51 protein-coding genes, 1 pseudogene and 1 other annotated feature (1 of these 53 running past the window's edge) are annotated in these 57,671 nt (G+C 63.8%); of the genes and pseudogenes, 30 read left to right on the top strand and 22 right to left on the bottom strand.

The genetic code is table 11. The features are described from left to right. From I6E39_RS05110 to I6E39_RS05035, 16 genes are all read left to right on the top strand, one after another. Nucleotides 1-167 carry the 3' end of a metallophosphoesterase family protein gene (locus I6E39_RS05110; RefSeq protein WP_235380535.1) on the top strand. It extends 922 nt beyond the left edge of the window, so the window shows 167 of its 1,089 coding nt (coding positions 923-1,089); the start codon falls outside the window, past its left edge; the stop codon is at nt 165-167. Beyond that, on the top strand, nt 164-2,422 hold the full coding sequence (locus I6E39_RS05105; protein ID WP_235380534.1) for an AAA family ATPase: 2,259 nt from the start codon (nt 164-166) through the stop codon (nt 2,420-2,422). The genes I6E39_RS05110 and I6E39_RS05105 overlap by 4 nt, the downstream gene beginning before the upstream one ends. A gap of 91 nt (nt 2,423-2,513) precedes the next feature. Next, nucleotides 2,514-3,161 (top strand): signal peptidase I, encoded by a 648-nt coding sequence (gene lepB / locus I6E39_RS05100; protein ID WP_235380533.1) that lies wholly within the window; start codon nt 2,514-2,516, stop codon nt 3,159-3,161. Between the two features lie 305 nt (nt 3,162-3,466). Beyond that, nucleotides 3,467-4,882, top strand: a complete 1,416-nt coding sequence (locus tag I6E39_RS05095; protein WP_235380532.1) for a M14 family zinc carboxypeptidase — start codon at nt 3,467-3,469, stop codon at nt 4,880-4,882. 197 nt (nt 4,883-5,079) lie between these two features. Beyond that, nucleotides 5,080-5,472: a zinc ribbon domain-containing protein gene (locus I6E39_RS05090; RefSeq protein ID WP_235380531.1), complete on the top strand. Its 393-nt coding sequence runs from the start codon at nt 5,080-5,082 to the stop codon at nt 5,470-5,472. Between the two features lie 10 nt (nt 5,473-5,482). Further along, nucleotides 5,483-6,307 (top strand): purine-nucleoside phosphorylase, encoded by an 825-nt coding sequence (locus I6E39_RS05085; RefSeq protein WP_235380530.1) that lies wholly within the window; start codon nt 5,483-5,485, stop codon nt 6,305-6,307. A 131-nt stretch (nt 6,308-6,438) separates the two neighbouring features. Then, on the top strand, nt 6,439-7,761 hold the full coding sequence (locus I6E39_RS05080; protein ID WP_235380529.1) for an amidohydrolase family protein: 1,323 nt from the start codon (nt 6,439-6,441) through the stop codon (nt 7,759-7,761). A gap of 53 nt (nt 7,762-7,814) precedes the next feature. After that, a complete protein-coding gene (locus I6E39_RS05075; protein ID WP_235380528.1) occupies nt 7,815-9,662 on the top strand; it encodes a putative polysaccharide biosynthesis protein in 1,848 nt (615 codons plus the stop codon). 98 nt (nt 9,663-9,760) lie between these two features. Beyond that, entirely contained in the window at nt 9,761-10,555 is a 795-nt protein-coding gene (gene mazG / locus I6E39_RS05070) for a nucleoside triphosphate pyrophosphohydrolase (RefSeq protein WP_235380527.1), read from the top strand. Nucleotides 10,556-10,607: 52 nt separating this feature from the next. Then, on the top strand, nt 10,608-10,913 hold the full coding sequence (locus I6E39_RS05065; RefSeq protein ID WP_268842194.1) for an HU family DNA-binding protein: 306 nt from the start codon (nt 10,608-10,610) through the stop codon (nt 10,911-10,913). Nucleotides 10,914-10,989: 76 nt separating this feature from the next. Next, nucleotides 10,990-11,232 carry an RNA-binding S4 domain-containing protein gene (locus I6E39_RS05060; protein WP_235380525.1) on the top strand — a complete coding sequence of 81 codons (243 nt, stop codon included), beginning with the start codon at nt 10,990-10,992 and terminating at the stop codon, nt 11,230-11,232. A 1-nt stretch (nt 11,233) separates the two neighbouring features. Further along, complete coding sequence (locus I6E39_RS05055) at nt 11,234-12,277, top strand: FAD:protein FMN transferase (protein ID WP_235380524.1); 1,044 nt, start codon at nt 11,234-11,236, stop codon at nt 12,275-12,277. After that, nucleotides 12,274-12,651, top strand: a complete 378-nt coding sequence (locus I6E39_RS05050) for a NusG domain II-containing protein (protein WP_235380523.1) — start codon at nt 12,274-12,276, stop codon at nt 12,649-12,651. The genes I6E39_RS05055 and I6E39_RS05050 overlap by 4 nt, the downstream gene beginning before the upstream one ends. Next, entirely contained in the window at nt 12,632-13,147 is a 516-nt protein-coding gene (locus tag I6E39_RS05045; RefSeq protein ID WP_235380522.1) for a Gx transporter family protein, read from the top strand. Before I6E39_RS05050 ends, I6E39_RS05045 begins: the two co-directional genes overlap by 20 nt. A gap of 103 nt (nt 13,148-13,250) precedes the next feature. Further along, nucleotides 13,251-14,039: a sulfite exporter TauE/SafE family protein gene (locus I6E39_RS05040; protein ID WP_235380521.1), complete on the top strand. Its 789-nt coding sequence runs from the start codon at nt 13,251-13,253 to the stop codon at nt 14,037-14,039. Nucleotides 14,040-14,061: 22 nt separating this feature from the next. After that, nucleotides 14,062-15,420, top strand: coding sequence for a C-GCAxxG-C-C family (seleno)protein (locus tag I6E39_RS05035; RefSeq protein ID WP_235380520.1), 1,359 nt, complete (start codon nt 14,062-14,064; stop codon nt 15,418-15,420). A 62-nt stretch (nt 15,421-15,482) separates the two neighbouring features. Here I6E39_RS05035 and I6E39_RS11060 read toward each other — a convergent pair whose 3' ends face one another. From I6E39_RS11060 to recJ, 8 genes are all read right to left on the bottom strand, one after another. Next, complete coding sequence (locus I6E39_RS11060) at nt 15,483-16,040, bottom strand: helix-turn-helix domain-containing protein (RefSeq protein ID WP_268842191.1); 558 nt, start codon at nt 16,038-16,040, stop codon at nt 15,483-15,485. Nucleotides 16,041-16,239: 199 nt separating this feature from the next. Beyond that, on the bottom strand, nt 16,240-18,090 hold the full coding sequence (locus I6E39_RS05025; protein WP_235380519.1) for a glycoside hydrolase family 13 protein: 1,851 nt from the start codon (nt 18,088-18,090) through the stop codon (nt 16,240-16,242). A 125-nt stretch (nt 18,091-18,215) separates the two neighbouring features. Then, on the bottom strand, nt 18,216-19,154 hold the full coding sequence (locus I6E39_RS05020) for a uridine kinase family protein (RefSeq protein WP_235380518.1): 939 nt from the start codon (nt 19,152-19,154) through the stop codon (nt 18,216-18,218). A 64-nt stretch (nt 19,155-19,218) separates the two neighbouring features. After that, nucleotides 19,219-20,727, bottom strand: a complete 1,509-nt coding sequence (gene hemZ, locus I6E39_RS05015) for a coproporphyrinogen dehydrogenase HemZ (protein ID WP_235380517.1) — start codon at nt 20,725-20,727, stop codon at nt 19,219-19,221. 148 nt (nt 20,728-20,875) lie between these two features. Then, nucleotides 20,876-21,490 carry an MBL fold metallo-hydrolase gene (locus tag I6E39_RS05010; protein ID WP_235380516.1) on the bottom strand — a complete coding sequence of 205 codons (615 nt, stop codon included), beginning with the start codon at nt 21,488-21,490 and terminating at the stop codon, nt 20,876-20,878. A 78-nt stretch (nt 21,491-21,568) separates the two neighbouring features. Further along, a complete protein-coding gene (dtd, locus tag I6E39_RS05005; protein WP_235380515.1) occupies nt 21,569-22,015 on the bottom strand; it encodes a D-aminoacyl-tRNA deacylase in 447 nt (148 codons plus the stop codon). 302 nt (nt 22,016-22,317) lie between these two features. Then, a complete protein-coding gene (locus I6E39_RS05000) occupies nt 22,318-24,558 on the bottom strand; it encodes a RelA/SpoT family protein (RefSeq protein WP_235380514.1) in 2,241 nt (746 codons plus the stop codon). Nucleotides 24,559-24,657: 99 nt separating this feature from the next. Further along, nucleotides 24,658-26,724, bottom strand: a complete 2,067-nt coding sequence (gene recJ, locus I6E39_RS04995) for a single-stranded-DNA-specific exonuclease RecJ (protein ID WP_235380513.1) — start codon at nt 26,722-26,724, stop codon at nt 24,658-24,660. A 362-nt stretch (nt 26,725-27,086) separates the two neighbouring features. Between recJ and mnmG the strand changes: the two genes are divergently transcribed. The 3 genes from mnmG (at nt 27,087) to secG (ending at nt 30,513) form a co-directional block, all read left to right on the top strand. Beyond that, nucleotides 27,087-28,964 (top strand): tRNA uridine-5-carboxymethylaminomethyl(34) synthesis enzyme MnmG, encoded by a 1,878-nt coding sequence (gene mnmG / locus I6E39_RS04990; RefSeq protein WP_235380512.1) that lies wholly within the window; start codon nt 27,087-27,089, stop codon nt 28,962-28,964. A gap of 219 nt (nt 28,965-29,183) precedes the next feature. Beyond that, nucleotides 29,184-30,083: an MBL fold metallo-hydrolase gene (locus I6E39_RS04985; protein ID WP_235380511.1), complete on the top strand. Its 900-nt coding sequence runs from the start codon at nt 29,184-29,186 to the stop codon at nt 30,081-30,083. 199 nt (nt 30,084-30,282) lie between these two features. Further along, nucleotides 30,283-30,513: a preprotein translocase subunit SecG gene (gene secG, locus I6E39_RS04980; RefSeq protein WP_235380510.1), complete on the top strand. Its 231-nt coding sequence runs from the start codon at nt 30,283-30,285 to the stop codon at nt 30,511-30,513. A gap of 204 nt (nt 30,514-30,717) precedes the next feature. On the opposite strand, the gene I6E39_RS04975 is transcribed toward secG, so the two are convergent. Beyond that, nucleotides 30,718-32,163 (bottom strand): nicotinate phosphoribosyltransferase, encoded by a 1,446-nt coding sequence (locus I6E39_RS04975; RefSeq protein ID WP_235380509.1) that lies wholly within the window; start codon nt 32,161-32,163, stop codon nt 30,718-30,720. Between the two features lie 191 nt (nt 32,164-32,354). On the opposite strand from I6E39_RS04975, the gene rbr reads away from it, so the two are divergent. Next, nucleotides 32,355-32,957, top strand: coding sequence for a rubrerythrin (rbr, locus tag I6E39_RS04970; protein WP_235380508.1), 603 nt, complete (start codon nt 32,355-32,357; stop codon nt 32,955-32,957). Between the two features lie 30 nt (nt 32,958-32,987). Here rbr and I6E39_RS04965 read toward each other — a convergent pair whose 3' ends face one another. Next, nucleotides 32,988-33,140, bottom strand: coding sequence for a ribbon-helix-helix domain-containing protein (locus I6E39_RS04965; protein ID WP_235380507.1), 153 nt, complete (start codon nt 33,138-33,140; stop codon nt 32,988-32,990). Between the two features lie 91 nt (nt 33,141-33,231). On the opposite strand from I6E39_RS04965, the gene I6E39_RS04960 reads away from it, so the two are divergent. Together I6E39_RS04960 and I6E39_RS04955 are read left to right on the top strand one after the other, a co-directional pair. Beyond that, nucleotides 33,232-33,450, top strand: a complete 219-nt coding sequence (locus tag I6E39_RS04960) for a helix-turn-helix domain-containing protein (RefSeq protein WP_235380506.1) — start codon at nt 33,232-33,234, stop codon at nt 33,448-33,450. A 75-nt stretch (nt 33,451-33,525) separates the two neighbouring features. Next, nucleotides 33,526-33,744, top strand: coding sequence for a helix-turn-helix domain-containing protein (locus tag I6E39_RS04955; protein WP_235380505.1), 219 nt, complete (start codon nt 33,526-33,528; stop codon nt 33,742-33,744). Nucleotides 33,745-33,802: 58 nt separating this feature from the next. Here I6E39_RS04955 and I6E39_RS04950 read toward each other — a convergent pair whose 3' ends face one another. The 11 genes and pseudogenes from I6E39_RS04950 to miaB form a co-directional block, all read right to left on the bottom strand. Continuing rightward, nucleotides 33,803-34,555, bottom strand: coding sequence for a DivIVA domain-containing protein (locus tag I6E39_RS04950; RefSeq protein ID WP_235380504.1), 753 nt, complete (start codon nt 34,553-34,555; stop codon nt 33,803-33,805). A gap of 172 nt (nt 34,556-34,727) precedes the next feature. Next, a pseudogene (locus tag I6E39_RS04945) lies at nt 34,728-34,817 on the bottom strand (cell division protein SepF); the annotation flags it as partial. 157 nt (nt 34,818-34,974) lie between these two features. After that, nucleotides 34,975-35,469 (bottom strand): cell division protein SepF, encoded by a 495-nt coding sequence (locus tag I6E39_RS04940; RefSeq protein ID WP_235380503.1) that lies wholly within the window; start codon nt 35,467-35,469, stop codon nt 34,975-34,977. Nucleotides 35,470-35,521: 52 nt separating this feature from the next. After that, nucleotides 35,522-36,223: a YggS family pyridoxal phosphate-dependent enzyme gene (locus I6E39_RS04935; protein WP_235380542.1), complete on the bottom strand. Its 702-nt coding sequence runs from the start codon at nt 36,221-36,223 to the stop codon at nt 35,522-35,524. Nucleotides 36,224-36,303: 80 nt separating this feature from the next. After that, nucleotides 36,304-37,569, bottom strand: coding sequence for a biotin/lipoyl attachment domain-containing protein (locus tag I6E39_RS04930; RefSeq protein ID WP_235380502.1), 1,266 nt, complete (start codon nt 37,567-37,569; stop codon nt 36,304-36,306). Nucleotides 37,570-37,698: 129 nt separating this feature from the next. Then, entirely contained in the window at nt 37,699-37,932 is a 234-nt protein-coding gene (gene hfq, locus I6E39_RS04925; protein WP_235380501.1) for an RNA chaperone Hfq, read from the bottom strand. A gap of 69 nt (nt 37,933-38,001) precedes the next feature. Continuing rightward, the gene (miaA, locus tag I6E39_RS04920; protein WP_235380500.1) at nt 38,002-38,946 is read right to left on the bottom strand and encodes a tRNA (adenosine(37)-N6)-dimethylallyltransferase MiaA; all 945 of its coding nucleotides are present in this window, start codon (nt 38,944-38,946) and stop codon (nt 38,002-38,004) included. A gap of 255 nt (nt 38,947-39,201) precedes the next feature. Beyond that, nucleotides 39,202-41,232, bottom strand: a complete 2,031-nt coding sequence (mutL, locus tag I6E39_RS04915) for a DNA mismatch repair endonuclease MutL (RefSeq protein WP_235380499.1) — start codon at nt 41,230-41,232, stop codon at nt 39,202-39,204. Nucleotides 41,233-41,311: 79 nt separating this feature from the next. After that, complete coding sequence (gene mutS, locus I6E39_RS04910) at nt 41,312-43,921, bottom strand: DNA mismatch repair protein MutS (RefSeq protein WP_235380498.1); 2,610 nt, start codon at nt 43,919-43,921, stop codon at nt 41,312-41,314. A 160-nt stretch (nt 43,922-44,081) separates the two neighbouring features. Beyond that, nucleotides 44,082-44,588, bottom strand: a complete 507-nt coding sequence (locus I6E39_RS04905) for a transposase (protein ID WP_235380541.1) — start codon at nt 44,586-44,588, stop codon at nt 44,082-44,084. Beyond that, nucleotides 44,588-46,000, bottom strand: a complete 1,413-nt coding sequence (gene miaB / locus I6E39_RS04900) for a tRNA (N6-isopentenyl adenosine(37)-C2)-methylthiotransferase MiaB (protein WP_235380497.1) — start codon at nt 45,998-46,000, stop codon at nt 44,588-44,590. Before miaB ends, I6E39_RS04905 begins: the two co-directional genes overlap by 1 nt. A 234-nt stretch (nt 46,001-46,234) precedes the next feature. Here miaB and I6E39_RS04895 point away from each other — a divergent pair, with 234 nt between their 5' ends. The 5 genes from I6E39_RS04895 (at nt 46,235) to argB (ending at nt 52,998) form a co-directional block, all read left to right on the top strand. Next, the gene (locus tag I6E39_RS04895) at nt 46,235-47,302 is read left to right on the top strand and encodes an alanine racemase (RefSeq protein ID WP_235380496.1); all 1,068 of its coding nucleotides are present in this window, start codon (nt 46,235-46,237) and stop codon (nt 47,300-47,302) included. 719 nt (nt 47,303-48,021) lie between these two features. Further along, entirely contained in the window at nt 48,022-49,239 is a 1,218-nt protein-coding gene (locus tag I6E39_RS04890) for a carboxylate--amine ligase (RefSeq protein WP_235380495.1), read from the top strand. 12 nt (nt 49,240-49,251) lie between these two features. Further along, a complete protein-coding gene (locus tag I6E39_RS04885; protein WP_235380494.1) occupies nt 49,252-49,755 on the top strand; it encodes a pyridoxamine 5'-phosphate oxidase family protein in 504 nt (167 codons plus the stop codon). A gap of 81 nt (nt 49,756-49,836) precedes the next feature. After that, entirely contained in the window at nt 49,837-50,550 is a 714-nt protein-coding gene (gene cuyB / locus I6E39_RS04880; RefSeq protein ID WP_235380493.1) for a cysteate racemase, read from the top strand. Nucleotides 50,551-50,622: 72 nt separating this feature from the next. Continuing rightward, nucleotides 50,623-52,998, top strand: coding sequence for an acetylglutamate kinase (argB, locus tag I6E39_RS04875; protein ID WP_235380492.1), 2,376 nt, complete (start codon nt 50,623-50,625; stop codon nt 52,996-52,998). Between the two features lie 59 nt (nt 52,999-53,057). Here the strand turns inward: argB and I6E39_RS04870 are convergent, their stop codons facing one another. After that, nucleotides 53,058-53,228, bottom strand: a complete 171-nt coding sequence (locus I6E39_RS04870) for a ribbon-helix-helix domain-containing protein (RefSeq protein ID WP_235380491.1) — start codon at nt 53,226-53,228, stop codon at nt 53,058-53,060. 114 nt (nt 53,229-53,342) lie between these two features. Between I6E39_RS04870 and I6E39_RS04865 the strand changes: the two genes are divergently transcribed. The 3 genes from I6E39_RS04865 (at nt 53,343) to I6E39_RS04855 (ending at nt 57,509) form a co-directional block, all read left to right on the top strand. Next, a complete protein-coding gene (locus tag I6E39_RS04865) occupies nt 53,343-53,528 on the top strand; it encodes a hypothetical protein (RefSeq protein ID WP_235380490.1) in 186 nt (61 codons plus the stop codon). A gap of 6 nt (nt 53,529-53,534) precedes the next feature. Next, nucleotides 53,535-53,744, top strand: a binding site (T-box leader). A gap of 205 nt (nt 53,745-53,949) precedes the next feature. Next, nucleotides 53,950-55,371, top strand: a complete 1,422-nt coding sequence (locus I6E39_RS04860; protein ID WP_235380489.1) for a glycine--tRNA ligase — start codon at nt 53,950-53,952, stop codon at nt 55,369-55,371. 260 nt (nt 55,372-55,631) lie between these two features. Then, on the top strand, nt 55,632-57,509 hold the full coding sequence (locus I6E39_RS04855) for an LTA synthase family protein (protein ID WP_235380488.1): 1,878 nt from the start codon (nt 55,632-55,634) through the stop codon (nt 57,507-57,509). Nucleotides 57,510-57,671: the final 162 nt, after the last annotated feature.

The raw sequence follows: 57,671 nt of genomic DNA, 5'->3' as shown, positions 1-57,671 counted from the left end.
GCCTGCCCCGGGACCTGTGGGCCCGGCGGGAGGAGGACACCCTCACGGGGCTGTTTCTTCAGGCCATGTGGGACAAGTGCCGGGCGGAACCGGACGACCCGGTCTGCCAGCTGGCGGTCCGGTTCGGTCTGGCCGCTCTGGAAAATGGGGAGGACACGGCCCTATGAAAATCAAATCCATGACCGCCACCTTTGGCAAGCTGGACCGCGCCCGGCTGGAGCTGGGGGCGGGCCTCAATCTGATCCAGGCCCCCAACGAGGGGGGCAAGTCCACCTGGGCCGCCTTCTGGAAGGCGATGCTCTACGGCATCGACACCCGGGACCGGGACCGGAAGGGCTATCTGGCCGACAAGAACCGCTATCAGCCCTGGTCGGGCGCCCCCATGGAGGGAGAGGTCACCCTGGAGTTCCAGGACCGGGACATTACCATCCGCCGGGGTCCCAGGGGAAACACCCCCTTCGGCGCCTTCTCCGCCGTCTACACCGGCACGGAGGAGCCCGTCCCCGGCCTTACCGCCGACAACTGCGGCCAGTTGCTCACCGGGGTGGGCCGGGAGGTCTTTGAGCGCTCCGCCTTCATCGGCTCGGGCGGCTCCCTCACCGTCACCGCCGCCCCGGAGCTGGAAAAGCGCATCGCCGCTCTGGTCTCCTCGGGGGAGGAGGACGTGTCCTTCTCCCAGACCGAGGCCCGGCTGAAGGAGTGGCTCAACCGCCGGAAGGTGAACCGGAGCGTGGGCCTTATCCCCAAGCTGGAGGAGGAGCTGGCCCAGGTCCGGGAGGCTCTGGAGCGGCAGGATGCGGTCAGTGACCGCATCGCCCGGCTGGAGGAGGAACGGACCGCTCTGGAACGGGAGCGGGACGAGTTGGCCAGCGAGCAGTTTATCCACCGCCGTCTGGCCCAGCGGGAACTGAACCGCCGCTACGCCCAGGCGGGAGAGGAGCTGAACGCCGCCCGGGCCCAGCTCACCGCCCTGGAGGGGGAGTCGGCCAAGTACGGCGCCATCCCCGACCGGGAGCTGCTGAAAAAGGCCCAGGGGGAGCTACAATATCTGAAGGTCCTGGACGAGGAGATCAAGCAGGGGGAAGCCGCCCTGAAGGAGGCCGACGAGGCCTATGTCCAGGCCCAGATCGCCGCCCAGGACCAGCATTTCACCGGACTGTCCGGGGAGGAAGCAGCGGAGCAGGTCGCCCGCCAGCTGCGGGCCGCCGAACAGAGCCGTACCCAGGCTGCGACTTGGAAGCGCCGGGGTTGGCTGTCCCTGGCCTTTGCCGCCGCGATTCTTCTGTTTACTCAGTATATTTTTGCCGCATGGGGCGGCTGGCGGCCCGCGGCCTGGTGGTTTTCTCCCGGCCTGCCGCTGCTGGCTGTGGCCCTGTTTCTCCTGGCCGTCTATTCCCTGGTTCGGAGCAAAAAGGCCATACAGGCGGGACAGGCCGTCTTTGCCCGCTACCAGGTCCAGAGCCAAGAGGAGTTAGACGCCCTGGTCCGGGACTACCGCGCCCGCTGTGACGCGGCGGCAGAGGCGGCCCAGCAGTCCAAGGCCGTCCGGGGCACCCTCAACGACCGGAAGGCCCGCCGGGACAACAGCCGCGCCGACCTTCTCCGCTTTGTCCACACCTTCGCTCCCCAGGCTACCGACCTGTTCGGCTGCTCCGCCGCCCTGTCCAGAGCGCTGAATCTGGATCACGATCTGGCCCTGGCCCGGGACCGGGTGGAGGAGCGCCGCCGCCGCCGGGAGGATCTGGCCGCCCAGGGCGGACGGGACTACGACACCCTGGAAATGCTCTATCCCCCGAAGCGCTCTCCCCAGGAGACGGAAAAAGCCCTGGCCGCCGTCTCCGCCCGGCTGGACCAGACGGTCCAGGCGCTGAATCAGGCGCTGGGCCGCCGGAAGGCCATGGGAGACCCCGCCGCCCTGTCCGCCCGCCAGGAGGCTCTGGAGACGGAGCTGGCCCGCCGCCGTCAGGAGTACGACGCCCTGGTCCTGGCCATGGACACCCTGAAGCAGGCCAACGCCCGGCTCCAGGAGCGGTTCTCCCCGGAGCTGAACAAGCTGGCCGGGGCATACATGGCCCGGCTCACCGGGGACCGGTACGCCGCCGTCACTCTGACCCGGGAGCTGGAGGGGGCCGCCGCCCGCCCCGGCGACGTGTTGCCCCGCAGCGTGCTGTACCTGTCCCGGGGCACCGCCGACCAGCTGTATCTGGCGGTGCGGCTGGCGGTTTGCCGCCTGTGCCTGCCCGACAAGCCTCCCATCCTCCTGGACGACGCCCTGGCCGCCTTCGACGACCAGCGGCTGACTCTGGCGCTGGAGCTGCTGGCGGAGCTGGCCCGGGAGCAGCAGATCCTTCTCTTCACCTGCCAGCGGCGGGAGGGGCAGGCCCTGGAGCAGGCCCAAAACGTCACCCGTTTGACCCTGTAACGGTTGCATTTCCCGAAAAAAAGGCATATACTATCTGTCATTGAAGCCGGCCCGAACCGGCCATCCCCATTGGGGGAAGGAGGACATACCCTTGGCGGAAGAATTTGACAAGCTGTCCCCGGACCAGGAGGCCACCGCGGACGCTCCGGTGCAGGAGAAGCCCTCCCGGCAGGACGCCGGCCAGACCGAAGAAGCCCCCCGCCGGCCCGGCGCCGACCTGTTCGAGTGGCTCCAGATGATCATGGGCTGCATGCTGGCGGCGGTGGTGCTGTTCAACTGCTTCGCCCGGCTCACCCGGGTGGACGGCAGCTCCATGGACAACACCCTGAAGGACGGGGAGCTGATGTGGGTCTGGTCCCTGGGCTACCACCCGGAGCAGGGAGACATCGTGGTGCTGAACAAAAAGACGGCCCATTTCCTGGGCAACCGGGCCATCGTCAAACGGGTTATCGCCGTGGGCGGCCAGACGGTGGATATCGACTACGTGGCAGGCGCCGTCTATGTGGACGGCGTGCCCCTGGACGAACCTTATATCAAAGAGACCATGTATTACAGCGGCAACCCCTTCATGCAACAGACCCACTGGGAGGTTCCCGAGGGCTCCGTCTTCGTCATGGGGGACAACCGGAACAACTCCACCGACAGCCGGGACAACCGCTTGGGCCCGGTTGATGAGGACTACATCCTGGGCAAGGTGGTCTTTGCCCTGTGGCCCCCGGCCAAATTCGGTCCGCTCTGACGGCTGCTTTTTGCCCCGACCCTTCGCCGGTCCACGCCGGCGAAGGGTTTTTGTTTTTTGCAGCCTCCCCTATTCATTTTTATTCCTTCCGCAGTCCATTTTTTCTTTTGTTCTTCGTTCAAAGTGACATTTTTATCCTTGACTTTCTTTTTCTCATTGTTTATTATATCAGTAGGCACTCCGTCAGAGCTGCAAGTTTTATTCTTTTTTCCGGCAAAAGCAGCTCTGGCCAAAATGCAAAGAGAAGGAGGATAGGGCCCCCGCGGAACGATTTAGGAACGACGGATAAGAAAGGAATGTGAATGATGAAAAAGACCTTGCTGAAACGGCTGCTTAGTCTGTCCCTGGTCCTGGTCATGCTGATCCCTGTCGCCGGCGCCGCCACAAAGGCCAGAAACGCCGCTATCCCCGGCACTCCTCAAAATGTCCCCGAGTCCCTGCAAATCGACTGGAACTACCGTTACACCTTTGCCGAGCTGGAAGAGCAGCTGGCCGCTATGGCTGAGGCCTATCCCAAGCTGACCGACCTGTATTCCATCGGCACCTCCTGGCAGGAGCGCGACCTGTGGTGCCTGGAGATCACTGGCAACACCGGCAAGAAGGAGAACAAGACCGGCATCGGCGTCATCGCCAACATCCACGGCGGCGAGCGCGAGAGCGCTGCCTCCGCCATGTACACCGCCTGGTGGTTCCTCCTCAACTCCAACACCCCCTATGTCAAGAATATTCTGAAGAACTATGTGATTTACATCGTGCCCGTCATGAACCCCGACGGCTATGAGCAGTCCTTCGTGAATAAAAACCGTCCCAACCTGCGGCCCACTGACCGCAACGGCAACGGCGTTCCCTTCAGCGACCCCTACACCGATATCGACGGCGATACCTTTATCTCCACCCTGTACCGCGCCAACGCCGATGGCAGCATCAATACCAAGGCTAAGTTCGGTATGGAAAGCCCTGACTGGGACAAGAATGGTATCCTGGGCGACGATCCTCGCTCCAGCACCATCGACATGAACCGCACCTTCGACTATCAGTGGAACCGCTTCGACATCGAGACCAAGGGCTATGAGAATGGTCAGATCGGCCAGCACGCTTGGTCCTCCGGCGGCGAAGCCCCCGCTACCGAGCCCGAGGTCAAGGCCATCCAGAGCTTCCTGTACAACACCCCCATGCACGCCATGGCCACCCTGCACACCGGCATCCAGTGCGTCCTGTATCCCTGGTGCTACCGCGCTTATGACGAGAACAACCCCAAGGACGCCGACATCCCCTTCATGAAGGAGACCGCCGAGAAGATGTGCGCCGCTTGGGCCGAGGGTGCGGACAGCGATTGCTACACCATGGACTCCTACCACGACTACATCACCTCCGCCGAGATGATCGACTACGCTTACGGCCGTCTGGGTATCCACGCCTACACCATCGAGGTGTATGACGAGGATAAGTGGGAGGACACCCCCGAGACCAAGGACGTGTTCCACACCTATGCGGAACTGAAGGCCATGGGTCTGGACGTGGAGCACATCACCGACGCCAACGGCGTTGGCCTGAAGGAAGGCGAAGGCCTGTGGTTCCGCACCAGCAGCGTGGACCAGATGGTCCATCGTGCTCCCGAGCATCAGGATCAGATGTGCGAAGGCACTCTGCAGTCCATCCTGGTCATGATCGAGAGCGAGCCCCACGGCGACGGCGCCCAGGTGCCCCGCTACGTCCGCTGATTTCTCGCTCAGTTCTTCTTGAATCGCACACATATCTCACGCCCTGCCGTCCCACCCGGACGGCAGGGCTTTTTTTCAGCGGTTCCGGTCTTCCCCGGGGGCGATTCGCCCCCTTTTTATTGCAATCCCATGGGCTTTGGTGTAAAATATAAAGACTAAAAATTGTGAACCACTGGTATGGAAAGGAGCGCATCCCTATGGACGACAAGGTAAAGGACCTGCTGGAAAAGATCCGCGGCGCCGCCGACGTGGCCGCCGACGCCTGCGCCGACACCGCCCGGGTGGCGGGACGGAAGGCCGGACAGATGGTGGACGTAGCCAAGCTGAACGTCCAGCTCTTTGACCTGAACGGGGAATTCAACGATATCCTGCGCCAGCTGGGCCAGGTGATGTACAACACCCATCTGGGCCAGGAAGCCGAGGGCGACCCGGTGAGCGGGCTGCTGGCCCGGGCCGATGAGACCGCCGCCAAGGTGGCCGAGGTCAAGGACCGCATCGCCGACCTGCGCCAGTCCCAGACCTGCCCCGCCTGCGGCGCTCCCTGCGGCAGAGAGGACAAATTCTGCCGCCGCTGCGGCGGCGCTCTGTAAGGAGGCCCCTATGACCTATACCATGGAACAGTACCGGGCCAGCGCCGAGGCGGTGCGGGCCCGTCTGGGTACGTTTGTGCCCAAGGTGGCCATGATCCTGGGCTCCGGCCTGGGCTTTTTGGGCGACGAGGTGGAAAACCCCATCGCCGTGGATTACCGGGACATCCCCCACTTCAAGGCCTCCACCGCCCCCGGCCACAAGGGCCGGCTGGTCTTCGGCACCCTGGAGGGGCAGAATGTGGCCGTTATGCAGGGACGTATGCACCACTACGAGGGTTACTCCTACGAGGAAGTGTCCTACGCCGTCCGGGTGCTGCGGCTGCTGGGCTGCGACACCCTCATCGTCACCAACGCCGCCGGCTGCGTCCGCACCGACTGGGAGGCCGGCGATCTGATGCTCATCACCGACCAGATCAAGATGTTCTCCGAGTCCCCCCTCCGGGGCGAGAACCTGCCCGAGTTCGGCACCCGCTTCCCCGACGCCTCCCACCTGTACACCCCCCGGCTCCGGGATCTGGCCCGCCGGACCGCCCGGGAGCTGTCTATCCCCCTGCGGGAGGGGGTCTATTTCTACTGCTACGGCCCCCAGTACGAGACCCCCGCCGAGATCCGTGCCGCCCGCATTTTGGGGGGCGACGCGGTGGGCATGTCCACCGCTCCCGAGGTCATCGTCGCCGCCCACTGCGGCATGGAGGTGCTGGGCCTGACCCTGCTCAGCAACATGGCCGCCGGCATCCTGGACCAGCCCCTCAGCGAACAGGAGGTGCTGGACGCCGCCGAGGCCGCCCGGGAGAAGTTCTCCGCCCTGGTCCGGGCCTGCCTGAAACGGATGTAATTGACCCTTTCTCTCCCATCATGGTAGGGCGGCCCCTTGGGGCCGCCGCCAGGATTCCATAGGAGAACCGTTGAACGGCGGGGGGCAAGCCCCCGCCCTGCCACAATTCCAAACTCACAAGGGGGTCTCCCATGTCTACGCTCTTTACCAACGTCACCGCCGTCACCATGGACCCGGCCCAGCCTCTGCTGAAAAACGCCTTTGTGTCCACTGGGGACTCTCATATCTCCTATGTGGGCCAGACGCGCCCCGAGGGCGCCTTTGACCGCGTCATTGACTGTACCGGCAAGGTGATGATGCCCGGCTTTGTCAACACCCACACCCACATCCCCATGACCCTGCTGCGGGGCTACGGCGGCGGGCACAGTCTGCAAAGCTGGCTCAACGACTATATTTTCCCCGCCGAGGCCAAACTGGACGACCGCTGCATCGCCGCCGGCACCGGCCTGGGGCTGGCGGAGATGATCGCCTCCGGCGTCACCTGCATCGCCGACATGTATATGCACACCGGCGTCATCGCCCGGCAGATCGTGGACGCCGGGATCAGCGCAAACCTGTCCTGCGGCGGAGTCTACTTCGGCGCCCCCGAGGACTTTGACCCCCAGCGCTGCGGCGACTGCCGGAACCAGCAGGCCCTCACCCAGGAGTGGCACGGCTATCATGGCGGACAGATCAAGGTGGACGCCTCCATCCACGGAGAGTACACCTCCAGCGCCCCCCTGTGGCAGTGGATGGCCGACTACGCCCAGGCCCACGGCCAGCGGATGCACGTCCATGTGTCCGAGACCCAGTCCGAACACGCCGACAGCCTCGCCCGCCACGGAAAGACCCCCATCCAGATCCTGGACCAGTACGGCGTGTGGGAAAACGGCGGCATCGCCGCCCACTGCGTCTACACCACTCCCGAGGACTGGGCCGTCATGGCCGCCAAGGGGGTCTCCGCCGCCCACAACCCCTACTCCAATCTGAAGCTGGGCTCCGGCATCGCCCCTGTCCCCGCCATGCTGGCCGCCGGAGTCAACGTGTCTCTGGGCACCGACGGGGTCAGCTCCCACAACAGCACCGATATGTTTGCCGATCTGAAGCTGGCCGCCACCCTCCACAACGGCGTTTCCCGGGACCCCATGGCGGTCACCGCCCGCCAGGCGCTGGAAATGGCCACCGTCAACGGGGCCAAGGCTCTGGGCCGGGAGGACACCGGCGTCATCGCTCCGGGCAAGGTGGCCGACCTGATCCTGGTAGACTTTACCGCCCCCAATCTGACCCCCTGCCACGACGTGGAGGAGAATCTGGTCTTCTCCGCCCACGGCAGCAACGTGACCATGAATATGGCCCGGGGCCGCGTCATATATGAAAACGGGACATTCCTCACCCTGGACCTGGAGAAGATCCGCTCCGAGGTGGAGGGCTACGCCCTGCCGCACATGTTTGGAGCCGCGGGAGGCGGACGCTGACCCACTTCCCTCATCCAACTTTTTAAACTTAAAATCGAAAGCCGGAGGTAATTATGGCCCAACGTGACGCTGCTCCCCGCCGGGTCGACGGTCAAAAACAGAATACCTTCTTCGGCGGTGCGGCCATTCTGGCCGCGGGCATCCTGGTGGTCAAGCTTATCGGGATGTTCTACAAGATCCCCCTGGTCAACATCATCGGAGAGCAGGGGACCGCCGACTTCAACAACGCCTACAACATCTACGCGGTACTGCTGACCATCTCCACCGCCGGCCTGCCGGTGGCGGTGTCCAAGCTGGTGTCCGAGGCCAACGCCCTGAACCGCCGCGCCCAGGTGCGGCGGATCTTCCGCATGGCCCTGCTGCTGTTCCTGGCCCTGGGCGCCCTGTCCTTCCTGGTGATGTTCTTCCGGGCGGACTGGCTGGCCGGCCTGATGCACGACTCCAAGGCCGCCCCCGGCATCCGGGCGCTGGCCCCCGCCGTGGTCTGCGTGGGCTGTCTGGCGGCCTTCCGGGGCTATACCCAGGGCCACAGCAACATGACCCCCACCTCCGTCTCCCAGATCATCGAGGCCCTGTGCAAGCTGGTCATCGGTCTGGGACTGGCCTGGTGGCTGGTGAAGGCGGGCCATCCCGCCGAGGTAGCCGCCGCCGGCGCTATTACCGGCGTCACCGTGGGCACTATCGTGGCTCTGGTCTACATGGTGCTCAGCTTTCTGCTCTCCCGCTCCCGGGAGCCCCGGCTGGCCGGCGACGTGCCCGACAGCGCCGGCTCCATTCTGGGGAACATCTTACGCATCGCCATCCCCATTACCCTCAGTTCCTCCATGGTGGGCATCGTCACCGTCATCGACTCCTCCCTGGTCCAGGGCCAGCTCCAGCGGGTGCTGCTGGAGGACCCCAGCTGCTGGACCCTCTACGCTGACTTTGTGGACTTCGCGCCCCTGGAGGGGGCCATCGCCGCCTGGGAGGGCACCCTGTCCGCCGGCACGGCGGCCACCATGGCCGCCCTGTCCCAGCAGGTGGAGCCGCTGCTGAATGACTCCCAGGCCGTCCTGTCCGCCGGGGACCAGGCCGCCCTGGCCCTGCACACCGCCCTGGAATCCATCAGCCGCACCCTCTACGGCAACTACGGCGGCGCTTTGAACATCTATAACCTGCCCACCTCCCTCATGGCGGCCATCACCGCCTCCGTCATCCCCGCCGTCTCCGGAGCCTTGGCCCGCCGGGACCGCCGGGGCGCCTCCCGGATCACCGGCTCCGCCCTTCGGATCACCGCTCTGCTGGCCTTCCCCATGGGGGTGGGCCTGTTCGTCCTGGGCACCCCCATCATGCGCCTGCTGTTCCCCAGCCTCACCACCCAGCTGGCCGGCCCCCTGCTGTCCACCCTGGGTCTGGCTACCGTGTTCGTGTGCATGATGCTGGTGTGCAACTCCATCCTCCAGGCCCACGGCTTCGTCAATCTGCCCGTGACGGTCATGGTGCTGGGGGGCGCGGTAAAGATCGTCACCAACTACAACGTGGTGGCCATTCCCAAGGTGGGCATCTTCGGGGTGCCCATGGGCAACGTCCTGTGCTTTGGGCTGTGCCTGGCGCTGGATCTGGTCATCATTTCCCGGGTCATTCCCCAGCGGCCCCGGTACCTGCCCATCTTCTTGAAGCCCCTGGCCGCCTCCGCCCTCATGGGCGGTGCGGCCTGGGCGGTGTACGGCCTGCTGTCCCGGCTGTTTCTGGACGACTCCGGCGTCATCAGCCGCACGGGCAACGCCGCCGCCACGATGGCCGCCATCCTGGTGGCCATGGTCATCTATTTTGTCCTCATCGTCGCCCTGCGGGCCATCTCCCGGGACGATCTGGCGCTGATGCCCAAGGGGGATAAGCTGGCCCGCCTGCTGCGGCTGTGAGCTTCTCCTATTATCTGGAAAAGTCTGGCGCTGCCGCGCTCCAGGCGCTCTGAAACGCCCGAATATCCCAAAAAATATCTTGATAAGGAAGCGAAATTGTGGTAAATTTTCAACGTATGGACCGCTACGGCATAGATGACCTCATCCGCATCATGGAGCTGCTCCGGTCCCCCGAGGGCTGTCCCTGGGACCGGGAACAGACCCACAAGTCCATCCGCCGCAACATGCTGGAGGAGGCCTATGAGGCCGCCGAGGCCATCGACCAGGAGGACCCCGCCCACCTGAAGGAGGAGCTGGGGGACGTGCTGCTCCAGGTGGTGTTCCACGCCCGCATGGCTCAGGAGGCGGGCCAGTTCACCTTTGACGACGTGGTGGACGGCATCTGCAAAAAGCTGGTCTTCCGCCACCCCCACGTCTTCGGCGCTGTGGACGCTCCCGATACCGACAAGGCGCTTTCCGCCTGGGAAGCCCAAAAGCGGGAGGAAAAGGGACAAAAGACCGCCGCCGACACGCTGGACGCCGTGGCCCGTTCCCTGCCCGCTCTGACCCGGGCGGAGAAGATCCAGGAGAAGGCCCGGAAGGCGGGCTTTGACTGGGACGCCGTGGGTCCGGTGCTGGACAAGATCTCGGAGGAGGCCGCGGAGCTGCGGCAGGCCGTCCGGGACAACACCAACATAGAGGAGGAGCTGGGCGACCTGCTCTTCGTCACCGTCAAGGCTGGACGTTTTCTGGGGCTGGACAGCGAACTGGCCCTCCACGCCGCCTGCGAGAAATTTATCCGCCGTTTCCGGAGGGTGGAGGAGCTGGCGGACAAGCCTATGACCCAGCTGGACGTCCCCGCGCTGGAGACTCTTTGGCGTCAGGCCAAGGCTATGGAACACCAGGCAACTTAAAGTCCCGCATCCGGGATTTAAGTATATTTTTTTGACATGTGCCGCGAAGGCGCTGTCCCATTCACACAGGAGGAAATCGACTATGAATAAAACCGAACTCATTGCCGCCGTCGCCGAGAAGGCGGACCTGTCCAAGAAGGACGCCGAGGCCGCTGTCACCGCCGCTATCGACGCCATCACCGCCGCTCTGAGCCAGCAGGAGAAGGTGCAGCTGGTCGGCTTCGGTTCTTTTGAGGTCAAGGCCCGTGCCGAGCGGGTGGGACGCAACCCCAAGACCGCGGAGGCCATCAAGATCCCTGCCTCCAAGACCCCCGTGTTCAAGGCCGGCAAGGCTCTGAAGGACGCTGTGGCCCAGTAATTTATTGATAAACGCGGGGACGCTGTCATTCAGCGTCCCCTTTTTCATCCTGTATCACAATAAGGAGTTTTTTACCATGCGACTGGACAAGTGGTTGAAGGTATCCCGCCTCATCAAGCGGAGAACGGTGGCCAACGAGGCCTGCGACAACGCCCGGGTCACCGCCAACGGCCGGCCGGTGAAGGCCAGCTACGACGTGAAGGTGGGGGACCTGCTGGAGCTGAAATTCGGGGAGCGGATTCTGAAGGTGGAGGTGCTGGTGGTGGCCGACAACGTGGGCAAAAACGACGCCGCCGCCATGTACAAAGAGGTGCTGTAAGATGCCCGCGCTCACAAGGGCCCGCCGTCCCCTGGCCCTGGCCCTGGCGGGGGCAATGCTGTGCGCCCTGCTGACAGGCTGCCAACAAAAAGACGAGAAGAATGAAACGACCATCTTTGCTATGGATACGGTGATGAACCTGACGGTCTGGGGCGGACAGGAGGCCTTGGACGGGGTGGTGGCCGCCATTTACGATTTGGAGCGGCAGTTTTCCGCAACGGATGAGAATAGCCCCATCTACACCCTGAACCACAGCGCTGGAACGGCTGTGGAATTGCCGGAAGCCGCCGCCGGCCTGCTGGACCAGGCGCTGCAGTTGTGCCGGGTCACCGGCGGCGCGCTGGACATTACCGCTTACCCCGCCGTAAAAGCCTGGGGCTTCACCACCGGGGACTACCGGGTACCCAGCCAAACGGAACTGGACGCGCTGGCCTGCCATATCGACTATTCCACAGTCCGTTTGGAGCCCGGCTCCTCGGTCCTCATTCCCGAGGGAGTGGAAGTGGACCTGGGCGCTGTGGCCAAGGGCTACACCGGGGATGTGCTGGCCGAGGAATTGAAGGCGCAGGACGTCGCTTCCGCCCTGCTGGACCTGGGGCAGAGTTCCATTCTGGCCATCGGGGCCAAGCCCGACGGCTCCCCCTGGCGCATCGGCATCCAGGACCCGGCGGGAGAGGGGTACCTGGGGGTGCTGAAGCTGGAGGACATGGCCATGGGCACCTCCGGGGGCTACCAGCGGTACTTTGAGGAGGATGGGGTACGCTACTGGCACATCATCGACCCGGACACCGCCGCCCCCGCCCGGTCCGGCCTGGCCTCAGTCACGGTGGTAAGCCCCTCGGGGCTTACCTGCGACGGGTTGTCCACCGCCCTGTTTGTCATGGGGCTGGAGGAGGGGACCGCCTTCTGGCGCGCCCACCGGTCGCTGGAATTCGACGTTATCTTTATCACCGACGACGGTTCTGTTTTCATCACCTCCGGCCTGGAGGAGTCCTTCTCCCTGGCCCAGGGCTATGAAGACCGGGAGGTGACGGTGCTGTCATGAACAAAAGCGCAAAGCTGATCCTGGCCGCCCTAGTCCTTCTGGCCGCCGGCTCCGCCGCCCTGCTTCTGCTCCGCCCGGCGGGGGAGGAACACCCGGTGGCCCGGATCACCCTGGACGGGGAACTGGTGCGGGAGATCGACCTGACCGGGGTGGAGGAGCCCTTCTCCTTCACCGTGGAGGGACCGGCCGGCCTGACCAACACCATTCTGGTGGAGCCGGGCCGCATCCGGGTGTCCGAGGCCGACTGCCCGGACCAGATCTGCGTTCATCAGGGCTTTATCTCCGATGGCACGACGCCCATCGTATGTCTGCCCAACAAGCTCATCATTCAGATCATAGGAGGAGGGGAGGCCCTTGACGCCGCAGCCGGTTAAAGGGACCAGGCGCATCACCCTGCTGGCCCTGCTCACCGCCATCGCCCTGACCATCTTTATGATCGAGGCCCAGCTCCCCGTCCTGGTCCCCATTCAGGGGGTCAAGCTGGGTCTGGCCAACATCATCACCGTCTATGCCGTCTTTGTCCTGGGCCCCGGGGACGCCCTGCTGATCCTCTGCGCCCGGGTATTTCTGGGGGCGGTGTTCTCCGGCCAGATGATGACCCTACTCTACTCCATGGGCGGCGGCCTGCTGGCCTGGCTGTCCATGGTCCTGCTGCGAAAGGCGCTCACCCGGGACCAGATCTGGCTGTGCAGTCCCGCCGCCGCCGTCTTCCACAACCTGGGCCAGCTGCTGGTGGCCGCCGGAGTGCTGAAGACCTGGGCCGTCATGGCGTACCTGCCCTACCTGCTCCTGTCCGGCATCATCACCGGCCTGTTCACCGGCCTGTGTGCCCAGCTGCTCATCCGCCGTCTGGACCGGCTCCGGCGGTGAGCGCCGTTCCATCACTTCCCAGTGGAATTTCCCCGGCTCCAATTGCATTTCTCTTAGGCGCGTGATACAATGTGCTTGTTTTAAAAAGTAAAGAAGGGACATTATGACGCAGCTGATCAGTTACCTTGTCACATTATTTTCCTGCATCATCGGCACGATCTGCGGCATGGGCGGCGGCATTATCATCAAACCGGTGCTGGACGCCACCGGAGTGATGGCGGTGTCCACCATCACCTTTCTGTCCGGCTGTACCGTCATCGCCATGTCCTGCTGGAACGTAGGCAAAACCGCGCTGAAACGGGAGTCTGTGCTGGACATGCGCAGCACCCCCTATCTGGCCGTAGGCGCCGCCGCGGGCGGGCTGGTGGGCAAGCAGCTGTACACGATGGTAGCCGCGCTTTTCGCCGATCAGAACACGGCGGGCGGGGTCCAGGCCTGTCTGCTTCTGGCCGCCACCTTCGCCACGCTGATCTATACCATCAACAAGGACCGCCTCACCTCCAGACATGTGAACGCTCCTGCGGTGGCTGTGGTCATCGGCCTGCTTCTGGGGATGCTGGGTTCCTTCCTGGGCATCGGCGGCGGACCCTTCAACGTGGCCGTACTGTGCTACTTCTTCTCCATGCCCACCAAGAAAGCCGCCCAGAACAGCCTGTTCATCGTGCTTCTCAGCCAGCTGACCAGCACGCTGAAGACCATCCTGTCCTCCGGCGTTCCCCAGCTGGACCTGTCCATTCTCCTGGGCATGATGGTCCTGGCCGTCATCGGCAGCGAGGTGGGCCGCCGCATCAACAAGAAGATCGACAACCGGCAGGCCACCCTTTGCCTGGAGGGGGCCATGGTGCTCATCATGTGCATCAGCGTCTATAACATCGTCAAGTTTTTACATTAAGTTTATGTAGGAGGGGACTCAAATGACACTGAAAGAGAGAGCGGGGTATTACTACGGCACGCTGGACAAGAGCTGTGCCGAGGGCATTCTTCTGGCCGCCAACGAGATCTATGATCTGGGTCTGACCGAGGGGGAGATCAGCTTGTTCGCCGGCTTCCGCACCGGCATGGGCTGCGGCAGCACCTGCGGCGGTCTGGCCGGAGCCATCGGCGTGCTGAGCAAGATGTACGGCCAGCGCGAGGATTTCAAGGAGCTGTGCGGCAAGTTCGTAGCCGCCTTTGAGAAGGAGCTGGACTGCGGCGCCATCGACTGTGCCACCCTGGCCGCCAAGTATAAAACGCCGGAGAAGCGCTGCGTGGCCGCCGTGGAGCTGACTGCCCAGGCTCTGGAGAAGTTCATCGACCAGCTGGAGGGCAAGACCGCGCCCGCCCAGGCAGAGGGCTGCACCCTCCGCCCCGAGGACATCAAGCGGGTGAAGGGCCTGGGCTTCCTCCATCACAAGGGCACCAACAAGTTTAACGGCCGCATCATCACCCGGAACGGCCGCATCACCGCCGAAGAGAGCCAGGCCATCACCGAGGCCGCCAAGCTCTACGGCGACGGCCACATGATGTTCACCACCCGCCTGACCGTCGAGGTGTCCGGCATCGACTACAACGACATTGACGCTTTCCGGGCCTATGTGGGCAAGGTGGGCCTGGAGACCGGCGGCACCGGCAGCAAGGTCCGCCCCGTGGTCTCCTGCAAGGGCACCACCTGCCAGTACGGCCTCTACGACACCTATGACCTGAGCAACGAGATCCACGACCGCTTCTACAAGGGCTACCGGGACGTGTCTCTGCCTCACAAGTTCAAGATCGCCGTGGGCGGCTGCCCCAACAACTGCGTCAAGCCCGACCTGAACGACCTGGGCATCGTGGGCGCCCGGGTGCCCGGTTACGATCCCGAGCTGTGCAAGGGCTGCAAGAAGTGTCAGATTGAGGTCTCCTGCCCCATCCACGCCGCCAAGCTGGCAGACGGCAAGCTGGTCATTGACCCCAACCTGTGCAACAACTGCGGCCGCTGCGTGGGCAAGTGCCCCTTCCACTGCAACGACCAGGGTACTTACGGCTGGAAGATCTTTGTGGGCGGCCGCTGGGGCAAGAAGGTGGCCCACGGCCAGATGCTGAACAAGATCTTCACCGACAAGGACGAGGTCATGGCCGTGGTGGAGAAGGCCATCCTCCTGTTCCGGGACCAGGGCAAATCCGGCGAGCGCTTTGCCGACACCATCGACCGCATCGGCTTCGACAAGGCCCAGGAGCTGCTCCTGGGAGACGAGCTGCTGCAGCGGAAGGCCGAGATTTTGGGTCTGAACGTGGTGGGCGGCGCCAGCTGCTGAGGTACATGAAAACGGGACTGTCATCTCTGACAGTCCCGTTTTTATGTTTTTTTGCGCCAGGCTCAAAAATAGGGCACCGCTTGGGTGTTAATTTCCTCCACCTGGGCCTCCAGGCCACCCCTTCCCCGGGCCACAGTGAAGCGAAAGACCTCCCCCTGGTAGGTCTGGCCAATGCTGTCCTCCAGGAGCCAGTCCAGGACGTACTCGTCCCCCTCCTGCTCCAGGCGGTCATAGGTCTGGAACAGCCACACCCCCAGGGCCAGAGCCAGCACCCCGGCCAGGGCCGCCCCCAGCCAGAGGGCTTTCTTCCACCGCTCCCGCCGGGCCCGCTCCCCCTCCAGGCAGCGGTCCGCCACCGCCCGGGCCACCTCCAGCTCCCGGCCGGTCAGCTCCCGGTCCTCCGCCTGTTCTTCATCGCCGGGACGCTCCACCCCCAGCAGCTGGCCCACGGGTATGCCAAACAGCTTGGACAGGGCAATGAGCTTGTCCACCTCCGGGACCGCGCCGTCCATCTCCCACCGGGAGATGGCCGGGCGGGACACTCCCAGTTTTTCCCCCAGGGCCTCCTGGGACAGGCCCTGTTTCTTCCGCAGCTCCTGGATACGCTGGCCCAGGGTCATACGCTCCGCCTCCTTGTGACCGTGTGAATTTCTACCGCGCTGAATGTGTATGGGTCCGTCCGGGCGCTTCGTAAAGCGCCCCTACAGGCCTCCGCTTTGCCTTTCCAGCATAGCAAAAAGGGACGGGTCTGGCAATCACCCGTCCCTTCCGTTTTGTCAATCTGCGGTTGCGCCCCTTGGGCCGCAGCGGTTTCCGGCCTTACTTCACCTGGAAGGCCGCCCCCGACTGGGGCGGGATGACCAGGGAGGTCCAGCCCTCCTCCGTGTCCACATGGGCCCGGCCCAGCAGGGGGTCCAGGGCGCCCACGTCCCCCAGTTCCAGCCGCTGGGGCTCCTCGCTGTTGTTAAAGGCGCACAGCACCTGCTCCTGCTTGTCCCTCCGGACAAAGGCCAGCACGGGGCCCTTCCCGGCCACATACCGGATATCTCCCCGGCGCAGGGCGGAATGGTCCCGCCGCAGGGCGCCCAGAGCCCGGAACCAGTCTATCAACTCCCGGTCCTCATGGCCCCAGGGGTAGGTCCGGCGGTTGAAGGGGTCCTCAAACCCCTCCATCCCCGCCTCGTCCCCGTAGTACACCGTGGGGGAGCCGGGGAAGCAGAACAGCAGGAGAGAGGCCGCCCGGAGCAGGTCCTTGCCCCGGCGGCGCTGCTTGGGGGAGAGGTGGAAACCGGCCCGCCACTCCCTGGACTGGTCCCGGTACTCGCCTCCGGCCCCCAGCAGGGTCAGGATGCGGGGGGTATCGTGGGTGCCCAGGGAATTCATGGCCGAGTAGAAGGCGAAGGGGGGATAGTTCTCCCGGATGGTCTCCATGGCGGAGACAAAGTCCTCCCCCTGTCCCCCCTGGAAGAAGGTCAGGATGGCGTTTCGCAGGGGGTAGTTCATCAGCCCGTCGCAGTGGCCCCCCAGAATGTGCTTGCGGCGCACGCCGTAGGCCACCTTGGTGGACCCGTCCTCCCACACCTCGCCGATGACCACCGCGTCGGGCTTCTCCTCCCGGGCGGCCTGGTGGATGCCGTGGACAAAGTCGTCGGGCAGTTCGTCGGCCACATCCAGCCGCCAGCCGTCCGCCCCCGCCCGGAGCCACCGGCGGACCACGCTGTCCTGTCCGGCAAAGATGAAGTCCCGGTAACCGGGGTCATTCTCATTCACGGCGGGGAGGGAATAGATGCCCCACCAGCTCTCATACTTTTTGGGCCACTCGATGAAGCTGAACCAGGTGCGGTAGGGGGAGTCCCAGCTCTGGCTGGCTCCCGCCTCAGGGTAAAACCCGTCCCCGTTAAAGTAACGGCTGACATAACCCGTGTGGTTGAACACTCCGTCCAGCATCACCCGCATCCCCCGCTTGTGGGCCTCGCCGCACAGGTGGGTGAAGTCCTCGTTGGTCCCCAGCATGGGGTCGATGCGGTCATAGTCGGCGGTGCCATAGCGGTGGTTCTCCGCCGCCTCAAAGATGGGGTTGAAGTAGATGGTATCCACCCCAAGCTCCTTCAGATAATCCAGCTTCTCGATGACGCCCCGGAAGTCGCCGCCGAAAAAGTCCCGGTTGCGGATCTCTCCCCGCTGGTCGGGACGGTACTCCGGCGGCTCCTCCCAGCTCTGGTGGACCCAGCGGCCCCCCACCATTCCCTCCGGGTTGGGGATACGGGAGCGGCGGAAGCGGTCGGGGAAGATCTGATAGCTCATCCCCTCGCCAAACCAGGAGGGCACCTCCTCCCGCCCGTCGTAGACGGTGAGCTGGTAGGGGCCCAGCTCCTGGCTCCGGCCGTCGATGCCCTCCAGCCGGAAGGAGTACCACACCAGCCCGATGTAGTCCCCCACGTCCAGCTGGGCGTGGAACAGATCCTGGCCCAATTCCATCCCCGCCCAGGGCATGGAGAGGGTAAGCGTCTCGTCGTTCCGGCTCTCAAAGCGGGCCTCCAGGCTGGCCCGGGAAAAGCCCGCCGCCCGGGGCGGGCGGAGGGTGAATTGTACCACGGTCCCCGCGGCCACTGCCCCATAGGGGGTCTTGTAGCGGGCGTCCCGGGAATCGTAGATGGGTTGACAGGTCATTTGGATCACTCCAGGTCTGAGATAAGAGATAAAAGATAAGAGATATTGGACCAGGAGAACCCAGAAATGGGCGGTGGCCAAAGGCCGCCTTATCTTTTATCTCTTATCTGCACCGAGCCTTCGGCTCAGTGATATTTGTAGCTTCCCCCGCCGATGAATTCCCGGATGAGGGAGTCCTTGGCCACCAGGGCGGGATCGACGGGCTCGAACCATTCGAAGGCCCGGATCAGCTCCAGCAGCTCATCATGCCGCTCGTTTTCCTCGGGGACGCTCTGGAGGAGGGGGACGGCGTAGTTGCGCATCACCGACACCTCATAGGGCAGGGAGGAGTCGAAGATGATATCCGCCCGGTTTTTGAAGGGGGAGATATACAGCTTCTCTCCCCGGCGGACGTTGGCCCACATCTCCAGCGTCTCGTCCACGCCGGTGCCCCGGAAGTTATAGTCCCGGACGGCCCGGCGGGTCAGCCGCATCCAGGTGCCCTTGAACCGGAGGACGGAGCCCTCGTTCACGTTGGACCGGGCGGAGATATACAGCTTGGTGGCCTCGGGGTGGCGGCCGGCGATGTCATCGTTGAGGGCGTGGATGCCCTCGAAAATGGCGATCTCGTTCTTTTCCAGTCTCAGGGGGGTACCCAGAGAGTCGTTGCGCATCTGGCGGGCGAACTCAAACCTGGGGATCATGATCTCCTCGCCCCGGGACAGGGCGGAGAAGTGGGCATCCAGCAGGTCCATGTCCATGCACAGCGGTGACTCATAGTCGATGTCCCCCTCGGGCGTCCGGGGGGCGGTGCGGCGGTTCATGGTCTTGAAATAGTTGTCCATGGCCACGGCATGGGAGTTGACGCCCCGGCGCTGAAGCTCCTCGGCGATCTTCATGGCCGTGGTGGTCTTGCCTGAGCCGGAGGGGCCGGACAGCAGCACGATGGGGCTGTGCTCCAGATTGGCCAGGATCTTGTCCGCCGCCAGAGACACCCGCTCGGCATAGTTCCGGTCGCACTCGGCCAAAAACTCCCCCACGTCGCTCTGGATGCGCTTGTTGATCTCCTGTAATTGGTAAGCCATAAAATCTCCTTTCCTCGAGGCGGTCAAGGCGCTGTGGTCTTTCCGCAGTCCGTCCTTGTCCCGGTCACTTCTGATAAAACGCCGCAATCTCCCCCTTCTGGGCAAGCACCTTGTCCAGCACGGCCAGATAATCGTGGGGATATTTGGGGTTGGGCAGGCGGAGGATCTTCCCCGCCGCCGGGTCCACCAGCTTGGTGACCCCGCCGCCCCCGATGGAGACCACGGTCTGCAGCTCCTCCATCATGATAATGTTGTACAGGCTCTCCTTCCCCGGCTTGGCCCAGCCCACATTCTCCAGCGAGCCGGACATATACTTCTGCCGGTACAGGTAGTAGGGGGCGTAGCCCTCCCTGCGCAGGGTGTCCAGCGAGATGTCCAGCATCCGGGCCACGTCGTTCCCGGAGGGGAGCAGGTCCCCCCGCTCCATGAGGGTGGAGCCCTTTTTCAGCGCCAGGGTGTGGACGGTGACGTTTTCCGGGTCCATGGCCAGCACCCCCTCCAGAGAGCGGCAAAAGCCGTCGAAGGAGTCCCGGGGCAGGCCGGCGATCAGGTCCATATTGACGCAGTCAAAGCCCACCGACCGGGCCAGGTCACAGGCCCTTCGGATATCCCCGGCGGAGTGCTTCCGGCCGATGGCGGCAAGCACATGGTCCTCCAGGGTCTGGGGGTTGATGGAGATGCGTCCGATCCCGTGGCGGGCCAGGACCTCCAGCTTTTCCCGGGTGATGGTGTCGGGCCGGCCGGCCTCCACGGTGTACTCGGTGCAGCCCTCCAGAGGCAGCGCTTCCTCGCACCGGGCCAGCAGCCGGTCCATCTGGTCCGCCGTCAGGGTGGTGGGGGTGCCTCCCCCCATGTAGAAGGAGCGGACGGTGAGCCCCGCCGCCTTCAGCGCCGCGGCGGTGGCGTCGATCTCCTGAAAGACTGCATCCAGATAGGGCTCCACCAGCTTCAGGGTGCGGCCCACGTCGGCGGAGACGAAGGAGCAGTAGGCGCAGCGGGTGGGGCAGAAGGGGACGCCCACATACACCGACACCTCGTTGTCCTTTAACGAGCGGTCCGCCGCCAGACTGGCTTCGGCGCAGTCGGCGGCCAGCTGAGCCCGGACGGGGGAGACCCGGTACTCCCGCTCCAGCTCCTGCCGGGCCTGTTCCGGCGAGGCGCCCCGCTTCATGGCCCGGGTGGGCAGCTTGACGGGCCGCACGCCGGTGAGCGCCCCCCAGGGAGGCTCATAGCCAAGCAGCTCCACGCCCGCCTGGTAAAAGGCCATTTTCAGCGCATGCTGGACGGTGTGGTACACCGCCTCGGGGGCCCGGTCCAGCTCGCCGGCGGGGAAGGAGAAGGAGGCCTGGGCCCCTTTTCCCTCCCGGACCACCCGGGCGGTAAGGACGGCCTCCTCTCCCTGGCGGCTGAGGGTGAACCCGGCGGCGCTGTCCCCTCCATCCAGTGTACGGAGGGCCTCCCCGGGGTATTCCGGCCTCTCCCCCGGGAAGAGGGTGAGCATCATCTGCTCGGCGGCGTAGTGATACCGCTCCGGCTGCCAGGGGTGATTCGGTTGTGTAAAGTAGAGCTTCATAAGGAGATACCTTCTGGTAGGGCGGGGGCCTGCCCCCGCCGCAGAGTAAACCCGGGCCGGCGGCGGGGACAAGTCCCCGCCCTACCCGGGATTCCATTCTTTCAGCCGCGCACGCGCCGGCAGTTCATTGGGACGGGGCGCCGAGCCCTTAGTGGGCCATGGCCTCCCGAAGGAAGGGGTTGCTCCGGCGCTCCCGCTCCAACGTGGAGGTAATATCATGGCCGGGGCAGACGTAGAAGTCCCCCTCCAGCTCGCCCAGCCGCTTGAGGGAGTCCATGATCTCTGCGTAGCTGCCCCCCGCAAAATCGGTACGGCCGCAGGACCCGGCAAAGAGGGTATCCCCGCAGAAGAGCACGTCGGCCACCTTCAGGGTGACGGAGCCCTTGGAGTGACCGGGGGTGTGAAGCACCTGGATGGTCAGGGTCCCCAGCTTCAGCTCGTCCCCCTCGTCATAGTACCGCAGGCCCTCCACCTGGCCCGCCAGGGGAAACAGCTGGTTGCCCGCCCCGTTGGCGTCGGCCCGGTGGATATAGATCTTGGCCTGGGGCAGGGCCTTGTGCAGGTCGGGGACGGCAGTGGTGTGGTCATAGTGGCCGTGGGTCAGCAGGATATACTCCACGGTCACGCCATCCTCCCGGAGGGCCTTCAGGATCTTGTCCGCCTCGTCCCCGGGATCAATAACGGCGGCCAGTCCGGCCTCCTCGTCTTCCAGAATATAACAGTTGGTGCCGATGGGGCCCACGCACAGGACTTTGACTTTCATAAAATAGTTCCTTTCGTCGGGGCGGCCGGCGGCCGCCCGCTGGGATGGAAGGTGGATGCCGGCGGCTGCAGGCCGCCGTTACAAGCCTCCTTCAGAGTCATATAAAATGGTCACGGGACCGTCGTTGACGGAGGCCACCTGCATATCTGCGCCGAATCGGCCGTGCTCCACCCGGAAGCCCCGGGCCCGGCACTGGTCCATAAAGCGCTCATAGAGGGGGACGGCCAGATCGGGCTTGGCAGCGTGGGAGAAGCCGGGGCGGCGGGAAGAGGTGTCGGCGTACAGGGTGAACTGGGACACCACCAGCATGGCGCCCCCCACCTGCTCCAGATTCAGATTCATTTTGCCGTTTTCGTCCTCAAAGACCCGCAGGTTGCAGATCTTCTCGGCCAGTTTGTCGCAGACGGCTTCATTGTCGCTGGGGCCCACCCCCAGCAGGATCAGATATCCCTTGTCGATGGCCCCTTCCACCTGTCCGTCAATGGTCACGGAGGCGGAGGAAACCCGGGTCACGACCGCGCGCATAAATAACTACCTCCACAAAAGAAAGATGGGCGCCCGAACACATCGTATGCGCCCGGGTGCGGCGGAGAACCCGGCGGGGGCCAGCCCCCCGCCCTACAGCAGGACCCGGACGGCCTCTTCGGACGCACACTTGCGCCCCGATGCGCCTATCCTCCGCGCTTCGCGGTGTCACGCTGCGGATTGGGTGCATGGCCGGGTCGCTTTCACTTCGACTCGGAACACAAACAGCCCCGCTATGCGGTGCCTGGTTTGTATTCCTCGCTCCGCTCCAAGCTCCCCTATGCACCTATCCTCCGCGCTTCTTATTTCCCGCTGGCCCGGGCCACATAGTACACGCCCTGGATGTTGTTCAGCTTGTTGATGACAAAGTTCAGCTCGTCCTTGTTCTTGACCTCCGCCACGATATTGATGGCGGCGTGGCCGTCGGGCAGAGAGCGGGCGGACAGGGCGGTGACCTTCACCTTGGCGGCGGACAGGGCCATGGCGATGTCCAGCGTCAGTCCGTCCCGGTCCTTGGCGGACACCTCCACGGCGGTCTTATAGTTGGGCAGGCTGCTGTCCACCCAGGACACCTTGACCCAGCGGTCGGCCTCCTCGGGCTTGCGCTTGTCGGGGGCGGCATTGGGACAGTCCGCCCGGTGGACAGAGACGCCGTAGCCCCGGGTGATGAAGCCGATGACCGGGTCCCCGGGAACGGGGGTGCAGCACTTGGCGAACTTCACCAGACAGTTGCCCAGACCCTCCACAATGATGCCCGAGTCGTTGTGCTTGTTGGAGCCCTTCAGCTGGACGGGGTCCACGGTGGGACTCATGCCGGGGACGATGACGCTCTCCGCCGTGGTTTTGGCGGCGGCGGCGGCCTTCTCCGCCTGGAGCCGGCCCAGACGCAGCAGCTCATCCTTCACCCGGGCCACCGCCTTGGCGGCGGTGGTGCCGCCGTAGCCGATGGCGGCGTACAGCTCGTCCAGGGTGCCCAGACGCACCTTCCGCAGGATGTGGGGCAGCACCTCCTCCGCCGTCACGGCGGACAGGGGGATCTTCACATGCTTCAGCTCCGCCTCGAAGGCGGCCCGGCCGGTGACGATGTTCTCCTCCCGGCGCTCCTTCTTGAACCACTGGCGGATCTTGTTCCGGGCCTCGTTGGACTTGCAGATCTGCAGCCAGTCCCGGCTGGGGCCCTTGGCCGCCTTGGAGGTGATGACCTCCACGATGTCGCCGTTTTGCAGCTGGGTGTCATAGGGGACCATCCGGCCGTTGACCCGGGCGCCCACCATGGTGTTGCCCACGGCGGAATGGATGTTATAGGCAAAGTCGATGGGGGTGGCGCCGGCGGGCAGGTTGACCACGTCGCCGTTGGGGGTAAAGACGAACACCTCGTCGGCGAACATGTCTACCTTCAGGGTGCGGACAAACTCCTCGGCGTCGGTGTCCTGCTGGTTCTCCAGCAGCTTCCGGACCCATTCAAAGTCGGCCTCGGTGCCCAGCTTCTTGTTGGCCAGGCCCTGCTTGTACTTCCAGTGGGCGGCAACGCCGTACTCCGCCGTCTGGTGCATCTCCCAGGTCCGGATCTGCACCTCGAAGGGAATGCCCTCCCGGCCGATGACGGTGGTGTGGAGGGACTGGTACATGTTGGGCTTGGGGGTGCCGATATAGTCCTTGAACCGGCCCAGCACCGGCTTGAACATGTCGTGGATACAGCCCAGCACGTTGTAGCACTCGGGGATGTCATCCACGATGACCCGGAAGGCGTACAGGTCGAAGATCTCGTCCAGGGTCTTGTTCTGGGCGTACATCTTGCGGTAGATGGAGTAGATATGCTTCACCCGGCCGTAGACGGTGCAGTGGATGCCCTCCTGGCTGAGCCGCTGCTGGATGCGGTGCTGAATGGAGGCCAAAAACTCCTCATGGGCGGAGGACCGCTCGGCCAGCTGGTCCTCGATCTCCTTGTAGCCCACCGGGTCCAGATACCGCAGAGACAGGTCCTCCAGCTCCCACTTCAGCTTCTGCATACCTAAGCGGTGGGCGATGGGAGCGTAGATCTCCATGGTCTCCAGGGACTTCTCCCGCTGCTTGCGGGGGGACTGGTACTCCATGGTGCGCATGTTGTGCAGCCGGTCGCACACCTTGATGAGGATGACCCGGATGTCCTGGGCCATGGCCATGAACATCTTGCGGAGGTTCTCCGACTGCTCCTCCTCCTTGGAGGTCCACTGCACCCGCGTCAGCTTGGTGACGCCCTCCACCAGGGCGGCCACCGGCTCGCCGAACTTTTTGGCGATGTCCTGGTGGGTGGCCTGGGTGTCCTCGATGCAGTCGTGGAGCAGGGCGGCGATGACGGAGTCCACGTCCAGCTCCAGGTCGGCCACGATCTCGGCCACCGCCAGGGGATGGATGATATAGGGCTCGCCGCTCTTGCGCAGCTGGCCCTTGTGGGCGGAGTCCGCGAAGGTGAAGGCGTCAAACAGCAGCTTGGTGTCCAGGTTCGGAGTATAGACCCCCACCTTTTCTTCCAGCGCGTGGTATCGTTCCAAAATAGGGTCCATGGTATCACCTCAAATTGGGATCAGAGATAGGAGACAAAAGATAAGAGATCTTGGCGCGGAAGGGGAAACAGGCCTGGCCTATCTCCTATCTTTTATCTCTTATTCTTCCTGCAGGCTCTCCCGCAGCCGCCTGAGCAGCTCGGAGGCCTCCAGATCCACCTTATGCTCCAGCCGGTGGATCACGATCTGGATGCGGTCGGGGCGGCGGTTCAGGTCGATGAGTCCCCGCTCCTCCAGCACCTCCAGACACAGCAGAGTCCGGGCGGGCACCTCCCGCTGGCCGCCCTTGCGGGACGCGCCCCGGGCGATGCGGGACAGGGTGTCCTCCACCACGGTGCCGGCGGCGGACTGCCGCTCCAGCCACCGCCACAGGCCCACGAACTCCGCCCGGCTGGGCAGGAGGAACCGGGCCTCCTCCGCCGTCAGGGCCTCGCCCCGGCGGAACCGTTCATAGATGGACCGCTCCATTTGGGCCCGGGAGGGGGCCGGAGCCAGGTCGATGATCTGGATCTGGACGGTCCGCAGCCCCCGGAACTCATTGATCTGGGGGTAGAAGGCCGCGTCCACCCGGCAGCCGGGGGTCAGACCCAGCTCCCCGCCGTCGGCGGAGAAGTAGATGGCGTCCAGGGACGCGCCCCGGGACTCCAGCCGCAGCTTCAGGTGCCGGCCCCGGCCCACCTGGGCCATGGACTGGACCTGGGCCCCCCGGACCACCAGAACGGGACGGGGGTTGCCGGTGCCGCAGGGCTCCAGCAGGCTCAGGGACTCCACCGCCTCCACCGTCAGCTCGGCGGGGGAGACCACCGCGTCGGCCTCCAGCACCGAGGGCAGGTCCTCCCCCTGGCTGCGCCGGGCCACCGCCTGCCGCAGGGCCTGGGCCAGGGCGGGGATATTTTCCTCCCGGACGGTGAAGCCGGCGGCCATGGCGTGGCCCCCGAAGTTTTCCAGCAGGGGTGCGCACTCCCGCAGCAGCTCAAACAGGTTCACGCCGCCCCAGGACCGGCAGGAGCCCTTGCCCATCCCGTGGTCCAGACAGATCATAAAGGCGGGACAGCCGTATTTTTCCGTCAGGCGGGAGGCCACAATGCCCACCACGCCCTGGTGCCACCCCTCGTCCGCCAGCACGATGGCCCCGGTCTGGGGGGCCAGGGTCAGCCGGTGGACACACTGATGAAAAATGTCGCTCTCCACCGCCTGCCGCTCCCGGTTCAGGGCGCACAGCTCCTGGGCCAGCAGCTCCGCCCGCTCCGGGTCCCGGGTCAGCAGCAGCTCCACCGCCACCTCCGCCCGGCCCATACGGCCCGAGGCGTTGATCCGGGGGGCCAGGGTATAGCCCACCGAGACCGAGGTCACCGGCTTGTCTCCCAGGCCGGCACAGGCGACCAGCTTGGCCAGACCCAGCCGCCGGGGCGGGTTCAGATCCCTCAGTCCCTCACTGACGATGGCCCGGTTCTCTCCCGTCATGGGCATCACGTCGGCCACCGTGCCAACGGCGGCCAGATCCCGGTATTCCCGCAGCACGGCGGGGGCCTGCGCCCGTCCCGCCACCGCCATGGCCAGCTTCAGCGCCACGCCCACGCCGGCCAGCCCTTTGAAGGGGTAGGGGCAGTCAGGGCGGTGGGGGTCCACCACCGCCGCGGCGGGCGGCAGTTCCTCCTTACAGGCGTGGTGGTCGGTGACCACCACATCCACACCCAGGGACGCGGCATAGCGCACCTCATCCACGGCGGTGATGCCGCAGTCCACTGTGACGATCAGGGTGACTCCCTGCTCCGCCAGGGCGGCCACCGCCTCCCGGTTCAGGCCGTAGCCCTCCTCCAGCCGGCCGGGGATATAGGGGATCACACGGCCCCCCATACGGCCGAGACATTCCGTCAGCAGGCAGGTGGAAGTAATGCCGTCCACATCGTAGTCGCCGTAGACGGCGATCTTCTCCTCCCGCTCCAGCGCCAGCCGGACCCGGGCCGCCGCCCGGTCCATGTCCTTCAGACCCATGGGGTCCAGCAGAGGTTCCTCTTCCGGGGACAGCAGCCGCCCGGCCTGGTCCCAGGTCCGGACTCCCCGGGCGGACAGCACCGCCGCCAGCAGGGGGGGCACGCCCGCCTCCTCCAGCGCGGCCCGCGCCTCCGGGCAGGGGGGCGCCACCTTCCAATGTTTGTATTTCACGGACGTCCACCTCCCCCAAGTCGGCCCAGCATCCCCTGAAAGGGTATACTGGGGCAGTATCAACTTATCTAGTATACCATAACTGACAGGGCTCCATCAAGACAAAATCCACAACCCGGAGGGTTTCTCCCCCGTTTTTTCGGGCATTCTTCCATTTTCGTGGGGTGGGGACGGACACGGTAAGCCGCGTTTCCGCGCCAAATGGAAAAACGGAGTCCCGGAAAACCCAACAAAGCGGTTTCGCCGGGGGAGGGGCGGCGTTCTTTCCACACCGGACCGGAGGAGCCGGGACTTGTACCCGGTGGGAAATCGTGATAAAATACCGGGCGATAAATGTCTTTTGATGCAGAGGACGGAGGACCATGAGAACTTACGACGCAGGACAATTCGATATCGCCGTCATCGGCGCGGGCCATGCGGGCATTGAGGCCGCTCTGGCCGCCGCCCGGATGGGGCTTAAAACCCTGTGCTTCACCGTCAATCTGGACGCGGTGGGCAACATGCCCTGCAATCCCGCCATCGGCGGCACGGGCAAGGGACACCTGGTCCGGGAGCTGGACGCTCTGGGGGGCGAGATGGGCAGGGCCGCCGACAAGGCCTGTATCCAGTACCGCCTGCTGAACCGGGGCAAGGGCCCCGCCGTCTGGTCCCTCCGGGCCCAGGCCGACCGCCGGGCCTACCAGCAGGTGATGAAGCACACCCTGGAAAAGCAGGAAAACCTGTGGGTCAAGCAGGCGGAGGTGGTGGAAATCTTGACGGAAAACGGGGCGGTCTCCGGGGTGGTCACCCACACCGGCGCCCGCTACGCCGTCAAGGCCGCCGTGGTAGCCACCGGCACCTACCTGGGGGGGCGCACCATCGTGGGCGAGGTGGTCCGGGACTCGGGCCCCGACGGGCTGGCCGCCGCTCTGCCGTTGACCCGCTGTCTGGTGGACCTGGGGCTGTCCATCCGCCGGTTTAAAACGGGGACGCCCCCCCGGGTCAACGCCCGGAGCGTGGACTTCAGCAAAATGGAGCTTCAGCCCGGGGACGAGGACGGCCTGCGCTTCTCCTTCCAGACCCAGGTCCCTCCGGAAAACCGGGCGGTATGCTGGCTGACCTACACCAACGCCCGGACTCACGAGATCATCCGGGCCAATCTGGACCGCTCCCCCCTGTACGACGGCACCATCGAAGGGGTGGGGCCCCGGTACTGCCCCTCCATCGAGACCAAGATCGTCCGCTTCCCCGACAAGGAGCGGCACCAGCTGTTCATCGAGCCCATGGGGCTGAACACCGAAGAGCTGTACATCCAGGGCTTCTCCTCCTCCCTCCCGGAGGAGGTGCAGATCGAGATGCTCCACACCATTCCCGGCCTGGAGCAGGCTGAGATGACCCGGTGCGCCTACGCCATTGAGTACGACTGTGTGGACCCCACCGAGCTGGAGGCCACTTTGGAGACGAAAAAGATCTCCGGTCTCTACGGGGCGGGCCAGTTCAACGGCTCCTCGGGCTATGAGGAGGCCGCGGTCCAGGGCTTTGTGGCCGGGGTCAACGCGGCTTTAAAAATTCTGGGGAAGCCCCCTCTGGTCCTGCGCCGGGACCAGGGGTACATCGGGGTGCTCATTGACGATCTGGTAACCAAGGGCACCAACGAGCCCTACCGGATGATGACCTCCCGCACCGAGTACCGCCTGCTCCACCGCCAGGACAACGCCGACCAGCGTCTGACCTCCATCGGCTACGAGTTGGGTCTTATTTCCCGGGCACAATATGACCGGGTGCTGGAAAAGTACCAGGCGGTGGACCGGGAAGTGAAGCGTCTGGAGCACGCGGGCACCGCCCCCACGCCGGAGCTGGACAGGCTATTGGCGGAGAAGGGGGAGCCCCCGGTCAAGGACGGCGCCCGGCTGGCCGATCTGATCCGCCGGCCCCGGCTGACTTACGCCGAGCTGGCCCCCTTCGACCCCGGCCGTCCCGACCTGCCCCCGGAGGTGGTGCGGGAGGCGGAGATCACCCTGAAATACGCCGGCTACATCGGCCGCCAGCTGCGGCAGGTGGAGGAGATGAAGCGGCTGGAGGAGCGGGCCCTGCCCGCCGGTCTGGACTACCTGTCCCTCCACGGCATCCGCCTGGAGGCCCGGCAGAAGCTGGACGAGATCCGGCCCCGGAACCTGGGCCAGGCCAGCCGGGTGTCCGGCGTGTCCCCGGCGGACATCGCGGTGCTGATGGTCTATTTAAAACAGCAGGAGCAGGGGTAAATTTTAGTTTATCGTTTCATGTAGGGCGGGGGCTTGTCCTCGCCGTCCGACGGCTGCCATTTTGGCGGCGGCCCCAAGGGGCCGCCCTACGGGCGGGGCGTCCAGAGGCCGCCCCCTACGAAGCCATATTGTAAACCGTACGTAGGGGGCGGCGTCCCCGACGCCCCATAATACATCCATAAACTAAAATTTTTCATTTTCTCACTTGGGAGGCGCCCTATGAAGCTGACACAAGTCAAAGACAACACCTGGGTGGCCGAAGGGCTGGAGCTGATCCCCTTCTACAAGCTGGACAGCCGCCGGTGCATTCTGCTGGACTCCGGGCTGCTGTCTGAGCGGGAGGAGCTGGAGGAGGCCCTGCTGTCCGCCGGCCTCACCCCGGCGGGCATTTTATGCTCCCACGCCCATGTGGACCACTGCGCCAACAACGGCTATTTTCAGGAAAAGTACCATATCCCCGTGGCCCTCACCGCCCCGGAGGCCGGGATGTGCAGCGGTCTGCTCAACCTGAAGTGCTACTTTCTCACCCTGCCCCCCGGCATCGTGGAGCGGGAGTCCTCCTGCATGGTCCACACCCCCGACGTCATCATCCCCCCCACGGACGGCCCCTTCTCCTTCGCCGGGGCAGAGTTCCGGATCATCCACACTCCGGGCCACTCCTCCGGCCACATCTGCACCGTCACCCCGGACAAGGTGTGCTATGCCGCCGACGCCCTGCTCAGCCAGGAGTATATGGGCTCCAAGCTGCCCTACAACCTGTCCCAGGCCATGGCCGAGGCCAGCCGGGAGAAGCTGCGGGACCTGGGCTGCCACGCCTATATCATGGCCCACCGGGGGGTATGCGGCCCTCTGGAGGCCGAGGAGCTGATCGATGAGAACCGGGAGCTGGTCCACCGGCGGGCGGAGGAGATCCTCTCCCTGGTCACCCGGCCCATGACGGCCAGCCAGATCGGCCAGGCCACCTGCGAACTGTACCAGCTCTTTACCCGCAAGCCCCACCGGGCCCTCCGCTTTGAGCGGAACGTCCGGTTCTTCATCGAGTACCTGGTGGACGCGGGCCGGCTGGAGATGACCTGCCGCCGGGGCGTCACCTTCTACCAGCGGCCCCAGCAGGATTGACCCCGCCCATCTTGTGTCTGGTGGGGGAGGGGGCCACAATCTCCGGTGTCTTTCCGGTCTTTCTCCCGGATCTGTCGGAAATTTTCCGCAAAAAGCTTGCATTTGGACAAGTTTTATGGTATCTTTTACTGTGCGTCCGGTCTGACGGGCGAAGATATGACATTTCGCCCGCAGGGCTTTGAAAGGAACGATGACTCATATGAATATGGTGCTTACTGTGATCCAGGTACTGCTGTCTCTGGCCCTGGTGGCGATCGTAATGCTTCAGTCCGGCAAGAGCGCCGGCCTGTCCGGCGCCATCTCCGGCGCCGCCGACACCTTCCTGTCCAAGAACAAGGCCAAGACCGTGGACGCCAAGCTGGCCAAGGCGACCAAGTGGGTCGCCATCCTCTGGGTGGTCCTCACTCTGGCCCTGTGCGTCATCCAGTGATTTGATCCGCTTTGAAAACCCGCTCTGTCCCTTTGGACAGGGCGGGCTTCTTTTTTAGGCGGCGGGGGCAAGCCCCCGCCCTACCGCCGAAGCGCCTCACGGTCTGCCTGCGGTAATGTAGGGGCGGCCCTATGTAGCCGCCCGCAGCCCTGCCTCAAGCAAAAAACGCCCCGTCCGGAGGCCGGACGGGGCGTACATTCTTTTTTACATCTCGTGGCTGTTCAGCAGGGACTGCTTGATGTCCCACAGCTTCTGGGACAGGTCCACATAGTAGTTGTGGGGATTCTCGAAGCGCTTGACCTCGTCCCACAGGGCGTCCACCTGCCGCTGGCAGTAGGCCCGGCTGGTCTGGAGGTCGGGCACCTCATACACCAGCTCGCCGCCCTGGAAGATGGGCACCAGCAGCTCCTTGGCCTCCACGTCGGTGAACACCTTCCGCTTCCAGGTGGCGTCGGGGTCGAAGAGCTCCAGGGGCTGGGTAAAGTCGATATCCTCGTCGTGGAGGCAGATCAGGTCAGCCTCAGCCTTGCCTGTGTCCTTGGAGAAGATGCGGTACACCTTCTTGAAGTGGGGGGTGGTGATCTTGGCGGGGTTCTCGCTGATCTTGATCTTGGGGACGATGTTGCCCTGGTCGTCCTCGATGGCGGCCAGCTTGTACACGCCGCCGAACACGGGCTCGGACCGGGAGGTGATGAGCCGCTCGCCCACGCCGAAGGAGTCGATGCGGGCCCCCTGGCGCACCAGGTCCCGTATGATATACTCGTCCAGGGCGTTGGAGGCGAAGATCTTGCACTCGGTCAGGCCCGCCTCGTCCAGCATCTGGCGGGCCTTCTGGGACAGGTAGGTCAAATCACCGGAGTCCAGCCGGATGCCGCACTTGGTGATGCCCCGGGGCAGGAGCACTTCCTTAAACGCCCGGATGGCGTTGGGCACGCCGGACTTCAGCACATTGTAGGTGTCCACCAGCAGGGTGGCGTTGGTGGGATACAGCTCGCAGTAGGTCTTGAAAGCGGTGTACTCGTCGGGGAACATCTGGACCCAGGAGTGGGCCATGGTCCCGGTAGCGGGGGAGCCGAACCGCTGGTCGGCCATGGTACAGGCGGTGGCGGCGCAGCCGGCGATATAGCTGGCCCGGGCGCCCAGCAGGGCGCCGTCGGCGCCCTGGGCCCGGCGGGAGCCGAACTCCGCCACGGGCCGGCCCTCAGCGGCCCGGACGATGCGGTTGGACTTGGTGGCGATCAGGCTCTGGTGGTTCAGCGTCAGCAGGATAAAGGTCTCCACGAACTGGGCCTGGATGGCGGGGGCCCGGACGGTGAGCAGGGGCTCGCCGGGGAAGACGGGGGTGCCCTCGGGGACGGCCCAGATGTCGCCGGTGAACTTAAAGCCCTCCAGGAACTTCAAAAATTCCTCGCTGAAGCAGCCCTTGGAGCGCAGATAGTCCAGGTCCTCCCGGTCAAAGTGGAGCTCCTGGATATACTCCACCACCTGGGCCAGGCCGGCGGCCAGAGCGAAGCCGCCCTTGTCGGGCACCGAGCGGTAGAACACGTCAAAATAGCAGATCCGGTCCTTCAGGCCGGTCTGGAAATAGCCGTTGGCCATGGTCAGCTCATAAAAGTCGCACAGCATGGTCAGGTTTGTTTTGGCCTTCATGGCAGAGGAAGCCTCCTTTAAAAAAAGGGGGTGACAAGACACCCCAGGTTGTCCCTATTATAATGCCTGCACTGGGAAAAGGCAAGGAAAAGGCCAAAAAAAGCGGGAAAAGAAATCGGGCGCCGGATGAAGCCCTTCTCCGGCGGGCATACTGGCCTTGTATCCATATTCTGTACCAAGGAGGTCGTTTCATGTCCGACAACACCGAAGCCTTTCTCCACAGCCAGACCAGGGAAAATCTGATGCGGGCCTTCGCCGGGGAGAGCCAGGCCCGGAACCGCTACACCATTGCCGCCGGCATCGCCCACAAGGCCGGTCTGGCCGTCATCCAGGGGATCTTTCTCTTTACCGCCGACCAGGAGAAGTCCCACGCCAAGCAGTTCTACCGCCAGCTCCATGACCTGGGTGGCCAGACCATCCGGGTGGACGGCACCTACCCGGTGGACATTTACTCGGACCTGCTGGACTATTTGAGAGCCGCCCAGCACAACGAGTACCAGGAGTGGGAGCACGATTACAAGCATTTTTCCCAGGTAGCTATGTCCGAGGGCTTCCCTCTGGTGGGCAAGCTCTTCGAGAACATCGCCCGGGTGGAACAGACCCACGGGGACCGGTTCGGGCGGTTTGCCGACCTGCTGGAACAGGAGCAGCTGTTCTGCTCGAAGGTGGAGGTTCAGTGGACCTGTCTGCACTGCGGCTGGGTGGTCACCTCCACCACCGCCCCCGCCCAGTGCCCCGTCTGCCGCCATCCCCAGGGCTACTTCGTCCGGGTGGAATTGGCGCCCTGGTCGTGATAATAAAGAAGCGCCCGTCCGGGCGCTTCTTTATTTGTCCGCCTGTTCACGGATATGGACCTTTAAAATTTGCCGAATATATCCCGGAAGGGTATAGCAATTCTCTTTTGCCAAAATTTTCAGCTGTTCATACAGCTCCGGCGGCATGGACACGCTGACTTTTTTCTTGAATCCCTGGTTCATGTGGGTCACCTCACAGCAATATTACTGCATTTTGTTGTAAATGTAAATACAACATTTTGGGGTAAATTATACTTTTCACGAGGTGATTTCCATGTATCAGCGCATCAAAGATCTTCGTGAGGATTCCGACCTCTCCCAAGCTCAGGTGGCGTCCTATCTCCATTGTTCCCAGCAGGCGTACAGCAATTATGAGCTGGGCCAGCGGGATATTCCTTCCGCCGTGCTGATTCAACTGGCTGTGTTCCATCGCACCAGTGTGGACTATCTACTGGGCCTAACTGATATTCGCGAGCCGTATCCCCGGACATAAACGGGCACATTACAATTTATCCCTGCTCCAAAAATACCCAGACAAAACATCTCATAAGATTTTGAGGTGAGCACTATGTTGGAACATCTTCGCGCTTTACGGGAAGACCGCGATCTGTCCCAAAAGGACATGGCCGATTTCCTGAACATTCACCAGACCACTTATTCCGACTACGAACTGGGCCATTTGAACATTCCCATCCCTGTCCTCAAAGATTTGGCATGTTTCTTTCATACAAGTGTGGACTATATCATCGGTCTGACTAATATCTCAGACCCATATCCCAGAGCCTGATCCACCCTCACATAACAAAGCGGCCGCCCACCGGGCGGCCGCTTGTTTCATCTTATCCTTATTTGATCTCGTAATCCCGTCCGAATTGCAGTTCGCCGAAGTCGATGCGGCTGCTCCGCACGGGCCGCTCCTCCTCATCCTCGCCGTCCTCCGGGTCATCCTCTTCCCGGAAGTCCGCGCCGGAGACAGGGGGGAATTCGGCGGTGTCCGCCAGATCCTCCTGGGGCTGCTCCGCCTGCTTGGTCCGCAGATTTTCCGCGGTGGCGTCGGCCATGGCCTGGGCCAGCAGCCGCTGGACGTTGTCGTCGATCTCCTCGGCGGCTTCCTCCACCGGGTCGGCGCTCTGGACAGCCTCAGCGGGGCACAGCTCCCCCAGCTTGGACAAGAACTCCTCCTGGCCCGCTAGGAGGGTCCGAACCTTCTCCACAAAGGCGGCGGTGGCCTGCTGGGCCTGACTGAGGCGGTACTCCTCGGAGACCAGCTCCCGCTCCAGCTCCTCCTTGCGGCGCAGGGCCTCGCCCTCGGCCTGGCTGAGGATCTCCGCCTTCTTCTGCTCCGCCTCCTTGACCAGATCGTCGGCCATCCGCTGGGCGGTCATCAGGGCCTTGCGCATGGCCTCCTCGGTGGAGCGGTACTCCTCCACCTTGTCCACCAGCACCTTCATCTTGCTTTTCAGCACCGCGTTCTCGCTGTACAGGGTGGAGTAGTCCCCGGTGAGCACATCCAGGAACTCGTCCACCTGAACCATGTTATAGCCGCCGAAGGACGCCTTCTGAAAGGCGCGCTCGGAAACTTCCTGAGGAGTGAGCATAGAAATCCCTCCGATTCATCGTCGCCGCAAAGTCCGCTTCTTTTGGAACGACGCTTCTCCATTCCGCATCCGCGTCCTTGCGTTTTCTCTCCAAACCGCGCCCGCTGACGCTGGGCTGTGGTTTGGGCGGCCTTTGGCCGCCTTTATTCTGTTCTCTGATTGCAGTGGCTTTTTAGAAGTACAGCCCGTTGTTCTCCAGTTCGTCGATCAGGTCGCCCAGAATATCCACGTTATAGGGCGTGATGATGTAGGTGGAGATGGCCGCCCCACCCGATGCTCCGCATCGTGCGGGGACCCCTTTGATTTAAAATCCTCGGGCGAAATGAATTCGCCCTGCGGAAATTCTCTGGGCCTGCGGCCCTCCGAATTTACGGCGCTTACCGCGCCGCCCCATCTGCGATGGGGCCCCGTTGGCCATCTCAGAAGTACAGCCCGTTGTTCTCCAGTTCGTCGATCAAATCGCCCAGAATATCCACGTTATAAGGCGTGATGATGTAGGTGGAGATGGCCACCTTCTTGATCTTGCCCTCGTTGGCATAGGCCACGCCGGACAGGAAGTCCAGCAGACGGCGGGCGATCTCCTTGTTGGTGGACTCCAGATTCAGCACCACGGTCCGCTTTTCCCGCAGATGGTCGGCGATGGCGGAGGCGTCCTCGAACTTCTCCGGCTTCACCAGCACCACCTGGAGCTGGGTGGCCGCCCGGATGTTCACCACCTTGTTGCTGCGGCGCTCCTCGTCTCCGGCGACATAGCCGCCCTCGGACCGGCTGATCCGGTCGGTGCGGTCGGCGCGGTCAGCCCGCTCCCGGCGCTCCACCGGGCGGGGGGACACGTCGAAATCGTCCTCAAAATCGTCCTCTTCCTCATCTTCATAAGGGTGGGCCAGTCTCTTGAATTCATCAAAGATTCCCATGGCAACTTCCTCTTTTCTTTCGCAGGTATATCATGTATGCGCCCTGGCCGGCTCAGCGGGCCGCCCCCATGGGAGGCCGGGGACCGAACAAGGCGGTGCCCACCCGGACCAGGGTGGCTCCCTCCCGGATGGCGTCCTCAAAGTCTCCGCTCATCCCCATGGACAGGCAATCCATATCATTCTGATTATCCGACATTTTTCCCCGCGTGTCAACAAAAAGCTGACGCATGGCGGCAAAATATGGCCGGTTGGCCCCCGGCCCGCCGGAGATGGGCGGGATCGCCATCAAGCCCCTGAGGCGCACATGCTCCAGCGCTCCGGCCAGCTCCGCCAGCGCGGGCAGCTCCTCCACCGGGCAGCCCCCCTTGCTCTCCTCGCCGGCAATATTCACCTCCAGCAGGATGTCCTGCCGCACGCCCAGCTTGTCCGCCTGGGCGTCGATGGCGCGGAGCAGCCGCTGGGAGTCCACCGACTGGATCAGATCCACCTTGCCCACCACCTGCTTGACCTTGTTGGTCTGGAGGTGGCCGATAAAGTGGACCCGGGCCCCGGCATAGGCGTCCGCCGCCAGATGGGCGGTGAGCTCCTGGACCCGGTTTTCTCCGCAGACCCGGATCCCGGCGGCGATGGCCGCCCGGATAGTGTCGTCGGTCTGCACCTTGGTGGCGGCGCAGAGGGTGATCTCCTCCGGCGCGCGCCCCGCCGCCAGCGCGGCGGTCTCGATCCTGGTCCGGACCGTCTGGATATGCTGCATCAAATCCACAATAAACCCTTCTCTCTGTCTGACAATGTGGTTTTGTTCCGTCTCAGCCGCACGGGTTCTCCCGGACCGGCTCAGAATTCAAGTAACTGTCCGTCATAGAACCCGGTGCCCCGGGTGATGACCTCGTCCCCTGCCCGGAGGGCGTCGCTGCCGGAGCTGCCGGCCTTGACCACATAGTAGTCGCTGCCCTCGGTGACCACTTCCACCGTTTTGAACTCGACCCTGCCGCCGATGAGCACATAGACGCCCAGGCGGCTGGCCTCCACTGTCTGCTTGGTCTCCTCGTCCTCGTAGGTGTACTTGATCATGCGGACCGCCCCCTTGGGCACCCGCAGGCCGGACCAGCTGTCAAAGATCAGCTCCGCCGTCTGACGGCGCAGCAGGGTGGTGCGGGCCAGATAGCGGTCGGAGGAGAATACCACCACCGTCTGCCCGCCCTCCACCTCGCCCACCTGCTCCACCAGCATGTCCACATCCTGGTTGAAGTCTCCGGTGAAGCGCAGGGTGGCGGCGCCCCCCTTCTTCAATCGCTGGGCCGCGTTGGCGGGGAAGGCGGCGGCAAAGTACCACCGGTCGGAGGTGATGAGCTTGCCGACACCGCCGCCGGAGGCGGGGGCGCCGGACATCAGCTGCCGGAGGGAGTCAGGCGTCAGCTGAAAGACGGTCTCCGGAGTCAGGCTGGCCTCATAGCCGTCCACCAGGTTGGAAAAGGTCCCGGCCTTGCCGGCCCTCACCCGGGTGGTTGCGGCGGAATTCTTCTGGTTCAGGGCGGCATAGCTGCTTTTCAGCTCCTGGAGCCGGGCGGACAGGTCGGCGGAGGTCACCCCGTCGCCGTAGGTATACCCCCGCTTGAGCACGCTGCTTTTGATGGTCCGCACCTGCTCCTCCAGGTCGTTGTAATCCCCCAGAGCCGCGGAGGCACGCAGGTCCACCACCGACTGGAGGATGTCCTCGTCCAGCCGGGCGGCGGATTCCACGCTGCCGCTGTCGGCAATGGCGTATTCCAGCAGCTCGATCTCCAGGGCCAGGGCGTCCAGCTCCGCCTGGTCGGCCTGGGCCTGGGCGTCCCGGTAGACCAGCGCCACGGACTGGCCCACTCCCACCTTTTCGCCCTCGCCCCGGGTCACCTCCACAATGCCGCCGTCGGCGGTGAGCACCTGCTCCTGCCGGACCAGTATGCCGTCTGCCTCCACGCTGTCGTTGACCGTGTACTGGTAGGTCAGGGTGGTGGAAAAGGGGTCGTCGAAGGTGCGGAAGACATAAAATCCAAAATAGACGCACAGCGCGGCGGCGATAGCCACCATCACAAAAGTGATGAGGGATTTTCCTTGCTTCATGGCAGTTCTCTCTTTCTTTCGTCGGCACAAAACCCGCTCGGCTCCGTCCCGCCGCGCCTACTCCCCAAACCGCGGCCGCGCCGCGGGGGCCGTTTGGGTGGCGGACCGGGGGCGCCGTGACCCGCCGGCCTAGTTCTCCGCCGGTTCGGTAAAGGGCACGGGCCGCTCCGGGGTAATGGTGGAGATGGCGTGCTTATAGACGAACATCTGCTTTCCGTCGCTGGTCAGCACCACGGAAAAGGCGTCAAATCCGGTGACGTATCCCCGCATCTGGAACCCGTTCATCAGAAACACGGTGACGGGGCGGCGCTCCCGGCGCAGCTGGGTAAGAAAAATTTCCTGAAGATTGTTGGTTTTCGACATAAGTAGCACTCCTTTTTCTATACAGCCCGGAGCCTCGCCGTCGGCAGGACCCACAGGGCTTGAGTGCTTCTATACTATACCAAATTCTTCCATATATTCTGTCGAAGTTCGGCGTGCTTTCTCAAAATCCGGGTCCTCTCCCCAGAACAGCCATTTGGCCGCCTGGTTCCGGCGGAACCAGGTGAGCTGCCGCTTGGCGTACTGGCGGGAGCGGAGCTTGATCTCCTGGGCGGCGGCAGCCACGTCCCCGTCTCCCCGGAGGGCGGCGGCCATCTCCTTGTAGCCGATGGCCTGCATGGCGGTACACCGCTCCGGCACCCCGGAGTCCAGCAGAGACCGGACCTCGTCCACCAAGCCCAGGTCCATCATCACGTCCACCCGCCGGTCGATCCGGGCCCACATATCCTCCCGGCGCTCAAAGGCCAGAGTCAGCGTGAGGGCGTCGTACCGGGGCGGGATGGCCAGGGTCTCGGCGTTGTGCTGGGTCATGGTCTTGCCGGTGGTGAGCCAGATCTCCAGCGCCCGGACGATCCGCTTGGCGTCGTTGGGGTGGAGGCGGGCGGCGGTGTGCGGGTCCACCTTTGCCAGCTCGGCCAGCATAGCCTCGCCCCCCTCCCGCCGCATCCGCTCCTCCAGCTCCCCCCGCAGGGGGCTGTCCGGGGAGAAGGCGGCGAAGGTGCGGCCGGACAGCAGCGAGTCCACATACAGCCCGGTCCCTCCGGCCAGGATGGGCAGCTTGCCCCGGGACAGGACGTCGTCCACGCAGCGGGAGGCCATGTTCACATACCGGGCCACGGAGAAATCCTCCTCCGGGTCGGCCACGTCCAGCATGTGGTGGGGGACCCCCCGCATCTCTTCCCGGGTGGGTTTGGCGGTGCCGATGTCCATGCGGCGGTAGATCTGCATGGAGTCGGCGGACACCACCTCGCCGTTGTGGCGCAGGGCCAGCTCCACCGCCAGGGCGGTCTTGCCCGAGGCTGTGGGGCCGGTGATGACTAAAATTTTCGGGGGCATGGTACCGCCCTCCTTTGTGTTGAGATGGTTTGTGCGGCGGGGGCAAGCCCCCGTCCTACCGGAGACAGATACCGAAACCGGACAGGTGGGGCAAAATCCGTAGGGGCGGCCCCATGTGGCCGCCCACGGGCGCATCGTGATGCGCCCCTATAAGCCTTCCTCTTCGCCGTAGGGGCCGGCGTCCTCGACGGCCCTCCCTGTGGGGCGTCCAGAGGCCGCCCCCTACACAAAACCTTTCGTCAGGCATATTGCCCGTCAGGCCCGCTTGAACTGCTTCTCCAGTTCCTTTTTCGTCAGCTGAATGGCCACAGGGCGGCCATGGGGGCAATATTTCACGCTGCCGCTCATCACGGCCTGGGCCACCCGCTCCAGCTCCTGGGGACTGGTTTTCCAGCCCCCCTTGATGGCCGCCTTGCAGGCCATGGTGTGGAGCAGCTCGTCCCGGGCGGCGGCGGGGTCGGCGGAGCCGGTGGTCAGCAGTTTCAGGGCGATCTCTTCCAGGGTGGAGGGGATATCCTCCACCGCCACATGGTCAGGGGCCTGGCGCACCGCCAGAGCGCCCCCCAGCTCGTCCACGTCGAAGCCGAACTCCTCCAGCAGGGGCAGGTGGGCCAGCAGCGCCTCCTGCTCCTCCGCCGCCAAACGGCAGGTCACCGGAGCCAGCAGGGTCTGGGCCATGGGGTGGTAGCCCTCCGCCTTCATCCGGTCGAAGTTCATCCGCTCGTGGGCGGCGTGCTTGTCGATGAAGTACACCGTCTCCCCCTGCTCCACGATGATGTAGGTGTTCAGCACCTCCCCGGCCATGCGCCAGGGCGCTTCCTCGGGGAGAAGGGCGTGGGAGGCTTCTTCCTTAACAGGGACCGGGGCCGGTTCCGGCGACAGTGGACGGATGATCTCCGCTTCTGCGGAAGGCGTCCTGTCCCGGTAGGGCGGGGGCTCGCCCCCGCCGCGGCGGGTAATACCGGCCCCGACAGAATCGACGGGCTTTTCCGGCTCAGGCGGGTTCACGGGCAGGCGCACACTGTGCGCCGCCACGGGGGACGGCTCCGTGGGGACAGGGCCCGCATTTTGCATTTTGTAGGTGGTATCCTGGACCCGGACCTGGGGCTTGGCAGGCGGGGCCGGAATGGTCAGCCGGGTCTGGTTGGGGGTGACAACGTCCTCGTAAACTCCGCTCCGCTCCGTTTGGCTAGCGCCCAACATCCGCTGCGCTGCGTTGCTCGTCCTTTCCCCAACACTGCCGCTGCGCTGGGCTGCGCCGGGGACCCCTTTTTGCAGTTCTATGGCCGGGTGGCTCCGGTCCTGCTCCAGTGCGGACAGGACAGCGTGGTACACCGCCGAAAACACCTGCCGCTCATTGCCGAACTTCACCTCGGTTTTGGCGGGGTGGACGTTCACGTCCACGGCGTTGAGCTTTGTCTCCAGATGGAGGACACAGCCAGGGAATTTCCCTACCATTTTCTGGTTGCGGTAGGCCTCCTCCAGGGCGGCCATCATGATCCGGGACTTGACCTGGCGGCCGTTGACGAAGAAAAACTGCCAGTTCCGGCTGCTCCGGCAACAGGCGGGGAGGGAGACGAAGCCGGACACCGTCATGTCCTCCCCGGTGGCCTTCACCGGGCGGAAGCCCAGGGCCAGCTCCCGGCCCAGGACGGCGTAGACGGCGGACTGGAGCTGGCCGTCTCCGGGGGTGAGCAGCTCCTGCTTTCCGTCCCGAATAAACTTCACGGAGACCTCCGGGTGGGACAGGGCCACCCGCTGGACCACGGCGAAGACGGCGGCCCCCTCGGCGGCGTCCTTCTTCATAAACTTCAGCCGGGCGGGGGTGTTGTAAAACAGGTCCCGGACCACCATGGTGGTGCCCAGGGGACAGCCTGTCTCCTCCACGTTCCCGGGGACGCCCCCCTCCAGCGCCAGGGAGGCCCCCAGCTCTGCCTCGGGAGTCCGGGTCATGACCTCCACCCGGGAGACGGCGGAAATGGCGGCCAGGGCCTCCCCCCGGAAGCCCAGAGTGCCGATGGCCTCCAGGTCATATTCGGTGCGCAGCTTGCTGGTGGCGTGGCGGAGAAAGGCGGTCTTTACCTCGCCGGCGGGGATGCCCCTGCCGTCGTCGGTGACCCGGAGGAAGGTCATCCCCCCGTGGGCGATCTCCACGGTGACCTTGGAGGCCCCGGCGTCGATGGCGTTCTCCATCAGCTCCTTGGCCACGGAGGCGGGCCGCTCCACCACCTCGCCGGCGGCGATCAGGTCGGCCACATGGGAATCTAATACTTGGATCTTAGGCATTACAACACCTCTACTTAGCGTTATATACGGTCGAAAGAATACAATATATCATCAAAATACAAGGGGATCACAGGCATCCTCACCCGTTCATGTCCTGCTTCAGCTCGGCCAGCAGGTTCAGGGCCTCGATGGGGGAGAGGACGTTCACGTCGGTCAGGCGCAGCTTTTTCAGCACGGTCTGGCTGCCCAGGTCCATGAGGGATATCTGGTCATCGGCGGCGGGGGCTTGCCCCCGCCCTACCGGTTCAGTCCCGTTTCCGCTCTCCAGCTCCTCCAGGATCTCCCGGGCCCGGCGTATGACCCGGTCGGGGACCCCGGCCAGCTTGGCCACCTCCACGCCGTAGCTCTGGTCCGCGCCGCCCCGGACGATCTTCCGCAGGAAGATCACATCGGAGCCCCGCTTCTTGGCGGCGATGTTGTAGTTCTTCACCCCGGGGATCTGGCCCTCCAGGGCGGTCAGCTCGTGGTAGTGGGTGGCGAAGAGGGTCTTGGCCCCCAGCCGCCGGGGGTCGGCGCAGTACTCCAGAACGGCCCGGGCAATGGCCATGCCGTCGTAGGTGGAGGTACCCCGGCCGATCTCGTCCAGGATGAGCAGGGACTTCTTTGTGGCGTTTTTCAGCAGGGCGGCCACCTCGGTCATCTCCACCATAAAGGTGGACTGGCCGGCGGACAGGTCGTCGCTGGCCCCGATGCGGGTGAACACCCGGTCCACCACGCCGATGTGGGCGGACTTGGCGGGGACGAAGGAGCCCATCTGGGCCATGAGGACGATGAGGGCCACCTGGCGCATATAGGTGGACTTGCCCGCCATGTTGGGGCCGGTGATAATGGCGCACAGGTCGCCGCCGCAGTCCATGTGGGTGTCGTTTGGGACGAACAGGGTGTTTTTCAGCACCTTTTCCACCACGGGATGGCGGCCCTCCTGGATGTTCAGCACATCGGAGGTGTCCACCAGAGGCATACAGTAATTGTTGGCGGCGGCCACCGCGGCAAAGGAGTTGAGCACGTCCACCTGGGCCACGGCGGCGGCGGACTTTTGAATTCTGGCCACCTGGGCGCAGACCTGCTCTTTCAGCTCACAGAAGAGCTGGTACTCCAGGGCGGTGACCTTGTCCTCGGCGGAGAGGATGGCGTGCTCCAGCTCCTTCAGCTCCTGGGAGATGTACCGCTCGGCGTTCACCGTGGTCTGCTTTCGGGTCCAGTCGGCGGGCACCAGGTCGATCTGGGACTTGGCCACCTCGATGTAGTAGCCAAAGACCTTGTTGGACTTGACCTTCATGTTCTTGATGCCCGTCTGCTCCTTGGTGCGGACCTCCAGCTCCGCCAGCTTTTCGGCGGAGTGGTCCAGCAGGTCCCGGAGCCGGTCCACCTCCTGGTCGTAGCCAGAGCGGATGAAGCCGCCCTCCCGGACGGAGAAGGGGGGCTCGTCCACCAGGGCCCGGCCCAGCAGGTCCCGGAGCTGGGGCAGGTCGTCCAGCTCCTCCCGCAGGGACCGGAGCAGGGCGGAGGAGCAGCCCTCCAGCAGTTCCCGGAGCCGGGGCAGCTTTCCCAGGCCGTTGGCCAAAGCCGCCAGATCCCGCCCCCCCGCGGAGCCGTAGACTACCCGGCCGATGAGCCGCTCCAGGTCGGTGACCTCCCGCAGGGTGAGGGACAGCTCCTCCCGGGTGATGATGTCCTCCACCAGATCGCTCACCGCCTGCTGCCGCCGACCGATCTGGACAGGGGAGAGGAGGGGCCGCTCCATCCAGCCCCGGATGAGCCGGCCGCCCATGGCGGTCTTGGTCTTGTCCAGCACCCACAGCAGGGAGCCCTTCTTGTCCTTGGAGCGCAGGGTGGCGGTGAGCTCCAGAGTCTGGCGGGCGGTGAGGTCCAGCTCCATGAACTGCTCCGAGGTGTAATAGGTAAAGTTGGCGATGTGGGACAAATCGGTCTTTTGGGTCTCATACAGGTAGGCCAGCAGGCCCCCTGCCGCCTGGACCGCCCCGGTATCCCCCTCGGGGAGGGTGTCCAGGCCGGTCTTGAACTGCTTTTCCACCAGGGGACGGGCGGCGCCCAGCCGGAAGCGGCCTTCGCCCCCGTTCTCGCAGGAACAGTCCAGCCGCTCCCGCAGAAAGTCCACCAGGCCGTCGGCGTGGTAGGCCCCGTCGGACAGCACCGCCTCGGCGGGGTGGAACCGGCCCAGCTCGTTTTCCAGATGGTCCTGGGCCTCCGTCCCGGCGGGGAAGGAGGTGGCGTACACCTCGCCGGTGGAGATGTCGCACAGGCACAGGCCCCAGACGGCGGAGTCGGCGTAGATGCCGCAGATATAGTTGTTCTTCCCCTCCTCCAGCATGGAGGAGGCGATGACGGTGCCGGGGGTGACCACCCGGATGATGTCCCGGTCCACCAGACCCTTTGCCAGGGCCGGGTCCTCGGTCTGCTCGCAGATGGCCACCTTGTAGCCCTTGGCGATGAGCCGGGCGATGTAGCTGTCGCAGGAGTGGTAGGGCACCCCGCACATGGGAGTGCGCTCCTCCGGAGGCTTGTTCCGGTCCCGGGTGGTCAGAGTCAGGTCCAGCTCCTTGGACACCAGCTTGGCGTCCTCGTTGAACATCTCATAAAAATCGCCCAGACGGAAAAAGAGGATGGAGTCCGGGTTCCGGGCCTTCATGTCCAGATATTGCTGCATCATGGGGGTGAGGTCAGCCATGGGTTCACCGTCTTTCTGTTTTGTGTGGTTAAAGGTCGTTCTTGTCTGGAATGGGGGAATTCGACGGCGGGCCGTCGGGGACGCCGGCCCCTGCGCAGGCGCGTATTCTCATCTTTTGTAGGGGGCGGCCTCCGGACGCCCCGCCGTCCGCCCTGCCCGGTCACGGGACGTAATATTTGTCCTCCGCCCACTTGGCGGGGTTGGCGTCGATGTAATTCCAGGCGTTTTGGTAAGCTTTGTCGCTTCGCAGGACGCTTTCATAAAAAGAATCCTGCCAAAACTTCTCGCCCGGAGTATTTTGGGCTTGATTGCACAGGCGGGCCGTCACGGATTTAAACGCACCGATCACCTGCATCAGGGTAGGGCGGGGGCTGGCCCCCGCCGCCCCGTCCTGAAAAAGCAGGATCATATGGACATGGTTTGGCATAACCACATATTTATCCACCGCCACATAGGGATAACGCCGGGAGAGATCCAAAATCTGCGTCTGAGCGATTTCTCCCAAGGCGGTCAATTCAGGTTCGGCGGGGGCAAGCCCCCGCCCTACCCGAACGGCAGACAGCAGACAGCGGTTATCCCGCACATTGGTCGTGACAAAATACGCCCCATCCCGGCTGTAATCATAGCTTCTCAGGCGGGTATGCTTTCGTTCCGGCAGCCTCGCCATCACACCAGTTCCCCGAACAGGGACCACTTGTTGGCGTCGGTGATCTTCACGTCCCGGAACTGGCCGATGGCGGACTTGTCTCCCACCACCCGGACCAGGCGGTTGCCAGGCGTGCGGGCGGTGAGGTCGTAGCGGGCGTCGTCGGACTCCCCGTCGATCAGGCAGCGCACCGTTTTCCCGATATAGGCGGCGTGCTTCTCCTCGGAAATGGCGTCCTGGAGGGCCAGCAGGCGGTTGAAATTGGCCAGCTTCTCCTGGTGGGACATGGGGTCGTCCATCTTGGCGGCGGGGGTGCCCACCCGGGGGGAGAAGATGAAGGTGAACAGGGCGTCGTAGCGCACCTCCTCCAGCACCTTCAGGGTGTCCTCAAATTCCTCCGTGGTCTCCCCGGGGAAGCCCACGATGATGTCGGAGGTGAGGACGATATCGGGGATCAGGGACTTCAGGTCCCGGATCTTTTCCAGGTACTGCTCCCGGGTGTGGCGGCGGTTCATCACCTTCAGCACCCGGTCGTTGCCCGCCTGGACGGGCAGGTGGAGGACCGGGGCCACCTTTTCGCACCGGGCCATGGTCTCAAAGAGCTTGTGGGTGGCGTCCTTGGGGTGGGAGGTCATGAACCGGATGAGAAAGTCCCCGGGGATGGCGTTGACCTGCTCCAGCAGGTCGGAGAAGTCCATGGGCTCCTCCATGTCCTTGCCGTAGGAGTTGACGTTCTGGCCCAGGAGGGTGATGTCCTTATAGCCCTCGGCCACCAGCGCGCGCACCTCGGCCAGGATGTCCTCCGGCTTCCGGGAGCGCTCCCGGCCCCGGACGTAGGGGACGATGCAGTAGGCGCAGAAGTTGTTGCAGCCGTACATGATGGACACCCAGGCCTTGACGCTGTCCTGCCGGACCACGGGGATGCCCTCGGCGATGGAGCCCGCCTCGTCGGCGTTGGAGAAGATGCGTCCCCGCTGGGTCAGCAGGGTGTGGATCATCTCGGGGAATTTCCACAGGGCATGGGGACCGAAGACCAGGTCCACATGGCGGTAGGACTGGCGGATCTTGTCGGCCACGTGCTGCTCCTGCATCATGCAGCCGCACAGGCAGATAAGCTGCTCGGGATGGCGGCGCTTCACATGGACCAGAGCGCCCACGTTGCCCAGCACCCGCTGCTCGGCGTGCTCCCGGATGGCGCAGGTGTTGATGACGATGATCCGGGCCTGCTCCTCGTCGTCGGTGAAGCCGAAGCCCATCTGGGCCAGATAGCCCCGGATGCGCTCGGAGTCGGCCTCGTTCTGCTGGCAGCCGTAGGTGTCCACAAAGGCCAGGGGCTGCTTGTCCCATTGGGCGGTGAGGGCGGCGATCTTGCGGCAGCAGTCCAGCTGCCGCTCCACGTCGGCCTGGGGGATGACGGTAGTTGTGCGTTCCATATTGTTCCTCCCGTTTCAGGGTATTTGGGGCCCCGGAACGGGCCTGTATCCAGATTTTTTATTGTACCATTTTTTTCGCCAAAACTCAAGGGCAAGGGGCCGCGGTTCCTTAAAAGGCGGGGTAGCTTTGCGTTGCCTTTTTCCCGGGAAAGTGGTAAAATAAAGTATTACATGGTTACAATGGTTATGTCGGCTCCGGCCGGCGTCCCATACAGACAGAAGGGAGCCATCCATATGCGAAAGCTGGTCATCGAAAAGTCCGCCGTCAAGAACAATCTGGCCGTCATCAAGGAACGGGCCGCCGGCGCCGCCGTCTACGGGGTGCTGACGGGAGACGGCGGCGGGGCCGGCGCCGTCCGTCTGGCCAAGCTGCTGCGGGACGAGGGCATCGGCCGCTTCGCCGTGTCCGAGATCGCCGAGGCCGAGGAACTGCGCAAGGCGGGCTTTGTGGACGAGGAGATCCTCATGCTCCGCTCCACCACCGACCGGGAAGAGCTGGAGCGGCTGGTGGATCTGAACGTGGTGTGCACCGTGTCCTCGGTGGACACGGGGATGGCCCTCAACGCCCTGGCGGAGAACCGCTCCACCGTGGTGGAGGCCCACATCCAGGTGGACACCGGCATGGGCTTTGGCGGCTTTTTGGTCAGCGAGCCGGAAAAGATTCTGCTGGCCTACCGCTCCCTGCCCAATGTGGCTCTGTCGGGCATCTACACCCAGCTCCACGCCGCCCGCCTCAACGATCCGGAGTCCAAACAGCAGTTGGAGCAGTTCCACCAGGTTCTGGACACCATCCACGCCGCCGGCTTTGAGACCGGCATGGTCCACGCCGCCGGCTCCTTCGCCCTGCTCCACAACGAGGAGGCCCGCCTGGACGGCGTCCGGGCCGGCTCCGCCATTCTGGGCCGGTGCCGCCGCACCCGGGACGACGGACTGAAGACCGTGGGCTACGGTGAGGTCCCCGTGGCCGAGGTCCGCTGGCTGCCCAAAGGCCACACCATCGGCGCGGACAAGCCCGTGGTGCTGAAAAAGCCCACCCGGGTGGCCGTCCTCCCCGTGGGCTATCAGAACGGCTTTGGGGTATCCTGGCCCCGGGAGACCGGCTTCTGGGCCATGGTCCGCCGGTGGCGGAAGGCCCGGGCGCTCACCGTCCGGGTGGGAGACCAGCGGGTACGGGTTCTGGGCGGCGTCGGCGCCACCGAGACCGTTCTGAACGTGACCAATATGAAGTGCTCCGCCGGCGATCTGGCCGTGTTTGAGATCGACCCCCTGTTTGCCAAGGGATTCACCACGGAATACCGGTAAATTTTAGTTTATAGTCTCATGTTTTAACATGATAGCTTGGCAAAAGGCGATGACTTGTCATGCTTGCGGCGCGGTACTTTCCAGGGATGGAAAGTACCCAAAGATCCCCGGGGCTTCGGCCCCGGACCCTGTGGGGAGCCATCAAAGAATATGCAGAATACTGTTCGGTGCGGACAAAGGACAGGATACCTTTCTGAACTCCGCCCGCTGCCGCTTTGCTCAATGAAATTGGCCTCTGCTTCTCCTTGTTCAAAGCGCACCTCGGCGTCAACAATCGCGGGGTGCCCTCCGCAAGGACTGAAAGCACGCCGTTCTGCATCAGGTTACTGGCGATACGAAGCACCCTCGGGCGGCCCCGGCGGGCCAAGTGGGTAAGAAGTAACTGCTGACAGGCTTTGACGCCATCGAGGCGGGTTGCATTGCTTATCCCCCGTAAAACCTTCTCCATTTTGCGAAGCAAAAGGCGGTGTGAGGGGTGGCATATTTTGCGAAGTGCGAACAACGCAAGGCCGCCTGCTCTCCCGTAATGGGGGTCCGGGGCGGCGCGGATAGCGCAATGGAATTGCGCGTGGCCGCCCCGGTGATTCTTTGGTTTCTTTCTGATCGCTCAGAAAGAAACCCGCTCCGCAGAGCGGAATCCCTCTCAATGACGCAACAACAAACTAAAATTTATCTTTCCTATCCCGCAAATAAAAAACACAAAGGAAGTCATTTGTTTTATGAACCAGTCTCTCACCTTCCAGCCGCTGCTCTTCGGCGGCGACATCAACGTGTACAGCGTGGCCCGGGCCTTCCACGAGGCCTACGGCGTGAAATCCGTCGCTTTCGGCAAGTATCCCTCCTTCCCCTGCCACGGCAGCGCCGTCATCGACTACCGGGTGTGCCCCGACAACGAGAGCGACGAGGCCTTCCTCCGCAACGCCCGGGCGGTGGCGGAGGAGTTCTCCGACAAGACGGTCCTCCTGCTGGGCTGCGGGGACAGCTATGTCCAGCTGGCCGCCCGCCACCGGGACCACCTGCCCGGCAACGTCATTGCCCCCTACATTGAGGAATCCCTGCTGAACACCCTTATCAACAAGGAGAAGTTCTACCAGCTGTGTGACGAGCACGGCATTGACCACCCGGCCACCTTCATCTATGACAAGTCCATGGGCCATGACTTCCAGCTGCCCTGGGGCCCGCCCTACATCGCCAAGCCCGCCGACTCCGTGGCCTACTGGGCCTGCGGGGACCACTCCCTGGCCAAGGTGTATATCTGCCAGAGCTGGGAGGAGCTGCTGGAGGCTCTGGACCACGTCTACGCCGCCGGGTATCAGGACCACATGGTCCTCCAGGAGTTTATCCCCGGCGACGACAGCTACATGCGGGTGCTGACCAACTACTCCGACCGCAACGGCAGGGTCACCATGATGTGCCTGGGCCACGTCCTGCTGGAGGAGCACTCCCCCCACGGCATCGGCAACCACGCCGTCATCATCACCGAGTACGACCAGGCGCTGGAGGAGAAGATCAAGGACCTGCTGGAGAGCCTCCACTTTACCGGCTTTTCCAACTTCGACATCAAATACGACCAGCGGGACGGCAAGTACAAGGCCTTCGAGATCAACTGCCGCCAGGGCCGGAGCAACTACTATGTCACCGGCGCGGGGCATAATATAGCCAAGCTGGTGGTGGAGGACCGGATCGAGGGGAAGGACAAGGAGCTGGAAATTACCAAAAACCGCTCCCTGTGGCGGATGGTGCCCCGGAAGGTGGCCTTTAAATTCACCCCCAAGAAGTACCACCAGGAGATGAAAGCCCTCATCCGGGCGGGAGCCGATTCCCACTCCCTGGTCTATGAAAAGGACGCCTCTCTGAAGCGCCGCCTGCGGGTGATGAAAAACCACTTGGGCAACATGAAGCGCTTCGACCAGTACAACAAAATACCCGAGGAATAAGGAGCGATAACCATGCCCTATGCTATGAGGCGGTATAAGCAGCAGCTGTCCCAGGCGGCGTGCAGCGCCATTCTGGACCGAGGGACCTCCGGTGTGCTGGCTCTGCTGGGGGAGGACGGATACCCCTATGCCGTCCCTTTGAGTTATGTCTGCCGCGACGGCCGCGTTTATTTTCACAGCGCCCGGGCGGGGCATAAACTGGAGGCCATTGCCCACTGTGACCGGGCTTCCTTCTGTGTAATCGACCAGGATCAGATCGCCCCGGAGGAGTATACCTCCTATTTCCGCAGTGTCATTGCCTTCGGGACGATCCGGGTGCTGGAGGACCCGGCGGAAAAGCGGGAAGCCCTTCGGCTTTTGGCCGGAAAGTATTTCCCTGATGACCCCGAAGGCCGGGAGGCTGAGATCCAAAAGACGATCGCATCCGTGACCATGCTGGAACTGGCGGTGGAGCATATGACCGGGAAGGAAGCCATTGAACTGGTAAGAAAGGACGGCGTGGGGCCGGAGAACTGAGTCACCCGCCGCGCCTGGGCTTCCACTTGGGGCTTGCGGCCCACGTTACTGTAATTTTCCTTTCTCGAAAGTAGTGATCTTGTGAATTATCGTCTCGGCGTGCTCGGCGGCATGGGGCCGCAAGCGACAAACACCTTTTATCAATTTGTGATCGACCGGACCGACGCCCAGCGGGACCAGGACCACGTCAACGCCCTGATCCTGTCGGACAGCGACATGCCCGACCGCACCGCCGCCATTCTGGGCAGCGGCGAGGCCCGGGAGCGGGTGTACCGCCGCCTGCTCTCCGACGCCCGGCTGCTGGAGCAGGCGGGCTGCACCGCCATCGCCGTCCCCTGCAATACCTCCCACTACTTTCTGGACCGGGTCCAGGAGCAGATCGGCATCCCCATCCTCCACATGATCCGGGAGACGGCCAAGGTTCTGGCCGCCCAGGGGAAAAAACGCCCCGGAATTCTGGCTACCGACGGCACCATCCAGACCGGCCTGTACCAGAAGGAGTTCGCCGCCTTGGGCATCCAGGCCGTTGTCCCCTCTCCCCAGGCCCAGGACCTGGTCATGTCCCTGATCTACGACGACGTGAAGGCGGGCCGGGACGGAGACCCGGAGAAGTTTGCCGCCATCCACCGGGACCTGGTGGGCCAGGGCTGCGACTGCGGGGTGCTGGCCTGTACCGAGCTGTCCGTTTTCGCCGCCCAGACCCGCCTGCCGCCCTTCTACACCGACGCCATGGCCGTTCTGGCCGTCCGGGCCATCCAGGCCTGCCACAAGCCCCTGCGGGATTTCTTTCAATAATTAGGGCGGCCGTCCTTTTCCACTGCCGCCCGGGCGGCACATCAACTCCCAACTCAAAAAACGAGGTGCATTATGGAACACACCCTTCACACCCTCAGCGACTATATCGACCTGCTGGAGGGGCGGGGCCTGCTGGCCGCCCCCATCCCGGGGTCACTGGACCGGACGGCCCCGGTGGCTCTGGTGTCCTACGACTCCCGGGAGGTGGTCCCCGGCACCCTGTTTCTCTGCAAGGGCGCCCACTTCAAGGCCGAGTTTCTGCAAATGGCCAAGGACAAAGGCGCCATGGCCTATGTCAGCCTGACCCCCTATCCCGAAGTGGACCTGCCCTGCATTTTGGTGTCGGACATGCGCCTGACCATCGCCCCCCTGGCCGACCTGTTCTATGACCACCCCTCGGGAAAGCTGAAGGTCATCGGCATCACCGGCACCAAGGGCAAGTCCTCCACCACCTACTACCTGAAGTATATTCTGGACGAGTATATGGAAGGGGAGGGGAAGCCCGCCTCCGGCGTGGTCTCCTCCATCGACACCTACGACGGGGTGGAGCAGTTCGAGTCCCACCTCACCACCCCCGAGCCGCTGGACCTCCAGCGCCACTTCGCCAACGGAGTTTCCACGGGGATGGAGTACCTGACCATGGAGGTGTCCAGCCAGGCTCTGAAGTACCACCGCTCCCTGTGCACCGACTTCGCCGCCGCCTGCTTTTTGAACATCGGCCAAGACCACATTTCGCCCATCGAGCACCCGGACTTTGAGGACTACTTCACCTCCAAGCTCCGCATTTTCGCCCAGGCCAAGATCTGCTGCGTCAATCTGGACTGTGACCACGCCGACCGGGTGCTGGCGGCCGCCCGGGCCAGCGGCAAGCCGGTCTACACCTTCTCCCAGAAGAATGAGGAGGCCGACGTCTACGCCTCCCAGGTCCGGAAGCGGGGCAACGACATCCTGTTCCGGGTAAAGACCCGCCGCTTTTTGCGGGAGTTCCGGCTGACCATGCCGGGGCTGTTCAACGTGGAGAACGCGCTGGCCGCCATCACCGTCTGCGAGGGGCTGAACATCCCCGAGCGGTACATCTATGTGGGTCTGATGAAGGCCCGGGTCCCCGGCCGGATGGAGGTCTACTCCAACGCCGACGAGACGGTGACCGCCATCGTGGACTACGCCCACAACCGCATGTCCTTCGAGACCCTGTTCCGCTCCGTCCGGGCCGAGTACCCCGGCCGGCGGATCGTCACCGTCTTCGGCTGTCCGGGCAAGAAGGCCCTGGACCGGCGAAAAGACCTGGGCGAGGTTTCGGGCCAATACTCCGACCTGGTGGTCCTCACCGAGGAGGACTCCGGGGAGGAGGACACCGAGGCCATCTGCCGTGAGGTGGCCCAGCATGTGGCCGCTCAGGGCTGCGAATACTCCATCGAGCCCAACCGGGGGGAGGCCATCCGCCAGGCCATCCTGGGCTGCGACGGACGGCCCACCGTCCTCCTCATCACCGGCAAGGGGGCGGAGACCCGCCAGAAGCGGGGCACCCAGTATATCGACACCCCCTCCGACGTGGATTACGTCCACAGCTTTTTGCAGGAGTACGACGTACGGCACGGTCTGGACGGCATGGAGAAGGTACGCAGCCTGCTGTCCATCCTGCCCATCCTCAACCGGGCCGAGGGCCAGACCGTGGTGGTCAAGTACGGCGGCTCCGCCATCGGGGCGGAGGCCGACGGCGACACCACCCTCCAGGACGTGGCCGCCCTGCGGATGGTGGGGGTCCGGGTGGTGCTGGTCCACGGAGGCGGCAAGCACATCACCGCCCTGCTGAACAAGCTCCAGGTGCCCACCCGCTTTGAAAACGGCTACCGGGTCACCGACGAGGCGGCCCTGGGCACCGCCGAGATGGCCCTGTCCGCCCAGGTGAACAAGGCCATCGTCCAGGATCTGGCCCGGCTGGAGGTGTCCGCCGTGGGCATCTCGGGCAAGGACGGCGGCCTCATCACCGCGGCCGTCAAGGACCCGGCCCTGGGCCGGGTGGGCTCCATCACCAAAGTGGACCCCAAGGTGCTGAACACCCTGCTGGACGGGGGCTTCCTGCCCGTGGTCTCTCCCATCGCCCTGGGGGAGGACGGCGGGGGGCTGAACTGCAACGCCGACGACGCCGCCCGGGCGGTGGCCGAGGCCATGGGAGCCCACAAGCTGATCTTCCTCACCGACATCGGCGGGGTGCTCATCGACAGCCACAACACCAAGACAGCGGTGCCCCGGATGGACGTAAAGCGGGCGGAGGAGCTCATCGAAGCCGGCCTCATCGCCGGAGGCATGGTGCCCAAGGTCCGGGGCTGCGTCCACGCGGTCCGGGCCGGGGTAGGGGAGGTGTCCATCCTGGATGGCCGGGTGGAGCACGCCCTGCTGCTGGAGATGCTGGGACAGCGGGTTCAGGGGACCACCATTACAGGGTAGTTGAGGATACCTTTCTTGTAAGAAACGTATCAAAAAAACATGATAAAAAGGATGGCCGGTCACTCGGCCATCCTTTTTTCGTACTTTTTCAAAAGATCTTCGATCGCTTCGTCGATCAGCCGGGATTTGGGAATTCTGGTCTCTTCCGCCAACCGGTTGAAATCCTTCATCAATTCGTTTTTTAAGGAAGAAGTGAACCTTGTCCGGTTCACCAACAGCGCTTCGGCCACCGCTTCCACCACCTTGCACCATTTTACACTGAATAGTGTATCCAGTGCCGCCGCAAAAAACAAGTGATTGCATTTTACTTCATATGGTGTATCATAGTGCAAGGAGGTGCAATTATGAATTCTGATTACGCAGACATTGAAGTAGACCTGGAGGACGCCGTTTTTCGCCGCTTGGAATTTATTGCGGAAAAAATGCACTGCACACCCGAAGAGCTGGTGGTTCAGTGTGTGGAGCATTATATCTCAGATCATCCGGGTACTCCCGAAATTTTCCTTGACAGCCCCACATTTGTGTACTAAAATGTGGAACAAGCGACGACAGAGAACAGTACCCCATGTCCTGGGTCCAGAGAGAGGATGGCCGGTGAAAATCCTCCGACGGCATGGTGGGAAGGCCCTCTGGAGCTGCGGGCAGGAAATGGCCCGCCGGTCCCCGCCGTTACCGGGAAGGAAGTGCGCGTCAGCCAGACGCGAATTCAGGTGGAACCACGGACATTGTTTATGTTCGCCCTGAGCCCTAACCGGCTCAGGGCGTTTTTTCGTATAGCGTCTGAGGCCGTGAGCAGGGGAGATAACGTCGGAGCGCAGGGCAGAGCCCAGGACGGCCACAGGCTGGCCGGGTCTGCCCGGAGGCGGAGAAGTTATCGACCCGGCCGCGAGCGTGCCGAGGCGTGAATGAGTGTCTCTGAGCCAAAATCCAATCAAAAAGGAGACGACAAACATGAAAAACACCGAAAAGACCATGGAAAAGATCGTGGCCCTGTGCAAGGGCCGGGGCTTCATCTTCTCCGGCTCCGAAATTTACGGCGGCCTGGCCAACACCTGGGACTACGGCCCTCTGGGTGTGGAGCTGAAGAACAACGTGAAGAAGGCCTGGTGGAAGAAGTTCGTCCAGGAGAACCCCTACAACGTGGGTCTGGACGCCGCCATTCTGATGAATCCCCAGGTCTGGGTGGCCTCCGGCCACGTGGGCGGCTTCTCCGACCCTCTGATGGACTGCAAGGAGTGCAAGGAGCGCTTCCGCGCCGACAAGGTCATCGAGGACTGGTGCAAGGAGAACAACTTCGACCTGGGCCACAGCGTGGACGCCATGAGCCAGGCCGACATGAAGGCCTTCATCGAGGAGCATGAGATCTGCTGCCCCACCTGCGGCAAGCACAACTGGACCGACATCCGTCAGTTCAACCTGATGTTCAAGACCTTCCAGGGCGTTACCGAGGACGCCAAGAACACCGTCTACCTCCGTCCTGAGACCGCCCAGGGCATCTTCGTCAACTTCCAGAACGTCCAGCGCACCACCCGCCGCAAGCTGCCCTTCGGCGTGTGCCAGATCGGCAAGTCCTTCCGCAACGAGATCACCCCGGGCAACTTCACCTTCCGCACCCGTGAGTTCGAGCAGATGGAGCTGGAGTTCTTCTGCAAGCCCGGCACCGAGCTGGAGTGGTTCGCCTACTGGAAGCAGTTCTGCCACCAGTGGCTGCTGAATCTGGGCATGAAGGACGAGAACCTGCGTCTGCGCGACCACGAGAAGGAGGAGCTGTCCCACTACTCCAACGCCACCACCGACTTTGAGTTCGTCTTCCCCTTCGGCTGGGGCGAGCTGTGGGGCGTGGCTTCCCGGACCAACTTTGACCTGACCGCCCACCAGAACACCTCCGGCAAGGATCAGACCTACTACGACCAGGAGGCCAACGAGCACTATATCCCCTTTGTGGTGGAGCCCTCCCTGGGCGCCGACCGCGTGACCCTGGCCTTCCTGGTGGACGCCTACGACGAGGAAGTGGTGGACGCCGAGAAGAACGACGTCCGCACCGTCCTGCGCCTGCACCCCGCTCTGGCTCCCTTCAAGTGCGCCGTCCTGCCCCTGTCCAAGAAGCTGGGCGACAAGGCCCGCGAGATCCAGACCGAGCTGTCCAAGTACTTCATGGTGGACTATGATGACGCCGGCTCCATCGGCAAGCGCTACCGCCGCCAGGACGAGATCGGCACTCCCTACTGCATCACCGTGGACTTTGCCACCGTGGGCGACGACAAGACCGAGGCCGACCACGCCGTCACCATCCGCGACCGGGATACCATGGAGCAGGTCCGGGTGCCCATCAGCGAACTGAAGGCCTGGCTAGACGAGAAGCTGGCCTATTGATCGGTTTTCCACATTTTCCAAACATTTTTCCACATTTTACCGGGACGTGTGTATGCGCGTCCCGGTTTTTTCATCCTTTTCCCAGATCCGGACCAAGGGCCATGCCTATCCCGGCGGTCATAGGCGCGGCAGCGGGGGAGGGGCGCCCCGCGCGGCGCCTGCCCCGTCTTTCCCCGCGCTCCGGCTTTTCTTTTTTCCCGAACTGTGATATACTCCTGCTGTTAAAATTCCCCCATTTTTCGTCAAACGAGGTCTCCTCTATGAAAACACTTCTTCAGATCCTGCGCTTCCCCGCCGGAGCGGACCCCAAATACCGGACCGCCCACCACATTTGGCTGGCCGCGGCTCTGACGGGTCTGGGCTGCTGCGCGGGGATGCTGTCCCTGCTCTTTGCCGCCACCGCCTATGTCAAGCTGCCCGGCAAGGCCATGCTGCTCTCCTATCTGCACAGCCCGCTGATCCTGTTTTTGAATCTGCTGCCCCCGGTGCTGCTGATCTGGCTGTTCTACTTCCTCTCCCGCCGGGCCTGGGTGGGCTTTTTGGGCAGCTTTCTCCCCACGGTGGGGGTGGCTGTGGTGAACTATTTCAAGATCCGCCTGCGGTCCGACCCCCTGCTGGCCGCCGATCTGCGGCTGGCCGCCGAGGCGGGAGGCATTGTGGGCAACTACGCCCTGGACCTGACCTGGCTGGTGTGGTTCGCCTTGGGCTGCTTCGCGGCCGGACTGCTCTTTTCCGTTTTTCTTCTGCCCAACGGCCTGCGGGGGTGGAAGACCCGGGCCTTCGGCGCCGGGTCCTGTCTGGCTCTGCTGGCGGTGGCCTTTGTCTCTTTGTTCCTCAACCCCCAGATCTACCAGAAGACCGCCAACAACGACCTCATCAACCCCTGGTCCGACGTGGAGGTCTTTGTGTCCAAGGGCTGCGTCTATCCCTTCCTGTACAGCTTCCGGGACATGTTTCCCACCCCGCCCCAGGGCTATGACCGGCAGGCGGCCGCCGCCCTGCTGGAGCAGTACCCGGACAGCGACATTCCGGAGGACAAGCAGGTGTCCGTCCTGGGGATCATGCTGGAGGCCTTCTGCGATCTGACCGACTTCCCAGCCCTGGCGGAACAGGAGGCGGTTGCCCGGGTCTACGCGCCCTGGCACGCCCTGGAGGAGCAGTCCGTGTCCGGCAACCTGCTGACCAACATCTTTGCCGGAGGCACGGTGGACAGCGAGTGGGCGTTCCTCACCGGCTACTCCCGGCACGACGAGTTCCGGAAGGACACCGACTCCTATGTGTGGTATCTGAAAAACCAGGGCTACCAGACCTTCGGCAGCCATCCGGGATACGGCTGGTTCTACAACCGGCAGAACGTGAACCAATACCTGGGCTTTGACCAGTACTGGTTCACCGAGAACCACTACAGCAATCTGGTGGACCCCACCTCCGCCATCTACAACTCCGACCACATCCTGGCGGCGGAGCTGCTGGCCCAGCTGAAGGAGCGGTCCGCCGACGGCCCCTGCTTCTCCTTCTCCGTCTCCTACCAGAACCACGGCCCCTACGAGTGGACCTACACCGCCGGGGAGGCCTACCTGACCCCCGCCGCCACCGGCTTTGGGGAGGAGACCTGCCACGTCTGGAACAACTATCTGAAGGGGGTGGCCGACACCATCGACGCCATGACCGAGCTGACCCGGGGGCTGGAAGCCCTGGAGGAGCCGGTGGTGCTGGTCCTCTTCGGCGACCACAAGCCCTGGGGCGGCAACGGCAACTCCGCCTACGCCGATCTGGGGGCCGACTTCGACATCTCCACCCTGGAGGGCTTTTACGACTACTACTCCACTCCCTACCTGATCTGGGGCAACTCCGCCGCCAAGCGGGTTCTGGGCAATGATCTGATGGGGGAGGGAGGGGACTTCTCTCCCTGCTTCCTGATGACGGAGGTCTTTGACCAGTGCGGCTGGCAGGGCCCCGGCTTTATGGAGCTGTCCCGGCAGGTCCGGGCGGCCACCCCCCTGGTCCACAGCCAGGGCCTGTTCCTGCAAAACGGTGGGATCGTCAACGCCCTGCCCCAGGAGCAGACAGAGCTTCTCCAGTCCTTCCTCTCCGCCCAGTATTACCGGGAGACCGAGGTGGACCCCACTCCCGGCTGAACAAAACCGAAACTTGACGCTTTTTTCCGCCCTCCCACCGGGGAAGCTGCAAGCAAGTAAACCGCCACAAAAAAGACCTCCCTCCGGCTGTGAACAGGTCCAGTAAAAACGGACAGTGACAAAAGACCCCCTGATGTAGGAAAATAGACTACGTCAGGGGGT

The organism is Pseudoflavonifractor phocaeensis, assembly GCF_021531375.1.
GTDB lineage: Bacteria > Bacillota > Clostridia > Oscillospirales > Oscillospiraceae > Lawsonibacter > Lawsonibacter phocaeensis_B.
Note: the sequence above shows the minus strand (reverse complement) of the source record. Positions and strands in the feature narration are given on the sequence as shown.

Coding starts and splice junctions, on each gene's coding strand:
- I6E39_RS04975 (WP_235380509.1), bottom strand. CDS start 32,163: ATGAAGGCCAAAACAAACCTGACCATGCTGTGCGACTTTTATGAGCTG.
- I6E39_RS04965 (WP_235380507.1), bottom strand. CDS start 33,140: ATGAACCAGGGATTCAAGAAAAAAGTCAGCGTGTCCATGCCGCCGGAG.
- I6E39_RS05075 (WP_235380528.1), top strand. CDS start 7,815: ATGGCCCAACGTGACGCTGCTCCCCGCCGGGTCGACGGTCAAAAACAG.
- I6E39_RS05025 (WP_235380519.1), bottom strand. CDS start 18,090: ATGACCTGTCAACCCATCTACGATTCCCGGGACGCCCGCTACAAGACC.
- argB (WP_235380492.1), top strand. CDS start 50,623: ATGGAACACACCCTTCACACCCTCAGCGACTATATCGACCTGCTGGAG.
- I6E39_RS05080 (WP_235380529.1), top strand. CDS start 6,439: ATGTCTACGCTCTTTACCAACGTCACCGCCGTCACCATGGACCCGGCC.
- I6E39_RS04890 (WP_235380495.1), top strand. CDS start 48,022: ATGAACCAGTCTCTCACCTTCCAGCCGCTGCTCTTCGGCGGCGACATC.
- I6E39_RS05095 (WP_235380532.1), top strand. CDS start 3,467: ATGAAAAAGACCTTGCTGAAACGGCTGCTTAGTCTGTCCCTGGTCCTG.
- secG (WP_235380510.1), top strand. CDS start 30,283: ATGAATATGGTGCTTACTGTGATCCAGGTACTGCTGTCTCTGGCCCTG.
- mutS (WP_235380498.1), bottom strand. CDS start 43,921: ATGGCTGACCTCACCCCCATGATGCAGCAATATCTGGACATGAAGGCC.
- I6E39_RS04935 (WP_235380542.1), bottom strand. CDS start 36,223: ATGCAGCATATCCAGACGGTCCGGACCAGGATCGAGACCGCCGCGCTG.
- I6E39_RS04985 (WP_235380511.1), top strand. CDS start 29,184: ATGAAGCTGACACAAGTCAAAGACAACACCTGGGTGGCCGAAGGGCTG.
- I6E39_RS04960 (WP_235380506.1), top strand. CDS start 33,232: ATGTATCAGCGCATCAAAGATCTTCGTGAGGATTCCGACCTCTCCCAA.
- mnmG (WP_235380512.1), top strand. CDS start 27,087: ATGAGAACTTACGACGCAGGACAATTCGATATCGCCGTCATCGGCGCG.
- I6E39_RS05000 (WP_235380514.1), bottom strand. CDS start 24,558: ATGGACCCTATTTTGGAACGATACCACGCGCTGGAAGAAAAGGTGGGG.
- miaB (WP_235380497.1), bottom strand. CDS start 46,000: ATGGAACGCACAACTACCGTCATCCCCCAGGCCGACGTGGAGCGGCAG.
- I6E39_RS04860 (WP_235380489.1), top strand. CDS start 53,950: ATGAAAAACACCGAAAAGACCATGGAAAAGATCGTGGCCCTGTGCAAG.
- I6E39_RS05105 (WP_235380534.1), top strand. CDS start 164: ATGAAAATCAAATCCATGACCGCCACCTTTGGCAAGCTGGACCGCGCC.
- I6E39_RS05010 (WP_235380516.1), bottom strand. CDS start 21,490: ATGAAAGTCAAAGTCCTGTGCGTGGGCCCCATCGGCACCAACTGTTAT.
- I6E39_RS04955 (WP_235380505.1), top strand. CDS start 33,526: ATGTTGGAACATCTTCGCGCTTTACGGGAAGACCGCGATCTGTCCCAA.
- I6E39_RS04885 (WP_235380494.1), top strand. CDS start 49,252: ATGCCCTATGCTATGAGGCGGTATAAGCAGCAGCTGTCCCAGGCGGCG.
- I6E39_RS05020 (WP_235380518.1), bottom strand. CDS start 19,154: ATGGCTTACCAATTACAGGAGATCAACAAGCGCATCCAGAGCGACGTG.
- I6E39_RS05055 (WP_235380524.1), top strand. CDS start 11,234: ATGCCCGCGCTCACAAGGGCCCGCCGTCCCCTGGCCCTGGCCCTGGCG.
- I6E39_RS11060 (WP_268842191.1), bottom strand. CDS start 16,040: ATGACCCTGGGCCAGCGTATCCAGGAGCTGCGGAAGAAACAGGGCCTG.
- I6E39_RS04940 (WP_235380503.1), bottom strand. CDS start 35,469: ATGGGAATCTTTGATGAATTCAAGAGACTGGCCCACCCTTATGAAGAT.
- mutL (WP_235380499.1), bottom strand. CDS start 41,232: ATGCCTAAGATCCAAGTATTAGATTCCCATGTGGCCGACCTGATCGCC.
- I6E39_RS05090 (WP_235380531.1), top strand. CDS start 5,080: ATGGACGACAAGGTAAAGGACCTGCTGGAAAAGATCCGCGGCGCCGCC.
- I6E39_RS05040 (WP_235380521.1), top strand. CDS start 13,251: ATGACGCAGCTGATCAGTTACCTTGTCACATTATTTTCCTGCATCATC.
- I6E39_RS05060 (WP_235380525.1), top strand. CDS start 10,990: ATGCGACTGGACAAGTGGTTGAAGGTATCCCGCCTCATCAAGCGGAGA.
- dtd (WP_235380515.1), bottom strand. CDS start 22,015: ATGCGCGCGGTCGTGACCCGGGTTTCCTCCGCCTCCGTGACCATTGAC.
- I6E39_RS04930 (WP_235380502.1), bottom strand. CDS start 37,569: ATGAAGCAAGGAAAATCCCTCATCACTTTTGTGATGGTGGCTATCGCC.
- hemZ (WP_235380517.1), bottom strand. CDS start 20,727: ATGAAGCTCTACTTTACACAACCGAATCACCCCTGGCAGCCGGAGCGG.
- I6E39_RS05050 (WP_235380523.1), top strand. CDS start 12,274: ATGAACAAAAGCGCAAAGCTGATCCTGGCCGCCCTAGTCCTTCTGGCC.
- I6E39_RS04895 (WP_235380496.1), top strand. CDS start 46,235: ATGCGAAAGCTGGTCATCGAAAAGTCCGCCGTCAAGAACAATCTGGCC.
- I6E39_RS05035 (WP_235380520.1), top strand. CDS start 14,062: ATGACACTGAAAGAGAGAGCGGGGTATTACTACGGCACGCTGGACAAG.
- I6E39_RS04905 (WP_235380541.1), bottom strand. CDS start 44,588: ATGGCGAGGCTGCCGGAACGAAAGCATACCCGCCTGAGAAGCTATGAT.
- I6E39_RS04950 (WP_235380504.1), bottom strand. CDS start 34,555: ATGCTCACTCCTCAGGAAGTTTCCGAGCGCGCCTTTCAGAAGGCGTCC.
- I6E39_RS04855 (WP_235380488.1), top strand. CDS start 55,632: ATGAAAACACTTCTTCAGATCCTGCGCTTCCCCGCCGGAGCGGACCCC.
- miaA (WP_235380500.1), bottom strand. CDS start 38,946: ATGCCCCCGAAAATTTTAGTCATCACCGGCCCCACAGCCTCGGGCAAG.
- I6E39_RS05085 (WP_235380530.1), top strand. CDS start 5,483: ATGACCTATACCATGGAACAGTACCGGGCCAGCGCCGAGGCGGTGCGG.
- rbr (WP_235380508.1), top strand. CDS start 32,355: ATGTCCGACAACACCGAAGCCTTTCTCCACAGCCAGACCAGGGAAAAT.
- I6E39_RS04865 (WP_235380490.1), top strand. CDS start 53,343: ATGAATTCTGATTACGCAGACATTGAAGTAGACCTGGAGGACGCCGTT.
- hfq (WP_235380501.1), bottom strand. CDS start 37,932: ATGTCGAAAACCAACAATCTTCAGGAAATTTTTCTTACCCAGCTGCGC.